Source organism: Salinicola socius (assembly GCF_001937195.1).
Lineage (GTDB): Bacteria > Pseudomonadota > Gammaproteobacteria > Pseudomonadales > Halomonadaceae > Salinicola > Salinicola socius.
The window spans coordinates 172,509-230,179 of sequence record NZ_MSDO01000017.1 but is presented as its reverse complement, the minus strand read 5'-3'; the positions used below and the strand labels follow the sequence as shown (position 1 = coordinate 230,179).

Below are 57,671 nucleotides of genomic sequence, written 5' to 3'. Positions count from 1 at the left end.
GTCTGCGTCGCGACGGTTCTTCACCGCCGTTTTCCGGTACCACGCCTCACCGCAATACCATTCCCAAGCATCGTGAAGCCAAGATTCCCGGCGACATGTTCATCGAGCGCAAGATCCGCTCGGCGATTCGCTGGAACGCCATGGTGCAGGTGCTGCGGGCGAACAAGAAGCACAAGGGGTTGGGCGGCCATATCGCCAGTTACCAGTCTAGCGCCACGCTCTACGAAGTCGGTTTCAATCACTTCTTCCGCGCCGATAACGGTGACCACAAGGGCGATCTGCTTTATATCCAGGGGCACGTCACCCCCGGTATCTATGCACGTTCGTTCCTGGAAGGCCGGCTGACCCAGGAGCAGATGGACAACTTCCGTCAGGAAGTGGATGGCGATTCGCTGCCGTCCTATCCACACCCGTACCTGATGCCGGACTACTGGCAGTTCCCGACCGTTTCCATGGGTCTGGGGCCTATCCAGTCGATCTACCAGGCTCACGTGATGAAGTATCTGCACTCGCGCGAGATGGAAGACATGAAGGACCGCAAGGTCTGGGCGTTCCTGGGTGACGGCGAATGCGACGAGCCGGAATCCCTGGGTGCGCTGCATCTGGCGAGCCGCGAAAAGCTCGACAACCTGATCTTCGTCATCAATTGCAACCTGCAGCGTCTCGACGGTCCGGTGCGCGGCAACTCGCGGGTCATCGACGAGCTCGAGGGCGTCTTCCGCGGTGCCGGCTGGAACGTGATCAAGGTGGTCTGGGGCGGTCTGTGGGACCCGCTGTTCGAGAAGGACACCAAGGGCATGCTGCAAAAGCGCATGGACGAGGCGGTCGACGGCGAGTACCAGAACTACAAGGCTCAGGGTGGCAAGTACACGCGCGACAACTTCTTCGGCAAGTACGACGAAACCGCCGAGATGGTCAAGGACTACTCCGACGAGGAGGTCTTCCGTCTCAACCGCGGCGGCCACGATCCGCAGAAGGTCTACGCGGCGTACCACGAAGCGGTCAACAAGGCCAATGGTCGTCCCACCGTGATTCTGGCGCATACCGTCAAGGGTTACGGCATGGGTGGCGGTCACGGCGAAGCCGATATGGAAGCCCACCAGATCAAGTCGATGGACGTCGACGCGCTCAAGGCCTTCCGCGATCGGTTCGGCATCCCGGTTTCCGACAAGCAGATCGAAAGCGGCGATATCCCGTACTACAAGCCCGAAGACGACAGCCCGGAGATGAAGTACCTGCATCTCCAGCGCGAGAAGCTCGGTGGCTTCCTGCCGGCGCGGAAACCCGACTTCGAGGCGATGGAAATCCCCGGTCTCGACGACAAGATGTTCGCGGCTCAGTTGAAAGGCTCCGGCGATCGTGAAGTCTCGACCACGATGTCGTTCGTGCGCGTGCTCAACGGTCTGGTCAAGCACAAGCAGCTGGGTTCCCGCGTGGTGCCGATCATTCCCGACGAAGCGCGAACGTTCGGGATGGAAGGCATGTTCCGTCAGCTCGGGATCTACGCCGCCGAAGGCCAGAAGTACGAGCCGATGGATGCCGGTCAGATCATGTATTACCGCGAGGACAAGAAGGGTCAGATCCTCGAGGAAGGCATCACCGAAGCCGGTTCCATGTCGGCGTGGATCGCGGCGGCGACGTCGTACGCCAACCATCATCTGCCGCTGATTCCGTTCTACGTCTACTACTCGATGTTCGGCTACCAGCGCATCGGTGATCTGGTGTGGGCCGCTGGCGACCTGCAGGCGCGTGGTTTCATGGTCGGCGGGACCGCCGGGCGAACCACCATCAACGGCGAAGGCCTGCAGCACCAGGACGGCCACAGTCATATCCTGATGTCCACCGTGCCGAGCTGCCGCGCCTATGACCCGTGCTACGGGCACGAGCTGGCGGTGATCCTGCAGGACGGCCTCAAGCGGATGTTCCAGGACAAGGAGAGCTGCTTCTACTACCTGACCGTGATGAACGAAAACTACTCGCACCCCGAAATGGCGGAAGGTAGCGAGGAAGGTATCGTTCGCGGTATGTACCGGTTGCAGGAGGGCAAGGTTTCCGGCAAGAAGAAGCAGCCGCGCGTCCAGCTCATGGGCAGCGGCACGATCCTGCGCGAAGTCGAGGCGGCCGCGGAGCTGCTGGCAGAAGATCATGGCGTGGTTGCCGATGTCTGGAGCGTGACCAGTTTCAACGAACTGCGTCGCGAAGCGCTCGAGTACGACCGTCAGCAGTTCCTCGACTACGATGAAAATCGCGAGAAGCCGTGGGTGGTGCAGCAGCTCGACGGAACCGAAGGGCCGGTCATCGCCTCGACCGACTACATGAAGCTCTACGCCGATCAGATTCGCGCCTGGGTTCCGAATGACTTCCACGTGCTCGGCACGGATGGCTTCGGCCGCTCGGACACTCGTGAGCAGCTGCGTCGCTTCTTCGAGGTCGACCGCTACTACGTGACGATTCAGGCACTGCGTGCGCTGGCCAATCGCGGCGAGATCGACGTCAAGGTCGTCAATGATGCCATGAAGAAGTACGGCATCGACCCCGCCAAGCCCAGCCCTCTGGTGTCTTGAACTGGCGGATCACGTCAGGGTGCCGTCGCCGATGAAGGGCGGCGGCCAGATTGCCTGAATTAGCCGACCTGCCCCCGAGGCAGGTTGGCAGATGATTAAAGGAGCGCGACCTTGAGTAGCGAAATCATCAAAGTTCCCGACATCGGCGGCAGCGACGATGTCGAAATCATCGAGATCGCGGTGAGCGTTGGCGATGTCATCTCCGCCGAAGACACCATGATCACGCTGGAGTCCGACAAGGCCAGCATGGACGTTCCCGCACCGAAAGGTGGCAAGGTCGTCAAGATTCTGGTCAAGGAGGGCGACACCGTCTCCGAAGGCGACGACATCCTCGAACTCGAAGCCGAAGGGGCTGGCGACGATCAGGGTGACGATGCGTCGGATGCCGATGGCGAGACGTCGCGGGACGCCGCCGCATCCGACCGCGACAACGAGCCGAAAGACGACGCCAAGTCTTCAGACAAGGATTCGGCAGAGCCCGTGAAGGCCGCGCCGAAGAAGAAATCCTCCGGTGGTGGCAAGCGCACCGTCGAAGTGAAGGTGCCGGACATCGGTGGCGGCGATGGTGTCGAGATCATCGAAGTGGCCGTCAGCGAGGGCGACGAGATCGGCGAAGAAGACACGCTGATCACGCTCGAGTCCGACAAGGCCTCGATGGACGTACCCAGCCCCTACACTGGCAAGATCGTTTCGCTTTCGATCAAGGAGGGCGACAGCGTCTCCGAGGGCGACCTGATCGGCACCATGGAAGTCGCCGATGAGGGCGCCGAAGAGGACGATGGCGAAGACGCGACGGCGGAAGACGAATCCGCCGACGACGACGCCGAAGCGGACGATGGCGGCGAAGGTCAGGCGTCCCAAGATCAGGACGATGATGATCAGGGCGGCGACGAAGGCGGTCGCAAGGAGATTCGCGTACCCGATATCGGCGGTAGCGATGGCGTCGAGATCATCGAAGTCGCGATCAGTGAAGGCGACGAGATCAACGAAGAAGACACCTTGATCACGCTGGAATCCGACAAGGCGTCGATGGACGTGCCGAGCCCGTACAAGGGTAAGATCGTCGAGGTCGCGGTCAAGGAAGGGGACAGCGTTTCGGAAGGCGATCTGATCGGTTACGTCCAGATGGTGGGTGCCAAGACGCCGGCGACGAAGAAGTCTTCCTCGAACAAAAGCGACGAGTCGAAACCGGCACCGGCCAAGTCCGACGCCGAAAAGACGTCCAAGGCCGACAAGTCATCCGACGCCCAGGCGCAGAAAGACGTCAGCGGTGAGCCCAGCCCGGAAGCGCGCCACAAGCATGGCGATGACAAATCCGAAGGTGCCCACGTTCATGCCGGTCCGGCGGTACGTAAACTGGCCCGCGAGCTGGGTGTCGAGCTCGGCGAAATCAAGGGTTCCGGTCCCAAGGGTCGGATCCTGAAGGACGACGTCGACGGCTTCGTCAAGCAGGTGATGAAACAGCGCAAGAGCGGCGGGGGTGCCTCGGCAGCCCCGGCGACTGGCGGGGCGGGTATTCCGCAGGTTCCGGCGATCGATTTCAGCCAGTTCGGCGAGGTCGAAGAGAAGCCGATGAGTCGCCTGATGCGGGCGGGCGCCAACAACCTGCACCGCAGCTGGCTCAACGTGCCGCACGTTACCCAGTTCGACGAAGCCGATATCACCGAGCTGGAAGCGTTCCGCAAGTCGATGAAGGCGGAAGCCGAGTCTCAGGGTGCCAAGCTGACGCCGCTGCCGTTCATGATCAAGGCGTGTGCCTATGCGCTGCGCAAGTTCCCGCAGTTCAACTCGAGCCTGCATCCGGACGGCGACAAGCTGGTCATCAAGCATTACGTGCACATCGGCGTTGCGGTCGATACGCCGGATGGTTTGATGGTGCCGGTGATCCGCGATGCCGACAGGAAATCCTTGATCGATCTGGCCAAGGAGTCGGTCGAGTTGGCCAAGAAGGCGCAGAACAAGAAGCTGTCCCGCGAGGAAATGAGCGGCGCCAGTTTCACCATCTCGAGCCTCGGTTCGATCGGTGGTACGGCCTTCACGCCAATCGTCAACACGCCGGAAGTAGCGATTCTGGGTGTTTCCAAGTCGTCGATGAAGCCGGTCTGGAACGGTAGCGACTTCGAGCCGCGCCTGATGCTGCCGCTGTCTCTCTCCTACGACCACCGTGCGGTCAATGGCGCCGACGCGGCACGCTTCACTGCCTTCCTGGCGCAGGTGCTGACCGATATTCGCCGCATGCTGGTCTGATACGGCGAGCGGGTCTGTCGAACGCCAGCGGCTCCTTCGGGGGCCGTTGGCGTTTTTGTCGACAGGTGCAGCGTGAGGGCAGTCGAGTCTTGTGCGCTCCTCGAACGGCAGGTATCGTCTTGAGCCATTGACGGTGTCTTCTGCGTTACATCTTCAACGTCACCGACCCTTCCAAAAACCAACACCATTCTTCAAGGAGCCGTATCAATGCGTTTGATCCTCTTGGGCGCCCCCGGCGCTGGCAAGGGTACCCAAGCCCAGTTCATCTGCGAGCACTTCCATATTCCGCAGATCTCTACCGGTGACATGCTGCGTGCCGCGGTGAAAGAAGGCAGCGAGCTGGGGCTCAAGGTCAAGGAGACCATGAACAGCGGCGCGTTGGTGTCGGATGATCTGATTATAGCGCTGGTCAAGGAGCGCATCGCGCAGCCCGATTGTGCCAACGGTTTTCTGTTCGACGGCTTCCCACGCACGCTGCCGCAGGCGGATGCGATGAAGGATGCCGGTATCAAGCTCGATCATGTGGTGGAGATCGCGGTCGACGACGAAGAGATCGTCAATCGTCTCTCGGGGCGTCGCGTTCATCCCGACTCGGGCCGTGTCTATCACGTTGACTACAAGCCGCCCCAGGAAGAGGGCAAGGATGACGTCACCGGCGAGCCGCTGATCCAGCGCGACGACGACAGCGAGAAAACGGTTCGCCACCGTCTTTCGGTCTATCACGATCAGACCGAGCCTCTGGTCGGGTACTATCAGGCGTGGGCGGCCAAGGATGCCGAAGCTGCGCCGGCTTATCACCGCATCGCGGGCATCGGCAGTGTCGACGAGATTCGCGAGCAGGTATTGGCGGCGCTGAAAGCCTGACTCCCACCCGGCTCCGACTTTCGCTCCGCCACTTGGCGGAGCGATCGTTTCGACGCCTCGATACGCTATACTCGCTGACTTCTCTTTGCTGCCATTCCCCGGGAAACCGATGCCGACGTTGCTGGCGCTGGACGCCTCTTCTACTGCCTGCTCCTGTGCCCTGATCCAGGATCGACTCATCGTTCAGCGTTTCGAGATCGCGCCGCGAGAGCATACCCGTCTATTACTGCCGATGATCGACGACGTGTTGGCGCAAGCCGGCGTGTCGCTTGGCCAGCTCGATGCGATCGCGTATGGACAAGGGCCGGGCTCTTTCACCGGTCTGCGGATCGCGGCCGGGGTCGCGCAAGGGCTCGCCTACGGTGCTGATCTGCCGCTGATGGGTATCTCGACGCTGGAGGCGCTGGCGCTGGCGGCGCATCGCAAATGGCATGCCCGCCATGTCATCGCCGCGCTCGACGCCCGCATGGACGAGATCTACGTGGGTGCCTATCACTGTCTCGAGGGGGCGCTGACCGTGGCCCTCGAAGAGCGTGTCATGCCGCCGTCGAAGCTGCGACTGCCGCCATCCGACCGCGGCATCGAGTGGTTGGGGATAGGCAGCGGTTGGCAACTTTTGTCTAATATACCTGTCGATGTACACGCTACATTGGCTCAAACCCTCCCCGACGAGCTGCCGGCGGCGGAGGATATCGCACGTCTGGCCGTTGCCTCATGGGAGCGTGGCGCGCGTGGTAACGCGCCTCACGAGGTAATACCCGTCTATCTGCGTGATGAGGTGGCGTGGCGCAAGGCGTGACAAGATCGAGGTCCACGATGGCGACCTCTTCGCACAAGGATATTGAACGAAAATGGATGTTTTTCAGCTGGCCGCACTCGCCATCATCCAAGGCTTGACCGAATTTCTGCCTATCTCCTCTTCCGCTCATCTGATTTTACCCTCCCAACTGTTCGGCTGGTCCGATCAGGGGCTGGCCTTCGATGTCGCCGTCCACATCGGTTCTCTTGGAGCCGTGTTGTTCGCGTTCCGTCACGAGGTCTGGCGCATTCTTCACGCCTGGTTCACTCAGTTCGGCGAGCGGGGCCAGACGCCCGAAAGCCGTCTGGGTTGGGCGATCATCGTCGGTACCATCCCTGCCGTGATCGTCGGCCTGTTGATCGAGGATTGGGTCGAGAGTGCGGGCCGATCGGTACTGGTCATTGCGACGACGACGATCATTTTCGGGGTGCTGCTGGGGATCGCCGACAAGCGCGGAAGTCGGATTCAGCCGATCGAACAGATGACGCTAAAGACCGCGCTGCTGATCGGACTGGCGCAAGCCATCGCGTTGATCCCGGGCACGTCGCGCTCGGGTATTACCATGACGGCGGCATTGATGCTCGGTTTCACCCGTCAGGCGGCCGCACGCTTTTCGTTTCTGCTATCCATCCCGCTGATCCTGGCGGCCGGTTCGTTGAAAGGTGTCGAGTTGGTGCAGTCCGGCACGGCAACCCAGTGGCATGAAATTCTGCTGGGCGTGGCGTTCTCGTTCGTTGCCGCCTGGCTCTGCATCAAGCTGTTTCTGGCCGCGCTGGACAGAATTGGAATGATGCCGTTCGTGATCTATCGGTTGCTGCTCGGCGTCGCGTTGTTCGTATGGGCGACGTGAACGACGCAGCCTCGCTGGTCGTGGTCGGCGAAACGCTGACCGATCTGGCCGAGCGCTACGGGCTGCCCTGGTCGCTGACGGCACCCGGCGGCGGCCTGGTCTTGCAACGTGCCGAGCGGGGCCTGGAAATCGCCGGTGATATCAAGCGTTACGGGTTGCCGATCAGCGCCGATTTCGTTTCCGGGGCCGCGGCACACCGGCGCCGTTACGGGGGCGGTCGAGGCCAGCTCGTGGCCCGGGCCTGCGGTTTCGGCACTGGTGTGGTGCCGCAGGTCGTCGACGCGACGGCGGGTCTTGGGCGAGACGCTTTCGTGCTGGCATCGCTCGGGGCCGAGGTGTTGATGGTCGAGCGGGTGGCGGCCATTCACGCCCTGCTGGAAGCGGCGCTGACGTCGGCTTTGAATGACGAGGAAGTGGCGCAGATCGCTCGGCGCATTTCCCTGAGACACGCCGATAGCGCAACGGCTCTGGAGGCGGCGGTCAGCGACTGGCCGCATCAGCCTCAGGTCGTCCATCTCGATCCGATGTTTCCGCATCGCGAGAAGTCGGCGCTGGTCAAGAAAGAGATGCGGGTGTTTCGCGAACTGGCCGGGGATGACGAGGATGCTTCTCGGTTGCTGGAAGCGGCGCTGGAGGTTGCCACACATCGTGTGGTGGTCAAGCGCCCGCGCAAGGCACCTCCCATCGAGGGACCGCCGCCGCAGCATGTCATCGAGAGCAAGACGAGCCGTTACGACCTCTACGTGCATCGCTCCCTGAAATCCGGGGGCGGAAACGAATGAACCGGGCCTCGGCCCGGTTCATTCTGGCTCCGGTGGAACCTCACTGACGCTTCAGCGTCATGTCGGCACCGGACTGTACGGGTTGCATATTGGGGTCCAGGACCTCGAGATCGCCATTATCCAGCGGACGCAGATAATAGATCGTATTACCCTGGGCGCCCTTCAACTGGTAGACGAGCGGTAGCTGCTGCATGCCAGCGTCTTCGAGCACGATGTAATTGCCCTTGGTGACCATCGGCTCGTCGCTGCGACCCTGATACAGGCTGTTCAGGACATAGGCGCCACCGGTGTCGTCCATGTTCATCATCTGCAGGTCGACGTTGATACCGGAACAGTCGGCGCAGGGAAGCACGCCTTCATAGTCGCCGGCCGCTTTCTGATAGGGCGAGGGCGGTGCGCTCGAGCACGCACTCAGCATCAATCCCAGTCCGATGATCCCGGCACCCAGCCATCCTTGCTTTTTCATATTCTTTTCCTTCATTAGAAAAGTTTGCCAAGTGAGTATAGACGCGAATTCAGCGAGCGGCGGGTCAGTCGCTATTTTCGCCTGGTGGGGTCAGGGTTGTGCGGTGACGCTTGAACAGGATCAGCCACAACGCGAGCCCTATCAGCAAGCCGCCGGCGGCGTGCGCCCAGGTGACCTTTTCACCGAGGAAGAGCGCGCCCCACAGCACCCCGAACAGCGGCACCAGCATGGTGACCGTCAGCGGCTTGATCGGTCCGAGATCCTCGACCAGGCGGAAATAGAGCAGATAGGCCAGCGAAGTGCAGCCGATACCCAGCGCCAGCATTGCCCACCAGACGCCGGTGTCATCCCAGACCAGCGCCTGTGGCGCCAGTGCTACCTGCCCAAGCATGAAGGGTGCGAGCAGCAGCGTCGCACCGAACTGTGAACCCAATGCGATGAGACGGGAGTCGAGTCCGCCACGTTCGGCAATCCAGCGTTTGACCACGAAACCGCCCAGCCCGTAGCAGGCGGCGGCAGTCAGGCAGGCGACAGCACCGATCAGCAGGCCACTGCCTATCGCGACCGGGCCGGTCCCGACCAGAACGCCGACGCCCAGTACGCCCAGCGCCACGCCGATCAGGCGATCCCGCGTGAGTCTTTCCTGAAAGAACAGGGCGCCGATCACCACGCCCATCAATGGCGTCGAGGCGTTGAGCATGGCGGAATAACCGGCGGGCAAGTACTGCGCCGCGATGCAGAACATGCCGAACGGGATCCCGGAATTGATCATTCCGATCGCCAGTGTGGCCCCGAGTTTGCCATTGAACCGCCAACGCGCTCGCATCAAGGCCAGAATGACTACCAGCCCAAGAGCACCCAGCAACACTCGAAAGAACGCCGTGGGAAAGGCGCCGAGTGCCGGCGTGGCGATACGCATGAACAGAAAGCTGGCGCCCCAGAGGGCGGAAAGCAGTAACAAGCGACCCAGCGAGATTATCGACATCCAAGCAAACCCTAGCGGTATGACCGAGGCGTAGCGTAAACCGGCGAGGCATCGCTGTCCGGCAGTTTTCGGCGCTGGCGTTCTTTCTCGTTCGGGGCCACCGCTTTCATGGCTGCGCCAGGCTCGAGCGCTCCGATTTTTGGCGAGATCCTTCAAGACAACTATGCTTAAGCGTCAGCGGAATGTGTCTGCTGCCAGAACAGAGATCAAGGAGATCGAGATGTACGAAGATCAAGTGAAAGGACGCACCGAAGAACTCAAGGGTCGCGCTCAGGAAGCCGTTGGCAGCTTCACCGAAGACGATGACATGCGGAGCGAGGGCAAGGCACGCCAGACTGCCGGTAAGCTGCAGGCCAACTACGGCGAGAAAATCGACGACGTCCGTGAAGCCACGGTCAAGAATCCGATCAGTGCGCTTGCCATCGCTGGCGGCGTCGGCGTGTTTCTGGGGATTCTTCTCGGCCGTCGCTGAGGATATCTCTCACGGTTCCGACAAGAATGCATTTCGACCCCGGCTTTCGGCCGGGGTCGTCGTTTGAGCTTCCTCGACGATCTCGGGCGGGATGCGAGACGTTTTCTCCCACGCCACGCAGGCCAGCATTGTGTTGACACCTGTCCTCTATCTCGCCGCGGCACTCGCGGAAATCGCCGGATGTTTCGCCTTCTGGGCTTGGTGGCGGCTGGATAAAGCCCCGCTGTGGTTGCTGCCCGGTGTCTTCAGCCTGGTCCTGTTCGCCTGGCTACTGACGCTGGTCGATAGTGACTACGCGGGCCGGGCGTATGCTGCCTATGGCGGTGTCTACATTGTCACCTCGCTATTGTGGCTGTGGCTCGTCGAGCAGCGTCTGCCGGATCGCTGGGACGTCATTGGCGCGGCGATTTGCTTGCTCGGTGCCGGTATCATACTTTGGGGGCCGCGTGGCTGAGCGGCACACGGGAGCGCGCGCTCGTCACATGGCGAGGGGCTTGATGTCGATGTCATGAACCTGTCCTGGATTCGGTCTAGATTTGACGCGAAAAACTCTTGAGGCCAGTCTCTGACGAGGTCATTATCTGCGGCCTCTCGCCAATCCCGGTGGATATGGATCCATTCCGGTGGATATGAAGAGGGACCAAGACCGGGGTGGCATCGGGTCGGGGTGCGCTGAAGAGTTGCCCAATCATTTGACAAGCCCTTGACCACTATCGATAAGACCTTATCACTGTTGACTTTTCCCGATCTGGAAGTGAATTCATGAGCAAAGTCCTGATTGTTGGCGCCGGCGGCGTCGGTGGTGTCGTTACTCACAAGTGTGCCCAGCATCCCGAGGTATTCAGCGAGATCTGTCTCGCCAGCCGTAACGAAGCCAAATGCAAGGCGATCGCCGAGCAGTTGTCGCGTCCGATCCAGACCGCCCAGGTCGATGCCGACAGCGTCGAGGCGCTGGTTGCGCTGATCGAGTCTTTCAAGCCGGACATCCTCATCCATGTGGCCCTGCCGTATCAGGATCTGACCATCATGGAAGCGTGCCTTCAGACCGGCGTACCGTATCTGGATACGGCCAACTACGAGCATCCCGACGAGGCCAAGTTCGAATACAAGGAGCAGTGGGCGTTCCAGGATCGCTACGCCAAAGCGGGCGCGATGGCCACCTTGGGCTGCGGGTTCGACCCGGGCATGACCAACATCTACTGCGCCTACGGCCAGAAGAATCTGTTCGACGAGATTCACCGGATCGACATTCTGGACGCCAACGGCGGCGACCACGGCTATCCGTTCGCCACCAACTTCAACCCGGAGATCAATATTCGCGAAATTACCGCGAACGGTCGCTACTGGGAGAAGGGCGAGTGGGTCGAAACACCGCCGCTGGCCGAGAAGCGCAAGTTCGACTTCGACGGCATCGGCGAGAAGGATCTGTATCTGCTCTATCACGAAGAGCTGGAATCGCTGTCCCAGAACATCAAGGGGCTCGAGCGTATCCGCTTCTGGATGACCTTCTCCGAGAAGTACATCACCCACCTCAACGTGCTCGAGAACGTGGGCATGACCCGCATCGAGCCGATCAATGTCAACGGGGTCGAGATTTCACCGCTGCAGTTCCTGAAGCAGGTGCTGCCGGACCCGGCGTCACTCGGCCCGCGCACCAAGGGCAAGACCAACATTGGCGTCATCCTCGACGGCATCAAGGATGGCAAGCGTCGCAAGGTGTACATCTACAACATCTGCGATCACGAGAAGTGCTACGAGGAAGTCCAGTCTCAGGCGATCTCCTACACCACCGGCGTACCGGCCGTGACCGGCGCGATGCTGATGCTGCAGGGCATCTGGAAAGGTGAGGGCGTTTACAACGTCGAGCAGCTCGATCCCGACCCGTTCATGGAGCGCATCGGTGAGATGGGACTGCCGTGGCAGATGGTCGAGCTCGATCCCGACCAGGATCCGCTGGCCTGATGGCAACGAACGACATCGCCTATCCCTTCGACGTGGGCGCCTGCCCGTCGCCGGCCTACGTGGTCGACGACGCCTTGCTGCGTCGCAACCTCGAGCTGCTGGGCCGGGTGCAGGCCGACAGCGGCGCGAAAATTCTGCTGGCGCTGAAGGGTTTCGCCATGTGGGATACTTTCCCGTTGGTCAGCCAGTATCTGGTCGGGACCACCGCCAGCGGTCAGGATGAAGCGCGCCTGGGTGCCGAGACCTTCGGTGGCGAGGTGCATGTCTATTCGCCGGCGTTCACCGCGCCGGAGATGGACGTGGTGCTGCGCTACGCCGACCACCTGAGCTTCAATTCGCCGCGGCAGTGGCGGCACTTTCGTGAGACCGTGCTAGCGTCGCCGCGGAGGGTCTCCTGCGGGCTGCGAGTGAATCCCGAGCATTCCACCGGCGACGTGGCGCTGTACGACCCCTGCGCGCCGGGCTCACGGCTGGGCACAAGGGCTGCGGATCTGGCGCCGGAAGACATCGAGGGGCTGGAGGGGCTGCACTTTCACGCGCTCTGCGAGCAGAACAGCGACGCGCTGGAAGCGACTCTGGGTGCCTTCGAGCGGAAGTTCGGCCAGTATCTTGCCAATCTGCGATGGGTGAATTTCGGCGGCGGTCATCACATCACGCGGGCCGACTACGATGTCGAGCGGCTGGTGCGGGTGATTCGTGAGTTCAAGTCGCGCCATCCACACCTGACGGTGTACCTGGAGCCGGGGGAGGCGATTGCGCTCAACACCGGCTATCTCGTTTGCAGCGTGCTGGATATCGTCGAAAACGATGGCCTCATCGCGATCCTGGACACTTCGGCCACGGCGCACATGCCCGATGTGCTGGAAATGCCCTATCGTCCGGAGATCATCGGCGGTGCCAAGCCTGGCGAGAAGGCGCACACCTATCGCCTGGGCGGAACGACCTGCCTGGCCGGCGACGTGATCGGCGATTATGCGTTCGATGCGCCGCTTGAGATCGGCGATCGTCTCGTGTTTACCGACATGGCCCACTACACCATGGTCAAGACCACCACCTTCAATGGCATCCGTCTGCCGGCGATCTGCCGGATCGACGAGGCAAGCCGCGAGGTACGCACGGTCAAGACCTTCGGCTACGTGGACTACATGCAGCGGCTGAGCTGATCGGCTCGACTCGCGCATGATTCGACGCCTCGCACTGCGGGGCGTTTTTCATGGCGGGCGCGTTCTCGCGACGAAACGAAACGCAGACTATCCCGATGTCGACGCCAGCGATCGGGAGGACTGATACTGGGTGATGATATCCAGCAGCTCCTGCCCGAAACCGGGCAGGACGTGATCTTCGCGGATCAGCACGCTGCGCTCTCGATATGCCCAGGCGTCGCTCAAGTGCCGGACGCTCAGTCGCATATGATCCTGATAGCGTAGCGCACAGGATTCCGGAAGAATCCCCACGCCGACGCCGGCTTCGATCATGCGACATGCCGATTCGAACCCGAACACCTGAATTCTGACCGGTAGCGGCTTGCCGAACTCCAGCGCCTTTCTTTCCAGATAGTGGAAGAGGGTACTGCCCTCATGCAGAGTGACATGTGGGTAGTCCAGCGCATCTTCGTAGGTGATCTCGTCACGCTCGGTCAGGGGATGATCGAGCGGGGTCGCCAATACCAGCCGGTCCCGGCTGAAAGGCAGCGTCTTCAACCGCGAAGGTACCTCGACGCCGACCATGATGCCCAGAATTCCCATGTCGGCCGTGCCATCGAGAACGCCGCGAATGATATCGCTGGTCAGGCGTTCCTGAAGATCCACGGTGATGCCGGGACGCGAAGCGAGAAAATCGGACAGCACCTCGGGCATGAACTCGATCACCGCAGTGGTGTTGGCAAATATCCGGAGATGGCCAATGACATCACTGGCATAGCCGGAGAATTCGCTTTTGACACGTTCGACCTGGTGCAGGATGAGACGCGCATGCTGCAAAAGGCGCTCTCCCGCCGGTGTCAGTTCGACGCCCTGGCTGCTGCGATAGAACAGCCGGCTTTCCAGTTGCGCTTCGAGTGACTTGATCCGACCGCTGACCGCGGCGGTGGAAAGGTGCGCGCGCTGAGCCCCGGCCGTCAGGCTGCTCTCTTCCGCCACATGAACGAAAATGCGCAGGTCCGCGAGATCGAAATGCATGAGGTCGGACTCCTTCAGCGCTCGGCAGGCTGTGACAGCGATCCGATGATTCTATCATCACCCTTGGCCGATGCCCGGCACACCGTGCCAGCCGATCGTGTTGGCATGGGAGTCTGGTCGCTAACGCAACTGGCTATCCTTGCTGCCGCGACGATTGTAGTTGGCGTGATGGGTCTGATGGCGGTCCGCTTCCGCCTGACAGTCGATGCACAGGCGAACGCCGGGCACCGCCTGACGGCGGGCCTCCGGGATCGGAGCCTCGCACTCTTCACAGATCGTCAGACTGGGGCCCTGGTTTCGCAGCCGCTGGCGCGCCTGCTCGATGCCATCTTCGACGGTGCTGTCGATCTGCTCCTGCACCGCGCCGTCCTTTGCCCAACCGCTAGCCATGGAATGCCTCCTTATGGGCGTCCTTCGAGAGCGCTTGAGGCTCTCCGAGTCCATTCAGCATGGTGGCGATGCGCAAGTCCCGCAAGCTCGCCATGACGGCAATGCCGGGCTGTCGCCGAAGATCAGTCGAAGTCGACGAACTCGTGGGGTGCCTGAGTTGCATGCCGATGCGGAGTCTCGTGTACGCAGATAACACGACAGTTGGCAACATGGGTCACCTTGTGCGACACGCTGCCGATCATCAGCCCTTTGAACTGCCCCATGCCCCGGCTGCCCATCACGATGGCATCGACGCCCAGCCGTTCGGCTTCGGAGACGATCATGCGTGCCGGCGAACCCTGCTTGACGAGCGTATCGAACTCCCCGTTATAGCCGGGGAAGGAGGGTAGCGTATCGAGCGCGGCATCGATTATGGCGTGACCCTCGCGATCGGCGGTATCCACCGAAGCCGCCTTGATCGCTGCTTCCACGCTGAGCAGTTCGCCCTTATGCAGTTGTGGGTAAGGGTCGCGAACGTTGAGCAGATACAGCTTGCCCTGAACCGGTGCTGCCAACTGGCAGGCAACGTTGAGCGCGATATGGGAGTCCTCGGAACCATCGATGGGGACCAGCAGAGACTTGAACATGGACACCTCGCAATCGTGAAAGCATCGAATGGAAGCGCTCGGGTACCGCCTGGTTGCTGATTGCCTGTCGCTGCGGCGAGCCGAGTCGCCTTTCGACTCTCAACATAGGCTACCCGCGATGAATGTCATAGCGGATAAATGTCGCACAGTGTGACGCACCCCAGGACGAGCGGGGATGCCTGCCGGCGTCAGCGGTCGGCGGCGGATGGGGGCAGCGTCACGGCATCATCGAGCCAGCTACGGGGGCCGACGCTATCGATCACCCGGATAGGCTCACCGCTATTTTCCGCGGTGAGATGGGCATCGGTCGCGACCAGCACGGTGCCGGGTTCCAGCAGAGGTAACACCTTCCGCTTGAAACCATCGGGCACGACCACCTGATTGACGAGGCTGGTCGAGACAGGATGGCCGGCAGTGCTTTCGTAGCCGGGTACGCCAATCGCAATCCAGGTCGGCATGGGAAGAGTACGCAGGGGCATTTCATCGCTCTCTCGAGCCGGCGGTGGATGGAAATGGCCTTCGACGATATAGGCGCGCGTACCCGTCACCCTATCGGGGCTGCCGATCTCGACGCGCGAACGGCCAATCTCGACGCCATTGCGATAGACCACGATCAGGCGATCGCTACGGCTGAGAACCATCGAGACCGGGCCTTCGGAAGGAGGGTCCATGGCCCAGCGCCAGCTGCTGCCACTGTCCAGCAGAGGAATCTCGACACCACTGCCAGTATGGGCATCGATGGGGCTCAATGGTCCCGGGTGAACCACGGAGATCGGCGCCTGGCCCGCCTCCGCCACGACCACCGTCATGCCCAGGTTGGAAGCATCGAACAACAGGCGAGCGAATTCGGTCGGCAAGTGGACGCAGCCGTGGGATTCCGGGTAACCGGGCAGCCCGCCGGCATGCAGCGCCACGCCGTCCCAGGTCAGGCGTTGCTGATACGGCATCGGTGCATTGCCGTAGAGATTGGAGTAGTGGTCCTTGTCCTTCTGGAGCACGGTAAAGACGCCGGTCGGCGTCTCGTAACCCTCGCGACCGGTACTGATGCTCGTCACGCCGATGAGGATCCCGTTGCGATAGACGTAGGCGCGCTGCTCGGTGAGGCTGACGACGACGGCCATCGGGCCGGCATGCCTGTTATCGCCACCCCAGATCCAGGCGCCGGGAGGAAGCTGATCGATCGGCGTATCGACAGGGCTTGACTGTTTCTCGCCCCAGTAGGGCACGGCGAAGCTCGCTGGCGACACCAGCAGGGTGACGATCAATAGCAGCAGTGTAATTGCCGTGCGTGACATGCTGACTCCCTCGACCGACGCGCCGCAGAACGACGCATTCTCGATTCACGTCGTCCCCACTGCCGGGATCGGTGGCTGCTGTTGGTGGGGCGGCCGCCAACGATGGGGTGACTGCCATGAACAGGGTACTCGCTATCGACGTCGTGCGCGCCCCCTCCTGCACTCGATAAAGGCGAGGCTTGATCAGCGCGTGCCGAGGAAATACTCGGCGGTGTCCTGTTGCTCGACGCGGGCCTGAGCGCACTGCGCCAGCGCCGAATTCATCAGCCATTCCCGTTCGGGATAGTAGGAGAAGATGAACTGGCCCTCCTTGAGCACGTCGATGACATCCCCTGCGACGCCGGGACGCAGAGCGGGGCATCCCCAGCTACGTCCGAGTCGTCCCTGACGCTCGGCGATGCCAGGATCGACGTAATCGGCGCCGTGCATCACGATCGCGCGGCTCATGGCGGCATCGTTGAAGCCGGGCTCGAGCCCATCCATACGCAACGAGTAGCCGTTCTTGCCCTCGTAGGTCCGACGCGTCACGAACAGACCCAGGCTCGAGGCGTGCGAGCCTTCCTGATTGGAAAATCGATCGGGAACGTCGCCCCCGGAACCTTGCCCGTGGGCCACGACTTCACGGTATAGCAGCTTGTGCCGGGCGAGGTCGAAAACCCACAGGCGTGGTGTCTGCGAGGAGCGGCTGTAATCGATGATCGCCAGGCGCTGCGCAGCTTCGCCCACGCCGTGGCGCTGGGCGCACTGCATGGTGGCAAGACCCAGGGCGATGACGTCGGGATCGGCGTCCGGGGCGAGCTGCTCGAGGGATGTCGCGGTGGGTTGATACACCACATCGGCACGAGCCAGAAGATCGGGAGAGGGCGGTGGTGTCGACGCGACCGCGGGAAAGATCGACATCGATATCACGATGGCAGCCGTTACGGCTCTCGAGGTCAGGGAGTCGACAAGAGGCGCCGAGAGTAAGGAAACATATGTCTTGATCATCGAAGCGGTTACCCGATGTGACGGGAAAGGCGTCAGCATGCGGGACAAGGCGAGACCCGGCAAGCGCCTCGGGGCCGAATCCGCCACTAAAGTCTAAATGTAATTATTTGACCTTTCGTAAATTGGCGCGGATAATCAGACCGCGAACGCGTGGTTCGCCACGCACCTGTCCACGTACCTGCAGGATGAAAGCGCCTGCCGGATCACAGTACCTGCCGGATGCCCACAAGGCGTCCTCATCGCTCCAGGGGCCCTAGATGATTACATTCATTGGATCGATCCTGCTATTGATAGCGGGCTACTTCACGTATGGCAAATTCGTGGAACGCGTATTCGTCACCGATCGCAAGCGACGCACGCCCGCGTTTACCATGCGCGACAACATCGACTACGTGCCAATGAATACGACGCGTAACTCGTTGATCCAGCTTCTCAATATCGCTGGCGTTGGCCCCATCTTCGGCCCGATCCTGGGCGCCCTTTACGGTCCGGTGGCGTTCATCTGGATCGTGATCGGCTGCATCTTTGCGGGCGCGGTGCATGACTATCTCACCGGCATGATCTCGATCCGTAATCACGGCGCTCACCTGCCGCAGCTGGCGGGCAAGTTCCTGGGCAAGGTGATGAAGCACGTCGTCAACGGTTTCGCCATCCTGCTGCTGCTGTTGGTCGGCACCGTTTTCGTCACCTCGCCGGCGGCGCTGCTGGCCAACATGACGCCGCTGTCGATCACGCTGATCACGATGGTGATCTTCGCCTACTATCTGCTGGCAACGCTGCTGCCGATCGACAAGGTGATCGGGCGCATCTATCCCTATTTCGGCGCGCTGTTGCTGTTCAGTGCGTTGGGTATCGGGCTCGGCATGATCTTCACCGGCGCGCCGATCCCCGAACTCTCTTTCCAGAATATGCATCCACAGGGTGCTCCGATCTTCCCGCTGCTGTTCCTGACCATCTCCTGTGGTGCGCTCTCCGGTTTTCACGCCACCCAGACGCCGATCATTTCGCGGACGACAGAGAACGAGGGCAATGGCCGCAAGATCTTCTACGGCATGATGATCACCGAAGGCGTCATCGCGATGATCTGGGCGGCGGCTGCGATGAGCCTGTTCCATGGCGACCAGTCACTGTCCGACGTGCTCGCGGCCGGCGGCCCTGCCGCGGTGGTCAGTGAAGTGTCGACCACCATGCTCGGCGCCATCGGCGGAACGCTGGCAATTCTCGGTGTCATCGTGCTACCGATCACCTCGGGCGATACGGCTTTCCGCAGCGCGCGCATGATCATTGCCGACTACCTGAAGATCGACCAGCGTCCCATCGTCAAGCGCATATTCATCGCCGCACCGCTGTTCGTGGTTTCCTACGCGCTGACGCACATGGACTTCACGCTGCTGTGGCGCTACTTTTCCTGGGCCAACCAGACCACGGCGGTCATCGCCCTGTGGGTCGCCACCATGTATCTGGTACTGGCGCGCAAGCCGCACCTCATCACGTCGATTCCGGCGACCTTCATGACCATGGCGACCTTCACCTATCTGGCCTACGCGCCAATCGGGTTCGGTCTGTCGTTGCAGACCAGCTATGTCGTTGCCGCCATTGGCACGCTGATCTGCATCGCCCTGTTCATGAAGCGGGTGCGCCGCCTGAGCGGCGGCATCTTTGCCGTTGACGAGCCGGAAGTGCCGACCTACCAGAATGGTAAGGCGACCGGATTGCTGGCAACGAGTTTATTGTCGATATCGCGTTTTTGGTAAAGTCTCCCAAGCGCAATCAAACGGGCCCGTGCCATTGGCACGGGCCCGTTTCTTTTTGACTCCGCCGCTGCCGAAGCAGGGCGGACAGCGCTGGCACCGGCTCGGGAGTCCCGAGCCGGTCGCCGATCAGGAAGCCTGGTAGAGCTTGCCCAGTGCGGCGTTCAAGGTCCTGCTGGGGCGCATCGCCTCGCTGACCAGCTCGCCATTGGGGTGGAAGTAGCCCTTGATATCCACCGGCTTGCCTTGCACCGCGTTGAGCTCATCGACGATGGTGTTCTCGTTGTCGCCGAGCGTCCTGGCGATCTCCTCGAACAGTGACTTCAGCTCGCTGTCCTCGGTCTGGGCGGCCAGCTCTTTTGCCCAGTAAAGCGCCAGGTAGAAATGACTGCCACGATTGTCGAGTTCACCGACCTTGCGCTTGGGAGACTTGTCGCTGTCGAGGAATTCGCCGTTGGCCTTGTCCAGCGTCGCCGACAGGATTCGGGCACGAGCATTGTCGAAGGTGCTGCCGAGGTGTTCGAGGGAGGCCGCGAGCGCCAGGAATTCACCCAGCGAGTCCCAGCGCAGGTGGTTCTCTTCCAGGAACTGCTGGACGTGCTTGGGCGCGGAGCCGCCGGCACCGGTCTCGAACAGGCCGCCACCGTTCATCAGCGGAACGATGGAGAGCATCTTGGCGCTGGTGCCGAGTTCCATGATCGGGAACAGGTCGGTCAGGTAATCGCGCAGCACGTTGCCGGTGACGGAGATGGTGTCCTCGCCCTGACGGATGCGCTCGAGCGAGACCTTCATCGCTTCGACCGGCGCCAGGATGCGGATGTCCAGACCGTCGGTGTCGTGATCCTTGAGATAGGTCTCGACCTTCTCGATCAACTTGGCATCGTGGGCCCGGTTGGCGTCGAGCCAGAAGATCGCCGGCGAGCCGCTTTCACGGGCGCGGGTGACGGCCAGCTTGACCCAGTCCTTGATCGGCGCGTCCTTGGTCTGACACATGCGCCAGATGTCGCCGGCTTCGACGTCATGGCTGAACAGCGTCTGACCATTGTCGTCGGTGACGACCACGGTACCGTCGGCCGGGATCTGGAACGTCTTGTCGTGAGAGCCGTACTCTTCGGCTTTCTGGGCCATCAGGCCGACGTTGGGCACGCTGCCCATGGTGGTCGGATCGAAAGCGCCGTTCTTGCAGCAATCTTCGATCACCGTCTGGTAGATGGTGGCGTAGCAGCGGTCCGGAATGACCGCCTTGGCGTCATGCAACTGGTCGTCGGTGCCCCACATCTTGCCGGAGTCGCGGATCATCGCCGGCATGGAAGCGTCGATGATCACGTCGGACGGCACGTGCAGGTTGGTGATGCCCTTGTGGGAGTTGACCATCGCCAGCGAGGGACGCTCTTTATAGAGCGCTTCGATATCGCTCTTGATCGCGTCCTGCTGTTCGCTGGGAAGCGATTCGATCGAGCTGTATAGATCGCCGATGCCGCTGTTGGAGTTGAAACCGGCTAGCTTGAGCGCATCGGCGTGCTTCTCGAGCACCTCCTTGTAGAACTCTTCGACCACGATGCCGAACATGATCGGGTCGGAGACCTTCATCATGGTCGCCTTCAAGTGCAGCGAGAACAGCACGTTGCGCTTCTTGGCATCCTTGATTTCGCTGTCGATGAAGTGACGCAGACGACGGCTGCTCATGCTTGCGGCGTCGACGACTTCGCTCTCCTTGACCGCGAGACCGTCCTTCAGCGTGATGCGAGTGCCGTCTTTCTGCTGCAGTTCGATCTTGAGCTTGCCCGCCTTGGCGATCACGGCGGACTGCTCGCTGCCGTAGAAGTCGCCTTCGCTCATGTGAGCGACGTGAGACTGTGATTCGCTCGACCACTCGCCCATGCGGTGCGGGTACTTGCGGGCGTAGTTCTTGACCGACTTCGGCGCCCGACGATCGGAGTTGCCTTCACGCAGCACCGGATTGACCGCGCTGCCCTTGGCCTTGTCGTAGCTGGCCTTGATCGCCTTCTCTTCGTCGTTCTTCGGTTCTTCCGGATAGTCCGGCAGGGGATAGCCCTGGCTCTGCAGTTCCTTGATGGTCGCCTTGAGCTGAGGGCCTGAAGCGCTGATGTTGGGCAGCTTGATGATGTTGGCTTCCGGGGTGGTCGCCAGTTGCCCGAGCTCGGCCAGATCATCGCTGACGCGCTGGTCGTCGCCAAGCAGATCCGGGAACTGGGACAGTACGCGCGCCGCCAGCGAGATATCGCGAGTCTCGACCGTGATGCCGGCGGTGCCGGTAAAAGCTTCGATGATCGGTAGCAGCGAGTAGGTGGCCAGCGCGGGCGCTTCGTCGGTCAGGGTGTAGATGATCTTGGGCGTATTGGACATGTCTATTCGTTAACCTCTTTTTGGCAATGGCACGACGTATCGAGCATGGGTGAACACTCGAATGTGCGTCGCACTTCGTGCGGATTGATGCGTTGGCGCCGGGACGCCGGGCGGCTTTCGTCGGCTGATGCTCGCCACTCTCTTCGGCTCGCTCACAGGGCGCAATACACCTCGCTGGCGATTCCCGATATCGGAGAACGGTGACCAGCGAGGTCTGGAAATCGGTCGCGGCAGCGGTACTTTCAAGTTGTCGACAACCTGCGCTCGGCCAGAGTATACCAGCGCCGCGTGACCAACGCATTCGCGCGGCGCGCAGCGAAGCATGCCGGCTAGCCGAGAGAGACGATTTCCACCCAGTTGGTCTTGCTGCCGACCGGTGTGTCGCTGAGGTGCGTCAATGCTCCGCTCGCCGAGTCGATGCGATAGAGCGCCAGATGATCGCTCAGCTCGCCGGCTGCGATCAGATAGCGGCCGGTGGGATCGATCTCGAAGCCGCGCGGCTGCTTCACGGTCGGCTGATTGGCGACGAGATGCAGCTCGCCTGAGTCGGGGTCGGCGCGCAATATGCTCAAGGTGCTGCTGGTGCGCTCGGAAAGGTAAAGATAGCGACCGTCCGGGGTGATATGAAGATCGGCCGCCCACACACGTGGCGTATCGTCACCGGCGGGGATCTCTTCCCGAGGCATGCCCGGCGCCAGCTCGAGCGTATCCGGCAGGCCCTGGCTGACCGCGACTCGAGACAACGTGCCATCGTCGGCATCCAGCGCGAAGGTCGTTACCGTCGCGTCGAACTCCCCCAGCACGTAGACGAACCGACCATTGGGCGAGAAGACGAAGTGGCGCGGGCCGGTGCCACTGGCGGTGTCTGCGGCGGGCGTTTCATTGGGAACGAGGGCGCCGTCGGCAAAATGGAACTGGGCCACACGGTCGTCGCCCAGGTTGGTGGCGAACACGTGGTGATTGTCCGGCGTTGCCATGATCGCATGCGCCCGGCTGCCGGTTTCCAGCGTCTGGGTGGCGTCGCCGGCGACACCGTTGCCGTCGATAGGGCTGACGCTGACGAGGTTGCCGCCATAGGAGGCGGCCAGCAGATAACGTCCGGAGCGGTCGGTGGTGATGTAGGCCATGCTGCCGTAGAGCGCGCCGCTGCCGAGCGGGGTCAAGGCGCCCGTGCCCGCCTCGATACGGTAGCTCAGCACCCGCAGCGGGTCGCTGCGAATGGCGGCGTAGAGCGTCTGCCTGTCCGGACTCACGGCCAGCGGCATCACGTTTTCGGCCGCTTCGGTCGTGGCCAGCGGCAGCAACCGTTCGGTCTGGCGATCCAGGCGATAGCTGCCGATGGTGCCATCCCCTGCATTGGCAACGTAGACGACAGTATCGGTCGAGGGCTCGGCTGGGTTCATGGGGCTTTCCTTGGGCGGTTGACGGTTGACGGTTGACGGTCGATGGGCGACCAGCGGTCGAGGATAAACCTCCTTTCTAGCACCGGCGACTTGGTGACGTCGATTGCCGATAGGTCGATAGATCAATCGACGAGTGAAGGTGCGATCGTCAACCTGACGTTTTCAGACGGCTCTGCAGCAGCCTGAGAATGGCCCGTTCGTCCGGCCCGGTGAGCTTGTCATCGGTATCCAGCTCGGTCTCGACCAGCTTGCGAAAATGGTCCAGTGTCCGGCCGTCGAGATAGCTTTCCACCACGCGCGGATCGATGTAGCTCGCCTTGGCGATGCTCGGCGTGTTGCCCAGCGTCTTGGCGACCCGCTCGATCGCCTGGCGCACGTTGCTCTGGCTGACCTTGTCGTTGTCGCCGGGGCCGAGCTCCTCCAGTGCCAGCGCGGCAATCGACGTGCCGGCCCAGGTACGAAAATCCTTGGCGCTGAAACGCTCGCCCATGACCTCGTGGATGTAATCGTTGAGATCGTGACTGTCGACTCTCACCTTGCGGCCGTCTTCGTCGAAGTACTTGAAGATTTCGTAGCCAGGGATGTCATCGAGCTCGCCGACGATCCTGGCCAGGCGCTCATCCTCGACCACGCGATGCTGCTGCTGGCCGCTCTTGCCCTGATAATCGAAAACCAGCTCGTCGCCGTCGATGGTCAGGTGTTTGGAGCGCATGGTGGTCAGGCCATAGGATTCGTTCTCTTCCCGGTAGCGCTCGCTCCCGGGGCGAAAGTAGGCGCTGTCGATCAGCCTCACCATGCAGGCGAGCACCTTCTCTCGAGGCATTCCCTCGAGGGTGAGATGCTGGCCGGTGACGCGACGCATGGGGGTCAGGCGGCGGGCGAATTCGACGATCCGATCGAACTTGAGAATCTCGCGCTTTTCGCGCCATTCGGCGTTGTAGATGTACTGCTTGCGTCCGGCGCTGTCGCGGCCGGTGGCATGAATGTGGTGGCGTTTGTCGAGCACGATTTCGACATCGCGCCAGGCAGGTGGAATCGCGAGCGACCGGATCCAGTCGCGCCAGGCGTCGTCGCTCAGCGTGGTCCCGGCCGGTGTACGGTAAGTGAAGCCCTTGCCGCGACGATGGCGGGTCACCACCCGTGGGGGCGTCTTGGTCATGGCAAGCTCCTTTTGCCCAAACCGATTGTCGATGCTGTCCGTCATCATGATGAACAGGTTCGATCAGAATAGACCAGCCTCGGCAAAAGGCTCGTCGATAGCCCGTTTGGCGTAGACTGAGGGTGATTCAGTCCAGGGATGGGAACCGTATGTTAATGGGGCGCTTTCAATGGGTGTGGCGTCAGCTGCGCCGCTCTTTGTGGTACCGCGCGACGCTCTTTTCGTTGGGCGGCGTGGTCACGGCACTGGTCGCCTGGCTGGTGACGCCCTGGCTGGACGTGCCGTCGGTGGTCAGCATCGGCGCCCGCGCGGTGGACAGCATTCTCAATATCATCGCCTCGAGCATGCTGGCGGTGACCACGTTCTCGCTCGGCGCGATGGTGACGGCCTACGGTTCGGCGACCAGTAACGTCAGTCCGCGAGCCAACCTTCTGCTGATCGAGGACCGCGTGACACAGAACACGCTGGCAACCTTCATCGGCGCGTTCCTGTTCAGTCTGGTCGGAATCATTGCACTGGCGGCCGGCATCTACGATGAGGATGGCCGGACACTGCTGTTCGCGGCGACGCTCGTCGTCATCGTGATGACGGTCTACCAGTTGATCAAGTGGGCCGGATATCTGACTCGGCTGGGTCGGGTGCGAGACACCATCGACAAAGTGGAAACGGCGGCCAGGAAAGCGCTCGAAGGGCGCATGGATCAACCCTATCTGGGTGGCCAGGCGATGCCTTCCACGGTGCCGGAAGGGCTCGAGCCGGTTCGTGCCGGCAAGGTGGGTTATCTTCAGCACATCGACATGCCGCTACTGGATTCGCTGGCCGAGGATCTGGGACATGCCATCTACGTGCAGGCATTGCCGGGAACGTTCCTCGACATGACCAAAGTGCTGGCGTCGACGCCCACGCTGGACGAGACGCGTGCCGAGAAGATTGCCGAGGCCTTCACGATCAGTCCGTCGCGGCGTTTCGAGGAGGATCCGCGATTCGGCATCATCGTGCTGGCGGAGGTGGCGTCGAGAGCGTTATCGCCGGGAATCAACGACCCCGGTACGGCGATCGACATCATCGGCTGCGGCGTTCGGGTGCTGACGCCGTGGGTACGGCATGCCGAGGGCGGTATCGACGAGTCGGACCAGCCGGTCCGGCATGTGTATGTCGAGGCATTACAAACGAAAGACCTGTTCGAGGATTTCTTCACTCCCATCGCTCGCGACGGCGCCGCGACGGTAGAGGTCGGCATTCGCCTGCAGAAGGCACTGAGCGCGCTGGGGGCGATCGGGGACAACCGCGTCAAGCGCCTCGTCGACGAACATCGTGAACGGCTCGTCAAGCGCTTCGATATCGGACTGACGCTGGAAGAGGACCGTCAGCGTGTGAAGGCGGCGCGGACGGCATGAACCGGTTCCGACGCGATGGCGGACAGCATTCGAACGGCGGCGCCGAACGAACGGGGCCGGCGGTCAGCCGGCCCAGTTAAAAAGCCCACCCTGGCTGTCAAAGAGCCATTGCGGGCTTCGGCACACTGTCGCGGGATGACTCAGTTCAATCCGAGCAGGCCGCGCAGCGTCGACAGATCCTCGGCGAGGACCGTTACCGGACCCGTCAAGGCGCGACGGTCGGCATCGCTGACCTCGTCATAGGATTCGAACCCCGCCTGGGGATCGTCGGGATCCAGGCGGTAGTCGGCCAGCGTCTTTTCCACGTCGTCGAAATTGTCCTCGACGCGCGCCACGAAATCGGCGTCTTCCTGGGCCGCCAGCGGCCTGAACAGCTCGAAGATTTCGCGAGCGCCATCGACGTTGCCCTGAAAGTCCCATAGATCGGTGCGGCTGTAACGATCCTCTTCACCGGAGATCTTGGTCGCTGCGACCTCTTCCATCAGTGCGGCAGCGCCGCCAACGACGGTTTCCGGCGGAAAAGTCAGCGCCTGAACGCGGCTGTCCAGCTCCTCGACGTCGGCCATGAGGCCTTGCGCATAGGTCTTCATGCCATCGGTGCTGGCGTCGTGGAACAGCCCGTACTCCAGACGATGGAAACCGGTGAAATCGGGATCCTCGACCCCTTGTTCGTAGTCGTCTTCGCGAGCATCGATGCTGACGTCGAGATCGGCGAACAGCTCGGCGATCGGCTCGATGCGCTCGTAGTACACCCGCGTGGGGGCATAGAGCGCCTTGGCCTTCGCCAAGTCACCGGCTTCGATCGCGGCGGTGAAATCCTCGGTATGCGTGACCAGTTGCTCCAGATTGTCCAGGACATACAGCTTGTAGTCGGCGACGGGGCCGACCAGCGCCTCCGGTGCCACGGCAGCCTGCGCGGTGGCGGTCACCGACAGCAGGCCGAGGGTGCCTGCCGCGATCCAGGTTTTCGATGTCTTGCAGGGTTTCGGTATTTTCATTGTGAGGCTCCATTGAATGATCCGGGTGCCAGTCGGCGGTCGTGAATCCACGGCCCGTCTTCGCGAGCGATGTCGTCTTCCAAAAATCGAATTGGCTCAAGCGGTCGCCGCCAGCAGGCTGCGCCCCAGGTAATCGTTATCGTCTCTCGCGCCAGGCAAGACGAAGAAATAGCCACCGCCCACCGGCTTGATGTACTCCTCCAGCGGTTCACCATCCAGGCGACGCTGGACAGTAATGAAACCGGCTTCCAGATCGGCCTGGAAACAGAGGAACAAAAGGCCCATGTCCAGCTGTCCGTTGGCCTCGACGCCGTTGGAGTAATTGAACGGGCGCCGCAGGATGCGATTTTTCTCAGTGGCGGGCGTGCGAGGATTGGCCAGGCGGATATGCGCGTCGAGCGGGGTGATCTTGCCCTCCGGATCCAGCGTGTAATCGGGCACGTCCTGCTCCCTGCCTTCCGCGGCGCCGTCGGAAAGCGGCGCGCCGCTCATCTTGCGCCGGCCGAAGATCGTCTCCTGCTCATTCAACGGGGTACGATCCCAGCGTTCGACGAAATTGCGGATGATGCGCGCCGCGAGGTAACTGCCGCCTTGTGCCCAGGCCGGCTCGTCATGATCCCGACCGACCCACACCAGCTCATCCATCAGCGCCTCGTCGTCGCCGTCGGGATTGGCGGAGCCGTCGCGGAAGCCGAGGAAGTTGCGGGCACTGCCATCGATATCGCCCGGCGCGGGCGGCAGCAGCGGTACGGTGCCTTCCTGCTTCCAGCGCACCATCAGCAGTCCCGGCGTGTTCTTGATGATGTCGCGCAGGGCGTGATAGCCGGTATCCAGCGTGTTGGCGCAGATCTGCAGCGCGAGGTCGCCATGACAGCGGGCGGCGTCCAGGGCGTCGTTGGGAAAACCTTCCATGCGCTGCAGGCGTTTCGGCCGGGCACTCGCCAGACCGTAGCGTTCGTCGAACAGGGAGTCGCCGACCGCGACGGTCACGGTCAACCCGTCAGGGGCGATCACGGGACCCAGAGTGCCGGAGTCCGGCGGCGGGAACAGCGGATCGCGTTCGGGTATCCTGCCGCCCTGGGTCAAAAAGGCGATGCGCTCGGTCAGAACCCTCATCAGTTTTTCGAGGTCGTCCCGATCTCGCGCCAGTACGTCGAACGCCACCAGCATGCCGGTCGCGGGGCGGGGTGTGACGATGCCCTGCTGATGCTCGCCGTGAAAGGGGTAGCGCAGCTCGGCATCCTGTTGCTGCGGCGCGCTGGTGACATCTTCGCCGTGTCCGGTGGCGGCCAATGCCCGGGCCGGACAGGCTCCACCGAGACCGGTGAACCCTAGACCCAGTCCCAGGCCGGTCAAGCTGGCGCCCTTGAGAAAACGGCGGCGCTCGGCGTGGGCGGGCGACGGGGGATCCGTTGGCGGATGACCTGCCTGCCGGTCGTCTGCCTGCTGAGGCTTTGTCTTTTGAGGCTTTGTCTTTTGAGACGTCGTCTGCTGACACGCTGTCTGCAGAGTGGTGAAAGGGCAGCGTGAAGAACGATCTGATTGGCTCATAAGCGGTGACCTGACCGGTGTCGATTAACCTTCCAGAGTGAGAGCTTGGTTGATGCCGGCGAGCGACTTGGCCACGGCATCGGTCGCCCGCAGCAGGCCATCGGCGTCGCCTTGCCCCGATGTCGATGATCCGGACGCGGTCGGGAGTTCCTGCTGCAGCGAATTCAACTGGGTCTGGAGCGTCTGCAAGGTATCGGGAGACTGACGCTCCAGCAGCGGCGAGAGCAACGAGACGATCTTGTCGGCGCCTTCCGTCAGTGCCACGAGATCGTCGAGATCACGCTCCCCGATGGTGCGGTCGTCACGGTGATGGTCGAGCCACGTCTCGAGCACGCGAGCGGTGCCGTCGGCCAGCTGCGCGGGAGGAATCGATGCACTCTTGAGTCGAGCGGCAAGCGTGTCCACATCCGTGACCAGCCGGTCGGCAATCGCGTTCAACCCGGCAGTGCTTTCATCGGTGAACAGGCCCTCGGCAAGCCGATGGAAGCCGACGAATTCAGGGTCCTCACCGCGTTTCTCGAAATCGTCGGCATGAGCGTTGAGACGCTGATCGAGATCGCTGTAAAGACCGATCGGCATGGCCAGATGCAGATCGATACGACGCGCCTGGCGGAACGCCTGGCGGGCCGCCTCGAGGTCATCGGTGGCGATGGCATCGCGCAGGTCGCCGGCGCTGGCCTGCAGCTTTCGCAGCTGCAGGGTGGTATAGACGCGATATTCCGCCAATGGCCCGATGAAGGCGGTCGCCGGAAGTGGCGAAGCTTCGGCGTCCGACTCGCTGGCCCTGACATGCAGCGCACCCTGCGGGTTGCTGAGCAGGCCGCAGGTCATCACGTAGTCGCCGGCTTTCAGCGTGGCGGTCAGCGGCTGACGCAATCCGGGCGCGATATTCTCGCGCTCCGCGAGCACCATCACGCCGTCGATGATCTCCCATTCGATGGCGCGGTCGGACTGGTTGACCACGGTGAAGGTGCGTCGTCCGGCGGCGACTTCCAGTTGATCGGGCTGACAGCCGGTGGCGGTGACGTTGACGATGTAATCACTGTCGCCGACGGGCTGAACGGCCTTCAGCGAGAGCGTGAAAACGCCCAGCGCGACGATCATCAGGAGCAGGGAAAGCACCAGGCCCAGGCGCATGGCGCGCGGTGATGGCGGGGCAAGTTGAGCGGCGGTCCGGGTCATGGGTCAGTCTCGTTCCTGCCGGGAAGACGCCGGCGCCGTTACGTAGGCTCGCGCCGAGGGCGTGCGTAACAGCCACAGCGCAACGAGCAGATAGCCGAGGTATGCCACGACCTCGCTGACGGTCGGCGCTGGTTGATAGCCGAAGATGCCGGAGAACAGCGAACCCAACGGCGTATCCAGCGGCAGGCTATCGCTCAGGTCGAAAACCACTTGCTGAGCATGGTTCCAGAGTCCCGCTTCATGCAGCGCGCGGACGGACCCCGAAAGCAGCCCGGCGGCGACCAGCAGAATGAACAGACCGGTGGCCCGGAAGAAGTGCCCCAGCGGTAACCGCAGGCTGCCGCGGTAGAGTGCCAGACCGATGAGCGCGGCCAGGCCCAGACCGAGGAGTGCCCCCAGTGGTGCATGAGCGCCGTGACTCTGCTGAAAGACCGCCAGCAGAAAGAAGATCGATTCCAGTCCTTCGCGCGCCACGGCGAGAAATACCATCGCGATCAGCGCGTAGGTGTGCCGCCGACCGCTGCGGAACGCCTGGTCGAGCGCCTGTGTCAGCTCGTCGCGCATACCGCGAGCGGCGCGGCGCATCCACAGCACCATCCAGGTCAGAACGCCGACGGCGAAGAAGCCCACTATCGCTTCGAACAGTTCCTGCTGGCGCTGCGGGAACTCCGCGCTCGCAAACTGCAGCCCGGCGCCGACGAACAGGGCGAAGGAGACCGCCAGAAAAATGCCGATCCACACCGCAGGCATCCAGGCGGCGCGACCGGTCTGGCGTAGATAGCTGGCAATGATGCCGACGACGAGAGCGGCTTCCAGCCCCTCTCTCAGCATGATCAGAAACGGTACCAACATGGCAGAAATCCCACGGTGGGTCGCGGCGAACGACGAGGCGACAAGGGTAACGGTAACGCTGTGAATGATACTCGTTATCACCTCCGCCCGGTAACACTTTTTCACGTTCTGCTCGAATCGCGACACCGCTGCAGCGTGGGGAGATAGTTTGTTCTAAAAACGACATCGAGGTGCCTAATGACGATGACGATGTCGCGCAGAGATAAAAACGCATGCGTCGTACCGTCACAGGGATTACAGTCGAATCAGACCGAAAAGACGCAAGGACAGTCGGATAACGGTCGCTGTCAGGAGCTGTCCAGCGCTGATGAATCGCCATGGACCGAGAGCGACAGACGCCAGGGAACCGTAATAACAATAACCACCGTTATATCCTTGGAGGAGAAGTGAAATGGCAATCTATCCCCCTCAAGGCGCCGCCCGAAAAGGCGCTGCGCCTGAGCCCCAGACACTCGGTTTTCTGCTGCTGGAAGACTTCACCCTGATCTCGCTCGCCTCGGCGATCGAGCCGTTGCGCATGGCCAACCAGCTCGCCGGCCGCGAACTCTACCGCTGGTACGTAATGACGATGGACGGGGCGCCGGTGAGAGCCAGCGACGGCATGCAGGTGACGCCGGACGCCAGCGCTCACGCGCCGTTGAGACTCGACTGGCTGGTAGTATGTGGCGGCGTCGCGCCGCAGCGCTCCGTTACGCCGGCATTGCTGACCTGGCTGCAGAGCCGTCAACGCCAGCTACGGCGAATCGGTTCGGTGTGTACCGGTAGCTGGGCGCTGGCTCAGGCCGGCCTGCTGAATGGTTACGATGCCAGCATCCATTGGGAGTGTCTGGCCGCGATTCAGGAAGCCTATCCGCGCACGGCCTGGAGCACGCGGCTGTTCTCGATCGATCGCGATCGCTTCACCGCTTCCGGGGGGACCGCGCCGCTGGACATGATGCTCAATCTGATCGGGCGCGATCACGGTCGGGAGCTGTCGGCGGCCATCTCCGAGATGTTCATCTACGAACGGGTGCGGGGCGAGGAAGATCAGCAGCGGGTGCCGCTCAAGCATGTGCTGGGCACCACGCAGCCCAAGCTGCTGGAAATCGTGGCGTTGATGGAAGCCAATATCGAGGAGCCGATCGAGCTCGACGAACTGGCGAACTACGTCGACGTCTCCCGGCGCCAGCTGGAACGCCTGTTCCAGCGTCATCTCCACTGTTCGCCGTCGCGCTACTATCTCAAGCTGCGACTGACGCGAGCGCGGCAGCTGCTCAAGCAGACGCCGCTGCCGATCATCGAAATCGCCTCGGCGTGCGGTTTCGTCTCCACGCCGCATTTCTCGAAGTGCTACCGGGAGTTTTTCGGTACGCCACCGCGTGAGGATCGCGGCGAGACGCTGAAGATTCGAAGGCTGGAGCCGGCGATAATCCCGCTGGCGGGCAGCGAACCGCTGATGCAGTCCAGCAGCGCCACCGTCGCCTTGAGCCATGCTCGGGGAGAGCCGACCTACGCCAGCATCGCGCTGGGCTGAAGGCGGTGGATCGGAACGCTATCGGTCGGGCGGCCCCAGGGCCGCCCGATGTCGTTTCGCCCGCGTCACCTAGACGACCATTCTGGTCGCAACGACCATCAGCCCGAAAGTGAATACGCCAGCCACCACCGGCCAACCCAACGAGCGTGTCCGCCGCCACACCGCGAGCGTCACACCGAGTCCGATGACCGTCGCCAGCCAACCGGGGACATCGGCAGTCCGTGGCACCAGCGACACGCCCAGCACCGCGGCGATCATCATCGGGCCCAGAATCACCAGCCACTTCGGCAGTGCATCGACAGGGCCGTCGTCATCGGTACGCGTCAGTCGCCGCTGTATCCACAGCAGTGGCAGCAGCCGGAGCAGATAGGTGCCCAAAGCGGCGATGATCATGGCGATCCAGAGTGAGAGGCTCATGGGCGTCCTCCCCGGGTGGGCCCGGCCGTCTCCGGCAGGCGGATCATGTAGAAGCAGAGCGCGCCGCAGGCGGCTGCCAGCGGAATCCCGATATTGGTCAATCCCGTCAACGTGCAGAGCAGAGCGATGGCAATGGTGACACCGAGTGCGGCCGCCCAGCGCCGCGAGGTGAATCGCGGCACGATCAATACCAGAAACAGCGCCGGCAGCGCGAAGGGCATCACTTCGCCGAGCAACGGCCAGCGGCTCGTCAGCCATTCCCCTGCGACCGCGCCCAGCAGGGAGCCTGCGATCCAGCTGAGCCAGGCGAGCATGGCCGCACCGAAGAACCAGCCGACACGCCGGGATGCCGGCAACTGGGGCAAACGGCTGTGGGCCAGGGCGAAGACCTGATCGGTCAGACCGTGCATCAGCCACGGCCACCAGCGGCTCTGCGGCAGCCAAGGGGCGATGTTGGGGGCGTAGACGACATGGCGCACGTTGATCAGCAGGGTCATCGCCACGGTCAGCCACAGCGGAGAGCCGCTGGCGATCATGCCGACGAACAGGAACTGCGAGGCCCCGGCGTAGATCAGGGCCGAGATCGCCAGGGTTTCGGCGGTACTGAAGCCGGCCTGGGTGGAGATCAGGCCGAACGAGACGGCCACCGGGATGTAGCCGCCCAGCAGGGGCATCGCCTCGCGCACGCCTGTCAGCCATCCGCTGGACTGGCGCGATGGTTCGATATCGGACATTCGGTCTGTCTTCCCTGGCAGAGACGGTAGTGAGCAGCGGATCTGAACGTTCTATCCAACGCGCCCGCGTGCGTCAATCTCGCTTCGCATCGTCGGCACCGCCGGCTCGCGCTGTCGCGTACAGGACATTGAAGGTGGCGCAATCGGAACACTCGGATTCGCTTTCGGTCGTCGGGTGAGGCGAGCGCGGGGATATGCTGCGCGGAACGCTCGTCTTCTGGTCTCCGGTCGCACCATCCGACGCCGCGACGGCCTGAAAGGCGCACAAACCAAGGAGGAGTTCCGCATGCCGACGTCAACGCTCCACGACGACGCCATCATCATCGATGGCCTGATCATCGCCAAATGGGATCGTGCCCTGTTCGAGGATATGCGCAAGGGAGGGCTGACGGCCGCCAACTGCACCGTTTCGGTATGGGAGGACTTCGAATCCACCGTCGACAACATCGTTGGCGTCAATCAGTTGATGCGTGACAACGCCGAGCTGGTGCGTCCGGTGCATACCACCCGCGATATCACTCGCGCCAAGGAGGAGGGCAAGACCGGCATCATCCTGGGTTTCCAGAACGCCTACGCCTTCGAAGACAAGCTCGGCTACATCGAGATCTTCAAGAAGCTCGGTGTCGGGATTACCCAGCTCTGCTACAACACCCAGAATCTGGTCGGCACCGGCTGCTACGAGCGCGACGGCGGGCTCTCCGGCTACGGGCGCGAAGTGATCGCCGAGATGAATCGGGTCGGGATGATGTGCGATCTCTCTCACGTCGGCTCCAAGACCTCGGAAGAAGTCATCCTCGAGTCGAAAAAACCGGTCTGCTACTCCCACTGCCTGCCTACCGGACTCAAGGAACATCCCCGCAACAAGCGTGACGACGAGCTCAAGTTCATCGCCGATCACGGCGGTTTCGTCGGCGTCACCATGTTCACCCCGTTCCTGCGTGCCGGCGTCAACGCCACGATCGAGGATTACGTCGAAGCGATCGTCTACATCATGAATATCGTCGGCGAAGACGCCATCGGCATCGGTACTGACTTCACCCAGGGCCAGGACGAAGCCTTCTTCGAGTGGCTGACCCACGACAAGGGCTACGCGCGCCGCCTGACCCGCTTCGGCGAGATCATCAATCCCAAGGGCATCCGCACCATCGGCGAGTTCCCCAACCTGACTCAGGCGCTGCTGGACCACGGACTCTCCGAGCCGGTGGTGCGCAAGATCATGGGAGAGAACTGGGTGCGGACACTACGCGACGTCTGGGGCGAATAAGCCGGCTCCTCGAGCGTCTTGGAAGGTTTGGCTCGTGCCAAAGAACAATTCTTGAGGTAACCGAAATGACCCAAATAGCCCCGGAACTGCCGATCGACGTGGACAGCGATACTGGTGTCTGGACGACCGATGCACTGCCGATGCTCTACGTGCCGCGGCACTTCTTCATCAACAACCATACGGCCGTCGAGCAAGCGCTGGGCGTCGAGACTTACGCGAGGATCCTCTACGACGCCGGCTACAAGTCGGCCTGGTTCTGGTGCGAGAAGGAAGCCGAGCTGCATGGCATCGAGGGTGTCGAAGTGTTCGAGCACTACATGAACCGATTGTCCCAGCGGGGCTGGGGTAAGTTCGTCACCGAGGCGATCGAGCTCGACGCGGGAACCGCTCGAGTACGCCTCGAGCACTCCTGTTTCGTCTACCAGCTCGGCAAGACCGGCAAGCGCGAGGAGTACATGTTCACCGGCTGGTTTGCCGGCGCGATGGATCAGATTCTCGAAGCGCGCGGTAGCGACGTTCGCACTCGCGCCGAGCAGACTCAGAGCGGTGCTGAAGACGGCTGTGACGTGGGCTATTTCCAGGTCTCTCCACGCTGAAAGCGATCTGTTCGCACATGACAAACCCTGAATTCGTGATGGTCGAGATCGATACGGAGCGCCGCTGACAAGCCGTTTTCGTGCCGTCTCCTGAGAGGTGATTGCGATGGCTCACGAAGCCCTGTTCAAGCCGATCCAGATCGGCAAGCTGACCATTCGCAACCGGGTCGTCAGCACGGCGCATGCCGAGGTCTACGCCACCGACGGCGGCATGACCACGGAGCGTTACGTCAAATACTACGAAGAGAAGTCGAAGGGCGGTTGCGGGCTCTGCATCTGCGGTGGCTCCTCGCCGGTCTCCATCGACAGCCCTCAGCAGTGGTGGAGTTCGGTCAATGTCTCGACCGACCGCATCATTCCCCACTTCCAGAATCTCGCCGATGCCGTTCACAGGCACGGTGGCAAGATCATGATCCAGATCACCCACATGGGGCGGCGCTCGCGCTGGGACGGTCACCACTGGTCGACGCTGCTGTCGCCGTCGGGTATTCGTGAGCCGGTTCATCGCGCCACCTGCAAGACCATTGAAGAGGAGGAGATCTGGCGCATCATCGGCGACTTCGCCCAGGGCGCACGTCGGGTCAAGGAGGGTGGGCTCGACGGCTGCGAACTCTCCGCCGTGCATCAGCACCTGATCGACCAGTTCTGGAGCCCGCGCGTCAACAAGCGTACCGACCAGTGGGGTGGCAGCTTCGAAAATCGCATGCGCTTCGGCATGGAGGTGCTCAAGGCGGTCCGGGCCGAGGTCGGTGACGACTTCTGCGTCGGCATGCGCATCTGTGGTGACGAATTTCACCCCGACGGGCTCTCTCAGGATGACATGAAGCAGATCGCGACCTATTACGACGCGACCGGCATGGTCGACTTCTTCGGCGTCGTCGGTTCCGGTTGCGATACCCACGACACGCTGGCCAACGTCATTCCCAACATGTCCTATCCGCCGGAACCGTTTCTCCATCTGGCGGCCGGGATCAAGGAAGCGGTCTCGGTGCCGGTCATCCACGCTCAGAACATCAAGGATCCGACCCAGGCCGAACGCATCCTCAAGGGCGGCTACGTCGACCTGGTGGGGATGACCCGCGCGCACATCGCCGACCCGCACATCATCGCCAAGATCAAGGCGGGGCAAACCGACCAGATCCGCCAGTGCGTCGGTGCCAACTACTGCATCGATCGCCAGTACCAGGGGCTCGACGTGCTCTGCATCCAGAATGCGGCGACCTCGCGGGAGTACATGGGCCTGCCGCACATTATCGAGAAGACGACGGGCTCCAAGCGCAAGGTCGTGGTGGTCGGCGGCGGTCCCGGCGGCATGGAGGCAGCGCGCGTGGCGGCGGAGCGCGGGCACGACGTCATCCTGTTCGAGGCCGAGCCGCAGCTCGGCGGGCAGATCACGCTGGCGGCCAAGGCGCCGCAGCGCGACCAGATTGCCGGGATCACGCGCTGGTACGAAATGGAGCTGGCGCGCCTTGGCGTCGATGTCCAGCTCGAGACCCGCGCCGACGATTCGATGATCCGCGATCTGCAGCCTGACGTGGTCGTGCTGGCCAACGGCGGCCATCCCTTCCTCGAGCAGGTGCCGGAGTGGGGCTACTCGGACAATCCTGACGAGAGCCTGGTGGTCAGCAGCTGGGACATCCTGTCGGGCAAGGTCGAGCCCGCCAGCAACGTGCTGGTCTACGACACCATGTGCGAATTCAGCGGCATGTCGACCGCCGACTACTGTGCCAGCAAGGGCTCGACGGTGGAGATCGTCACCGACGACACCAAGCCCGGCGTGGCGATTGGCGGCACCACCTTCCCGACCTACTACCGCAGCCTCTATCAGCAGTCGGTGGTGATGACCGGCGATCTGGGGTTGCACAAGGTCTATCGCGAAGGCGACAAGCTGGTGGCGCTGTTCGAGAACGAGTACACCGGCGAGCACGAGGAGCGGGTGGTCGATCAGGTGGTGATCGAGAACGGCGTGCGTCCGGACGAGTCGCTCTACTATGCGCTCAAGGAGCGTTCGCGCAACAAGGGGCAGATCGATCTCGAGGCGCTCTACGCGGCGACGGCGCAGCCGACACTGGCCGGGAGCGGCGATTTCGCGCTGTTCCGGATCGGTGACTGCGTGGCGCAGCGGAATACGCACGCGGCGATCTATGATGCGCTCCGCCTCTGCAAGGATTTGTGAAGGGAACGGACTGCCCTCGACGAGTCGGCGGTGAATGGCTCGTCGCCATGCTCATGGACAGATACGTCCACTCCGCTGGCTCCTCACAATTCGCCTGGGCTACGCGCCCCGGTCGTGGCATCGCTCGTAGCCGTCCCATGGCGAAGGTGGGCGGCAGGACATCGCTGGCTGCAAGCGTCGATATGACCGGCACCAGCGGCTTTTTCGGAGAAGCACCATGTTGCAGACGCTACTCCCCATTCTGATCTTTGCGGCGCTGGCGCTGGGTGCGGCGGGCGCGGTACGTCGTATTCGGCTGTGGCGCCAGGGCCAGCGCACGCCGATGGTATGGCGCCGGCTGTTGCTGATGCCCAGGCGCTATCTCAACGATCTGCACCACATCGTCGCTCGCGACAAGGCGATGGCGCACACCCACGTGGCGACCGCCGGGGGCTTCGTCGCCGCCATGGCGCTGGCGCTGGTGGTGCATGGCTTCGGCTGGCGCAATCCGATTCTCGGCGGGCTGCTGCTGGCGGCGAGCGCGGTCATGTTCGTTGGCGCGCTGGCGGTCAATCGCCGGCGCCTGAATTCGCCCACCCGGCCCTTCCCCAGGAAGCTGTCAAGAGGCCCGTGGCAGCGACTTTCCAAGAGCCTGATCGCCTACTCGTTGGGCATGTTCCTGGTGAGCCTGCCGATCGTCGGTTTCACCCCAGGGAATCTGGTCGGCGTCGCGCCGACCGTCCTCGGTGGCGGCGTGCTGGCGATCGTGCTCGCCGCCGTGCTGGTCTGGGGGCTGCTGGAGATGTTGGTCGGCATGGGCTGGGGCGGGCCGATGAAGCACGCCTTCGCCGGCTCCTTCCATCTGGCCTTCCACCGGCGCCCCGAGCGGTTCGATGATAATCATCCGGACGCGTCCCCGAAAAAGACACATGACGTCCATCGCGGCAGCCGCTCCACCGCGCTCTTCCCGCTGGACCTCACGGCGAAGACGCTGGGCGTTGAGAAGCCAGCCGATTTCCAATGGGAGCAGCTGCTGGGATTCGATGCCTGCGTCCAGTGCGGCCGCTGCCAGAGCGTCTGCCCGGCCTATGCCGCCGGCCAGCCGCTCAACCCCAAGAAGCTGATCCAGGACATGGTCGTGGGCATGGCCGGCGGCAGCGATGCCCGCTACGCCGGCTCCGGGCATCCACAACAAGCGGGCGGCATCGATGTCGGCAAGCCCGGTTTTGGACACCACAGGGGCGGCCCCTCCGATGCCATCGTGCCGCAACTGGTGGAGGCGCAGACCCTGTGGGCGTGCACCACCTGCCGCGCCTGCGTCGAGGAGTGTCCGATGATGATCGAACACGTCGATGCCATCGTCGACATGCGCCGCTTCATCACCCTGGAGCGGGGCGAGACTCCGGAGAAGGGCGCCGCGGCGATCGACAACCTGATTGCCACCGATAACCCCGGCGGGCTCGACAACGCCTCGCGGCTCGACTGGGCGGCGGATCTGGAGATTCCGCGTATTCAGGATCGCCCCGAGGGGGTCGACGTGCTGCTGTGGCTGGGAGACGGCGCCTTCGATATGCGCAACCAGCGTACGCTGCGCTCGCTGGTGAAGATCCTGCGTGCCGGCGGCGTCGATTTCGCCGTGCTCGGCGAGGAAGAACGCGACAGCGGCGACGTGGCCCGACGGCTGGGGGATGAAGCGACGTTCCAGCGGCTCGCCGAGCGCAATATCGCCACACTCTCACGCTATCGCTTTGCCCGCATCGTCACTGCCGACCCGCACAGCTTCCATGTGCTGGGACGCGAATACGGTGCCTTTGGCGGGGATTACGTCGTCAGGCACCATTCGACCTTTATCGCCGAACTCTTCGACGGCGGCCGCATCAGCGTGGCAGCCCCGGCGCAGGCCGAGACCGTCACCTATCACGATCCCTGCTATCTGGGCCGTTACAACGGTGAATTCGCTGCCCCCCGGCAGGTGCTCGCCGCACTCGGCGTCGACGTCGTCGAGATGGAGCGCTCCGGCTATCGCTCGCGCTGTTGCGGTGGCGGTGGCGGGGCTGCGCTCTCCGACGTACCCGGCCGCGCGCGAATTCCCGACATGCGCATGGAGGACGTGCGTACTACCGGCGCGACCACCGTTGCCGTCGCCTGCCCGCAGTGCACTGCAATGCTCGAAGGCGTGGTCGAACCGCGACCGCGGATTCTGGATCTCGCCGAACTGGTTGCCGAGGCGCTGGTGGAACCGGCTCCGGCCGTGCCTGAGACGAGCACTTCCAGCCCGAGTCGCGAGGAGGAACCGGCATGAGTGTCAGACGACTCGACCCCCACGCCGAACGCGCCCGACGCAATCGGCTGCACGCCCGTCATCTCGAATTCGCTCGTCCGGCGTGGCGCTGGACCAGCGTCGACGGCGTGACCCGGATCAATCCCCACGCCCTGGGCGCGATCGGCCCCAACGGCATCAAGCGAATCGACCGCAGCGGTGCCTCGGTAGAGACAAGTGCCGCGGGGGGCCCGCAGACCAGCGCCGAACCCGTACGCCGCCGGATCACGATCGACGACCCTGCAGGCTACATCCTCGTCGTGCCGGAACTGCCCGAGGGGCGGCTTGGCGATCACGACCGCGACCTGTTCGGCCTCGCCCGTCAGCTCGCCGACGGAACCGATCTGGCGGTGACGGCGGTCACGTTCCGGAGCGACGTCGACGGATTCGAGGAGGCCGTGGCCGATCGCATCATGGATTTATCCGAGGACATCGAGGGGCGCTACGACCCGGAATCGCGGCTGGCGGCGCTAGTTGAAGTGGAGGACATGCTCGCACCGCGGCACTGGATCTTCGCCGATTCGCTGCCCGACGGCGGAGACCTGGGGCGACGTCTGTCGGCGCGTCTCTCGAGTCGGGGCGAGAGTCGGGGCGCGGAAGACCCGCCCCCGGCCACGAGGGTGTGGCAGTTCGCCGATGGCAAGACGCGTTCTCGGGCGGGGGATCGTCTGGATATCCTGCGCGACGTGCCACGCGTGCTGCTGGCGTTGCCCGAGTGCGCCGAGCCGGTCAGCGAGACGCGTCACGAGGCGAGGACCATCGTGTTGGAGCCCGTAGCTCGAACGAGCGAGGAAACGGGCGACGAAAACCGGCCATCCGGCGTGATCGATCGAGGCCGGGTGACGGTGGACCCGCAGCAGATTCCGTTGGCCCAGGCACCGTTCATTCTCTCTGCCGGACGTGGTGTCTCGGACTGGGAGGGCTACCATCACGCCGCTCGGGTGCTGGGGGCCAGCGAAGGCGCTTCTCGTGTCGCCGTCGACGACGGCAACATGCCACGGGCGCGGCAAGTCGGTGCCACCGGCACCTTCGTGTCCGCGAGCTGCTATATCGCGGTGGGAATCTCCGGTGCGGTTCAGCACCTCCAGGGCATTGCTCGATGCCAGCGAGTGATCGCGATCAACAGCGATCCCAGCTGCGACATGGTCAAACGCGCCGACCTGGCGATCATCGCCGATGGCGACGCGCTGCTGGCGGCCGTTTGCGAACGCCTTGGCCAGCCGAGGATCGCGTCCGCACCGGCGGATCAATGGCACGCTGAGGAGTCCCGACATGTCGCCGCGTGAATCGACCGTTTCGCCGAAGACGGTGGCGCTGGTTTCGAGTGGCCGTCACCCGGTCTCCGGGCGCGCCGGCCGCGCGCGCGAAGACGCCCGCGCCGTCGAGATGGGGCTGGCGCTGGTCGGCGCCGAACTCTCGCTGGGACACGCCGGCGATCCTCAGGATGCCTCGCTGCAAGCGTGCCTGAAAGAATACCTGGGGATGTTCCACGGGCTCGACGACGATCGCGGCGGAAGGCTGTCGCTGCTGGCCATGAGCGCCGAGGATGACGCCGTGCCACGTCTTGCGGCCTGGCTCGAGCAGAGCGGTGTGCGGTTGGTCCTCACCGGCCAGCGCGCCGAGTGCGGCGAAGGTTCGGGCATGGTCGGGTATCTCCTGGCCGAGCGGCTGGGCTGGTCGATCGCCACCGGCGTCGCCGCCATCGAGCACTGCGATGATCACAGCGTGACCGTGCTGCAGGCGCTACCGCAGGGCCAGCGTCGGCGACTCGAGATTCGTCTGCCGTGTCTGATCGCCGTGGACTCCGTCGCCGATGCCCCGCGGCAGAGCGCCTTCGGCCCGGCGCGGCGCGGCAGGATCGAGCTCGTCACCGATCTCGCATTGGCGAGCGAGGCGCGGGTCGATGCCGCCAGGCGCGATTGGCAGTGGGAGCCGGCACGGGCGCGGCCCAAGCGTCTCAAGGTGGTGAAGTCGACCAATGCCCGCGACCGCTTCCGTGCCGCCGCGGCCAAGTCGTCGGCATCGAATGGGCAGGTGTTGACCGATCTCACGTCGGAGGAGGCGGCCGACAAGCTGATCGCGTATCTACGTGCCGAGAAGGTGCTCGCTCCGGGCGATCAGTAATCCATCAGCTTCGGTAGCCGTTGCGACAGCGGCTGCCCGCCGAGCACGATGCGGGCCGGATCGACGGGGTGAAACGCGCCGTCGCGGTAGATTTGGGCTTTCCCGCTGTCGAAAGTCACGATCGGCGCCAGATCGGTACGGTGCGATTGCGGCAGCATCATCGGGGTCAGGTTGTCCAGAATCAGATGGCTGCCGTCGTCCCGTCGATAACGCAGCACGGCATGATAAGTCGGTGTCAGCTTGTCATCGGCGGCGAGGAAATCGAGCCGATTCGCTGATGTGCCGGCATCGATCAGAATCTGATATTTGGCAATGGCGAAATCCTCGCAATCGCCATATTGATCCCGAACCAACCGGTCGAAACCTTTCCAGGTGTCGATCTTCTCGAACTGCTGGCGGGCGGCGTTATTGACCACGCGGTTGACGAAGGCGAGCCTCGCCTCGCCTCGATAGCCTCGCGCTGCTTCCACGAACTGCGTGCGCGTGAGCGTGATGGCCGTCGCCGTTGGATCATCCCAGTAGACGAAGCTCGCTGCGTGCGATGCCACGGCATGCAGCCCGATCACCGCCAGCACGACGATGCGAACGAGCTGGCGCCGAACCCGATGAGAAAGACAGTTCGAAAACATGGCACTCCATGAGTGACGTTGAATATCTCGAAACCGACAGATCGACGATTCGCGTATCGACGACGGCCCACCGGTTGAGATAAAGATTGGCGTTGCGAGATGTATTTTAGCGGTGTGATGCGTGGTGAACGCCAATAACGTCGAACGGGAGGTAGAGCATGATGATCGTCGATCTCATCGATGGCGAGGATTTTCGCCAGCGATTGGTCTCGCTGGGCGTGCGTATTCCAAAAGAGGCGTGCCCCGAAACCTGCGCCAGACTGGCGGCCGGTTGCCACCGCGCCAAGGGTGTCGAAGGCCTGGAGTCCGCCATCCGTGAGCTGATGCAGCATACCGATGTGATGTTGCCCTCGGTCCGGGAGGCGATAGAGCGCCATCTGCTGCCCGTGTTCAGCGCTGTCTGAACGACGGGAAATGCCGGGTGGCGGTAGCGAGAGACAGCGACGTACCTACGGGTGTACCGCGCCGATCTCCGGCCCAGGTCAATGCGTCGCGTCAAAGCCGCCGCAATCCCCACATGAAGTAGACGCCGCCGATCAGCGCGGCGATCAAACCCGCCGGTAGCTGGTAGGGAAAGAACAGGTTTCTGCCCAGCCAGTCGGCGCTCACCATGACCAGCATCCCCAGCAGCCCGGCTCCGATCAGTTGGTGCCGGGCCCCATGAAATCCCATCAGACGAGCCATGTGGGGGGCCATCAGCCCGATGAACGAGAGCGGCCCGATCACCAGCGTCGCGGCGACGGTCAACAGGGCGACCAGCGCGAGCAGCAGCAAACGGCTGCGATCCACGTCGACCCCCAGCGCCTTGGCGGTGGGCGCTCCCAGCGGCAGCAGGGTCAACCAGCGCTGCAGCGGCAATGCCATCGCCGCCAGCACGATAGCGATGACCACGATCCAGGTGCTGGAGGTCAAGCTGGCGTAGTAGGTCGAACCGCCCAGCCAGGAGAGCAACTGCTGTGCGCGAGGATCCTCGCTCGCCAGCACGATGGCGCGCATGGCATCCAGCAACGAAGAGATGGCAATGCCGGTCAGCAGCAGCCGCTCCGGCGCGAAGCCGCTGCGTCGGTTGCAGATGATCAGCACCAGCAGGGCGACGACCGCACCGCTGAATCCCATGACCGAGCCGCTGAGCGGGGCGATGCCCAGCGGCAACAGCATCAGGGCGATCACACCGATCGCCACGCCGGCGCTGATTCCCAGCACTTCCGGGCTGGCCATGGGGTTCCCGGTCATCCGCTGCAGCAGCGTACCGGCAATGGCCAGCATCAACCCTGCCGCTGCCGCAGTCGCCACGCGTGGCAGCCGCCAGTCCACGATCAGCCCCAGGTCGTCGATGCCGGCCAGGCTCGGATACCGGGCATGACTGTCGAGCATGAAACCGACGACGAGTGCCACGGCGCAGGCGACGACCGTCAGCCCTCCCAGCATCCACAAGCGTCGATTGGGGGCTGACTGGCGTGGCATGGTCAGACCCGTGCTGGGCGTCGGCCGCGAGCCGCCGATTTTCAGTCGTGGCAGCAGCCATAGCAGCAGCGGGGCGCCAAGCGCCGCTGTCATGGCACCTGTCGGCAGCAGCGACGCGGTGAACGGCGCGAGTTGCTGTACGGCCAGATCGGTGACGAGGAGCAGAAGGGCGCCCAGGATCATCGACCAGACGAGCCGCTGGGCCAGGGTGCGGGCCCCGGACAGGCGGGCGATGGCAGGAGCGGCTAGACCGATGAAACCGATCAGTCCGATGGCGCTGACCACGCAGGCGGTCATGAAAACGCCGAGGCCCAGACCGGCGAAACGCAGCTTGCGCAGAGAGATGCCCAGACTCTTGGCGCCGTCCTCCTCGAGATCGAGGAGAGACAGCGGGCGCAACAGCAGTAGTGCCAGCACCATCACGATACCCAGACGAAGCAGCAGAAACTGCGTGTCGTGCCAGTTGTCCTGCGCCAGCGCACCGGATCCCCAGATGAACAGCCCCGACAGACTCTCCTGATGGAACAGCAGCAGGGCACTGTTGATGGCGCTGAAGTACAGGCTGACCACCATGCCGGATAGCACCACTACCATCGGCGCCAGGCGACGTTTCCACGAGAGCGCGAAAACCAGCAGTGTCGCCACGATACCGCCCGCCAGCGCGATCCATTCCTTGCCGGCCAGCATCCAGCTCGGTGCCCACAGCGTGGCGACGACCAGCGCCAGCTGCGCGCCGCTGGTGACGCCGAGCGTCGCCGGAGAGGCGAGCGGATTGCGCAGTACCTGTTGCATCAAGCAGCCCGCCAGCGCCAATGCCGCACCGCCGAGCATCGCCACCAGCAGTCTCGGCACGAAGGTGTAGTGCATCACGATCTGGCGGATCTGATCATCATCGGGCGTGGTAATGGCTTGCCACCAATGCCCCGAAAGATCGGCGAACTGAATGTCCAGCGTGGCATAGCCGAGACCCAGCGCCAGCAAGGTCAGCCCGATGGCAAACCAGGCGGGCGAACGTGCCGAGGTCATGGCGTATGCTCCTCGGCGGACGTGGCAGTCGCCGAATCAGTGGTGGGAGGCCGGATGCTGACATCGACCAGCGATCGGGCCAGTCGTTGCAGCGAGATCAGCCCACCGTAAGGCCAGAGTGGATCGATATAGCTTACACGCCCTTCGCGTACCGCCGGCAGATGCTGCCAGATCTGATTGTCCTTCAACGCTTCGCCGACGCCCCGGGGATACGGCTTGATAACGACGATGCGTGCGTCGGGCTGCTCAGCCAGCCGATCGGTCGAGATGCTGGCATAACCCCAGGCGTTGGTGGGGCCGGTCCAGGCATTGTTCAGACCGGTGCGGGAAAAGAGCGTACCCACCATATTGCCGTGACCAAAGACACGGACATGCTGGGCGTCGCTGAACTGGACGACGTAAAGCGGCGTCTCGACGTCTTTCAGTGCCCGCGCCGCGCGCTCGAGTGTTCGTTCGGTCTGTTCGATCAGCGCCTCTGCCTGCGGTTCACGATCGGTCAACCGGGCGATTTCGCGAGTCATCGACAGCGTCGCTTCGTAAAATGACCGATCGGTGTAGAAATTGTCGATCATCTTGACCGGCATCAGGCGTTCGAGACGCGCATTGTCGCGGGAGAACAGCGCGCTGGACATCAGCAGGTCGGGGGGATCCTGGGCCAGCAACTCAAGGTTGGGCTCGTTGCGCAGGCCCATATCCAGCGTCGAAGCGGGCATCGACGGCTTCTCGACCCAGGTGCTGTAGTTGGGAATATCGGCTACCGCGTAGGGTTGAACGCCAAGTGCAAGCAGTGTCTCGGCAACCGTCCAGTTGGCCGCGGCGATCCGCAATGGCTTCGAGTCGGCGTCGGCCGGGGCGTCCGCAAGCGCGGTGCTCATCCCCAGCAGCACGGCAACCGCAAGTGCGAGGAGAGCTGGAAAAGAGCGAACACGCGACAAAGTGACGGTTCCCTGGCGACGGAAGAGAGTGGCTCGACGCTCATCCGGGCAGAAAAAACGGCGCCGGATGCGACTATGGGCGGTGATGGTAGATCGAATGACAATCGTTATCAATAAAACGGCAAGTCCGTCGATTCGAGATTTTCATACATATAAGAAGTGTTCTCATTTTCATTTTGCCAATGTCCCTATAGAATGCCGCGGAATACCCCCTCTCCATTGGGCCGGAGCGTATTCCGCCGACTTTCGGTCCACCGATTCCGTCGTCAGGCCAAAAACAGGTTCAACAACATGACATCAGGGAACTCTTCTCCGGACAATCGCCGACAGGCACGCTGTCTGCTGACCTTCGTGGCCATCGGTGCCGCGCCGCTGGTTTCGCCGGCATGGGCGCAGAGCAGTAGTGATTCCCAGTCGCTAGAAACCGTCACTGTCACCAGCCAGGCGATCCTGACCCAAGGCGATACACCGCCGCCGGCCTATGCGGGCGGGCAGGTCGCTGCCGGGGGACGGATCGGGGTTCTCGGCGAGCAGGACGCCATGGACGTGCCGTTCAACGTCATCAGCTATACCGATGAGCTGATCGAGAACCAGCAAGCCGACACGCTGGGTGACGTGCTGCAAAACGATGCCTCGGTGATGGTGGGTAAGGGGTTCGGCAACTACTCGGAGTCATTCAAGGTCCGCGGCTTCGACCTGTACGGTGACGATATTTCCTACGGTGGGCTATACGGCGTACTGCCACGCCAGCTGATCAACACCAGCATGATGGGGCGGGTCGAACTGTTCAAAGGTGCCAGCGCGTTCGCCAATGGCGTGCCTGCTGGAGGGACTGGCGTGGGTGGCGCGGTGAACATCGAGCCCAAGCGGGCGACCGACGAGCCAATCACCCGAATCTCCACGGGATACCAGTCGGACAGCTACGGTGAAACAGAGCTCGATGTCGGGCGGCGCTTCGGCAATCAGAACGAATATGGGATTAGAGCCAGTATCAACCGCGGGCGTGGGGATACGGCCATCGATGACGAAAGCCGCAAGAATACCTCTGCGGTCGTGGGGTTGGACTACCGTGGCGATCGCGCTCGGGCATCGCTGGATGTCGGTCACCAGAAGTCGATCATCGATGGCGGCCGCCTGAATGTTAGCCTGGCCGACTACACTGGCAGTTCCGTGCCCTCTGCGCCCGATGCCGACAGTAACTACACGCCGAGCTGGAATCACGCGAGCCTGGAAACCAATTTCGCCCTGCTGCGTGGCGAGTACGATTTCAGCGATTCCTGGACCGGTTATGCCGCAATAGGGGGTAATCGCACGCATGAGCGGAGTCTATCGGGTTCTGTGAGTTTGCTTGATGAAGCCGGCAATGGCACGGTCGGCCAACTGGATACCGCCTACCAGTCGGAAACCTTCGCGAGCCAGGTCGGTTTGCGCGGGCAATTGGAGACCGGGCCAGTCTCTCATCAGGTCAATCTGGGCTACTCGAGCGTCTATTCGCGTAAAGACGTGGCATACACGTTCGGCAGCGGTTCGAATCTTCCAACCAATATATACGATCCAGCTGACGTGCCGCTCAGAGATGGCGGAAGCCCATTCGGAGATGTCAGTGATCCCAATACGACTGGCCGGACTTACAACAATGGTGTTGCCTTGTCCGACACCTTGGGCTTTTTCGACGACCGTCTACTGCTGACCCTGGGCGGGCGTTATCAGGAAGTCGAGGTCAACAATTACAGCGCCCTGGATGGCTCCCGAACTAGTCGTTTCACCGAGTCGCGCGTCACGCCTGTCTACGGCATCGTCTACAAGGCTACGAACAATATCTCACTCTATGCCAACCATATCGAAGCGTTGCAGCAGGGTGAGTCGGCACCGGCACAGATCGGCGAAGTACCGGCCAGCAACGGAGGAGAGATCCTCGGCATCGTGCGTTCGAAGCAGGACGAGATTGGTGCCAAGTTCGATTACGGCAATATCGGCGGTGGTATCAGCCTGTTCCAGATCGAGCAGCCGCAGGTCAGCATTGAGGACAATACCGCCGGCTATAATGGCGAACAACGTAACCGCGGCATCGAGTTGAGTGGCTACGGAGTGCCCTTGGAAGGCGTGCGTGTGTTGGCGAGCGCGACCTTCATGGACCCGGAACTCCGTAATACCACCAACGGTGAAAACGATGGCAACGACGCGCCTGGTGTGCCGAACTATCGTTATGTGCTGGGCGGTGAATGGGATATCCCCCACATGGACCGGCTCACGGCGACTGGTCGATTCATTCGCACCGGCTCGCAGTACGTCGACGACAACAACAATCTTGAAGTCGATCCCTGGAATCGTCTCGACCTGGGCTTCCGCTACACCATGCCGCTCAACGAGGCGAGCCTGATCTGGCGGGCTGGCGTCGACAACGTGACCGACGAGGATTACTGGGAGTCTGCCGCCACGACGGGTTTCCAGACGCTGGTTCAAGGCGAGCCGCGGACGTTCAAGCTGTCGGCAACGGTGGAGTTCTAGTTCGCGAATCTCTTGGCAACCAGCAAAAAGGCGCCTCCTTCGGGAAGCGCCTTTTTCATGGGTGGATGACCGGTAAAGCATGGATCGCTTGCCGCTCAAGCCGTGCAGCGTTACTGCGAGGCGACCTGCAACTGGGGCGATGTCTCGACACCGAGGTTGGCCCGCAATGTTTCGCTGTACCAGTTGACGAAATCGATGACGCCGAACTCGTAGGTCTGCGAGTAGGGGCCGGGCTGATAGGCGCGGGAATTGATGCCCAACTGGTTTTCTTCGGCTAGGCGCCGATCCTGATCGTTGGTGGCATCCCAGACCTGGCGCAGCCGTTCGGGGTCGTAGTCGACGCCTTCGACGGCATCCTTGTGCACCAGCCATTTGGTGGTGACCAGCGTCTCCTGCGGACCTAACGGCAGCACCCGAAAGACCACGGCATGGTCGCCCATGAAATGGTTCCAGGAGTTGGGCAGATGCAGGATGCGCAGCGAGCCCATGTCGGGATTGGGAATATGGCCCATCAGCTTGTTGCAACCCGGCTTGCCGTCCATGGTCATCGAGACGATGCCGTCGATCAGCGGTGTCCGGGTCAGTCGGTTGCGCTTGCCGAATCGGGCCAGTTGCCACGGCACTTCGCAGGCGGTCCAGTCGGCCTGCTTGCGAGCGACCAGGTCGCGATATTCTCCGGTGGAACGGGGATCGTCGGTATCGTCGAATTCGATCAGCGAGTTCAGCAGCTCGGGATGAGCACCATTGCAGTGGTAGCATTCGCGATTGTTCTCGACGACCAGCTTCCAGTTGGCGCGTTCGACGATGTTCGACTCCACCGCGACCTTGACGTTATCCATCTCATAGGGCGAAAGATAGTGCTCGAGCGAGACGAGGAAGTCGTCGATCGGCTCCGGGTCGTCGCTCAGGTTGATGAACACGAAACCGCCCGCGCTCTTCACCGCCACGGGCTTGAGACCGTAGGCACTCATGTCGAAGTCGGTACCCATATCGCTGCCGGCGAACAGTAATCGGCCATCCAGTTCGTAAGTCCACTGGTGGTAGGGACAGACCAGCTTGGCGACCTTGCCCTTGTCCTTGAGACACAACCGCGAACCGCGGTGACGGCAGACGTTATGGAAAGCCTGGATGCGGTTCTCGGCGCCGCGCACCACGATGATCGAGTTGCTGCCGATCTCCAGCTTGAAGAAATTTCCCTTGGCGGGAATCTCGCAGCTCATGCCGGCGAACAGCCACTGCTTTTCGAACACTTCCTGCATGTCCAGCGCGAACAGGCGCGAATCGTTGTAAAACGGCTGTGGCAGCGAGAAGGTCGGGTCGCGCTGATCCAGCATTTCCGCTACGGCGACGCGGGTCAAGGCAAGTGAGTCCTCCAGGCTATCGCGTGGAAGTGGTGGCATGGTCGCATCCTCATCAATATCAGGTGTGGGCCTTTCCCGAACACGTCCGTGGGATCGACCGAGTGAATGGCTCAGGATGGCAGCGATGTCGTGCTGTCGGTCCAACTTTCGGCGAGTGTCGCCCAGGCGCCGGTAATGAAATTGTCCACCCGCGACATTCGTCGAGTTCAGGACGACCGGCAGGCACAAATGCTCACCGGGCAGTCACCGGTCGATACCCAAGGACCGATGACGCTGCACGGGCGTCACGTCAGGTAAGTTTGCGTTGCGGCGTCGCAGTTTTGGCGGCGGCTGGGGGTGGTTGGCATGCCCGTGTCGCTGACGGGCAAGTCGGCCGGCGCCGCGGTGCCCAGAATCCGCTCATGAAGGTCATTCTCCGGAAGCGGCGGTGCGGGTCGACGTTGTCTCGCCAGCGCTATCTTCCCCCCGATAGAGCGCGGTGACGATGCAATTCTTCAATCCGGTCAATACCCAAACCTGGACCAACGGGCGGCACCAGGTAAGGTGCGTCAAGGTCATTCAGGAAACCTGGAACGTGCGGACGTTCTGCTTCATGGCCGACCAGCCGCTGATGTTCTTCTTCAAGCCAGGGCAGTTCGTCACGCTGGAACTGGAGATCGCCGGACAGCCGGTCATGCGCTCCTATACGATCTCGAGCTCGCCCTCGATTCCCTACAGCTTCTCGATCACCGTCAAACGCCTGCCCGGCGGTCAGGTCTCCAATTGGCTCCACGACAATCTCAAGGTCGGCGAGCCGATGGTCGTGCATGGGCCGGTGGGCGACTTCAACGTCATCGATCATCCGGCAGAAAAAGTGCTGATGCTCTCGGGCGGCGTCGGTATCACGCCGTTGATGTCGATGACACGCTGGTTCTTCGATACCAACGCGGCCGTCGATCTCGAGTTCATTCATTGCGCCCAGGCGCCCAACGACATCATCTACCACCGCGAACTGGTGCACATGTTCTCGCGGCTGCCGGAGTTCCGGCTGCATATCGTCTGCGAGCGCAGCGATGAACTCAGCCAGGCCTGGTCCGGTTTTCGCGGTTACCTGACACGTCAGATGCTGATGCTGATGGCACCGGACTATCTCGAGCGGGAAGTGTTCTGCTGTGGCCCGGCACCTTTCATGAAGGCGATCCGCCAGGTGCTGCAGGAAGACGGTTTCGACATGTCCCGCTACCATCAGGAGTCCTTCGGCGCGACGCCGTTGAGTATCCAGCAGGACGTGCTGGAGCTGGCCGAACAGGCCGAGGCCGACGCCGAGGAAGTGGATACCGCCGATCTGGTGCCGGTCGAGTTCACCGGGAGCGGCAAGAGTATCCGCGTCAGCGAGAACGACACCATCCATTCGGCCGCCGCCAAGCTCGGCCTGCATATTCCCAAGGCCTGCGGGATGGGGATCTGCGGCACCTGCCGGGTGATGAAGCTGGAAGGCGAGGTCGAGATGGAGCACAACGGCGGCATCACCGAAGAGGACGAAGCCGAAGGTTTCATCCTGTCATGCTGTTCGAAGCCGCGGGGTAAAGTCGTCATCGACTTCTAGGCACTGTCTGAAAAGTACTGCGCTCGCCCATGCGGTGTTAAAAATCGGCTGGGGCGCCAGCCCGGTCCGTTTTCGCCGATTTTTGCCTTGCTTGGCCTTCGATCGACACTTTCCAGACAGCACCTAGCGCCGGCTGCGGGGCGCTGTGGAAAGTGAGCCACGAATCTTAGACCTTTGGACCTGGCGGCTGTCGTCGCAGCGTCATTCGATGGCGTGACGAGACCGGTCCACCGTCGAGGTAACTCCTAGTCTGGTTTCGCGCCTTCATTCGATGTCGTCGCCACAGCGGCACGACACAAGGCATTCCGAGATCAGACCCAGGAGTTCACGCCATGTCTTCACCCGCCAACCGAGGCGTCGTCTTTCGCGGTGCCGGCAAGGTCGCCGTCGAAAGCATTCCCTTTCCCGAACTGGCGCTCGGCAGCCGCCAGTGCCATCACGGGGTCATCCTCAAGATTCTGACCACCAATATCTGCGGCAGCGACCAGCACATGGTGCGTGGCCGAACCACGGCACCGGAAGGGCTCGTGCTCGGCCACGAGATCACCGGCGAAGTGATCGAATGTGGCCGCGATGTCGAGTTCATCAAGATCGGCGATATCGTCTCGGTGCCGTTCAACGTTGCCTGCGGCCGTTGCCGCAACTGCAAGCGCGGCGATACCCATATCTGCCTGCACGTCAACGGTGACCGCGCCGGTGGTGCCTACGGCTATGTCGACATGGGTGGCTGGGTCGGCGGTCAGGCCGAATACGTGATGGTGCCCTATGCCGACTTCCAGTTGCTCGTTTTCCCCGACAAGGCGCAGGCGATGGAGAAGATTCTCGACCTCACCATGCTCTCGGATATCTTCCCCACCGGCTTCCACGGCTGTGTGACTGCCGGTGTCCAGCCGGGTTCGACGGTCTATATCGCCGGCGCGGGTCCGGTAGGGCTGGCGGCGGCAGTTTCCGCACAGCTGCTGGGCGCGGCCTGCGTGATCGTCGGCGACATGAACGACAAGCGCCTCGACCAGGCTCGCAGCTTTGGCTGTGAAGGTCTCGATCTCAAGCAGGATGCCAGCATGTCGGAGCTGATCGAGTCGGTGCTGGGCGTGCCGGAGGTCGATGCCGCGGTCGATGCGGTGGGTTTCGAGGCCAACTGCCATGGCCACAACCACGCGCATGAGCAGCCGGCTACCGTGCTCAATGCCGTCATGGAAATCACCCAGGCGGGCGGGCGGGTCGGCATTCCCGGGCTTTACGTCACCGAAGACCCCGGCGCGGATAGCGAAGAGGCCAAACATGGCAATCTCTCGATGAAGTTCGGTCTCGGCTGGGCCAAGGCGATGTCGTTCCACACCGGCCAGACGCCGGCCATGCGTTATCAGCGCCAGTTGATGCAGGCGATCCTTCACGACAGGGTACAGATCGGCAAGGCCGTGAACGTGCAGACCATCTCGCTCGACGAGGCGCCGCAGGGTTACGCCGACTTCGACGGCGGCGCGGCCAAGAAATTCGTCATCGACCCGCACGGGACGCTCAAGTAGCCACGAGCCACGACTAGCGCCAGTTTCGGGGCGCTGTAAAAAGTGCCGGCGACGCCCTGGGGCACCGCCGGCGCTTTTTCGTTTGGCTGCGCCAGCGATAGGCGGCAGAATCGGCCCCACCATGACCCTGCGAAAACAAGTCCACGAGAGCCGATGATGAGTGACCCGATATCTGACCTGCCGCGCTGTGCCTGGGCTCAGACCCACCCGCTGAATGCCGAGTATCACGACGAGGAGTGGGGCGTTCCGGAATACGATAGCCGCGCGCTGTGGGAAAAGCTGATCCTGGATGGCTTTCAGGCAGGGCTTTCCTGGCTCACCATTCTCAAGAAGCGCGACGCCTTCCGCGACGCCTTCGAGGAGTTCGATCCCGAGCGGATCGCCCGGTACGACGAGCACGACATCGAGCGTTTGATGGGCAATGCCGGCATCATCCGCTCGCGATCCAAGATCGAGGCGACGATCGGCAACGCCCAGGCATACCTCGCCATGCGAGACAACGGCGAAGATTTCTCCGAATTCCTGTGGGGCATGGTCGGCGGCCGGCCGATCCAGCGAGACGTCGAGCGCGATGGGCCGGTCCCCACCCAGACCCCGCTATCCCTGGAAATTTCCAAGGCGCTCAAGAAGCGCGGCTTCAAGTTCGTCGGCCCGGTCATCGTCTACGCCTGGATGGAAGCCGTCGGCATGGTCAACGACCACGCCGAAACGTGTCATCGCCGCAAGCCGGTGGCAGCGATGGGGTGATCATCGAGTTGCGAAATCACTGACGCCGCTCGACCTGAGCGGCGTTTTTCGTTGTCACCATGAATCTCTGCACTGATCGCCTCTGTCGCAAATCGCATCGTCATGTCGCAAACACGCTTGAGCGTGACGTCGCAGAACATCATGCCCCCCGGGGTGGACGATACCATCGCGGAAAATCATCGATCGTTGATCGATGCCGCCGTCCGCCGTGGCGTAGAGAGGGGCTCATGCAACGCTATTCCGGTTTCAGTCTGGTCAAACACGCGCTAAGTCATCACGAGAACTGGCAGCGTCATTGGCGCAATCCGACCCCGAAGAAAGAGTACGACGTGATCATCGTCGGCGGTGGCGGCCATGGACTGGCAACTGCCTATTACCTGGCCAAGCAGCACGGAATCACCAATGTGGCGGTGATCGAGAAAGGCTGGCTTGGCGGCGGCAACACGGCACGCAACACCACCATCGTGCGCTCGAACTATCTGTGGGATGAGTCGGCCGCACTCTACGAGCATTCGATGAAGTTGTGGGAGGGGCTTTCCCAGGATCTCAACTACAACGTGATGTTCTCGCAGCGGGGCGTGCTCAATCTTGGTCACACTCTGCAGGACATGCGGGACATCCAGCGCCGCGTTCACGCCAATCGCCTCAACGGCATCGATGGCGAGGTGGTCACGCCGGAGCAGATCAAGGAGATCGAGCCGGCGCTCGATACCTCCAAGCGAGCGCGCTATCCGATTCTCGGTGCTTCCTGGCAGCCGCGCGGCGGGGTGGCCCGGCACGATGCGGTGGCCTGGGGATTTGCCCGAGGCGCCGATGCGCGCGGCGTCGACCTGCTCCAGCAGACCGAGGTCACGGGCTTCAAGATCGTCGACGGCAAGGTCGTGGGCGTGCATACCAACCGGGGCGACATTGGCGCCAGAACGGTAGGCTGCGTCACCGCGGGCAATTCGGGCGTGCTGGCGAAGATGGCCGGTTTCCAGCTGCCGGTGGAATCACACCCGTTGCAGGCGCTGGTGTCCGAGCCGCTCAAGCCGGTGCTCAATACCGTCACCATGTCGAATCACGTTCACGGCTACATCAGCCAGTCCGACAAGGGCGATCTGGTGATCGGCGCGGGGATCGACGGTTACCTCGGCTACGGTCAGCGTGGCAGCTTCTCGGTGGTCGAGCACACCCTGCAGGCGATCATCGAGATGTTCCCGATGTTCTCCCGGGTGCGCATGAATCGTCAGTGGGGCGGGATCGTCGATACCACGCCGGACGCCTGCCCGATTATTTCCAAGACGCCGGTGCAGGGGCTCTTTTTCAACTGCGGCTGGGGCACCGGTGGCTTCAAGGCGACGCCGGGGTCCGGCAATGTCTTCGCCTGGACGCTGGCGCACGGGCAGGCACATCCGATCGCCTCACCGTTCTCGATCGATCGGTTCCGAACCGGGGCGCTGATCGACGAACATGGTGCCGCAGGCGTAGCACACTGAGTTCTGCGGACTGCGCCACGCAATGGCGTCGTTGTCCGCTTCTTCGGAGTCCTCATGTACAAACTCGTACATTCCGGCTCCTCAATCAGCGGACGCCTCGCCCTTGCGCGGCTCGTTGGCGCAGAACATCTTGGTGATATCGATCCGGCTCTAGTGATTCCGGATGAAGAAGGAGATTGGCGATGTTTCATATTTACTGCCCTTACTGCGCCGAGTATCGCGAGGAGGAGGAGTTTCATCCCAAGGGGCAGGCGCACATCGCGAGGCCGGCGGATCCGACCGCGAGCTCCGATGATGCCTGGGGCGACTATCTGTTCTTTCGCGACAATCCGCGCGGCGTGCACCACGAATTGTGGGTGCATGCGGTGGGCTGCCGCAAATTCTTCAATATCACCCGCGATACTCGCAGCTACGCGATTCTGGAGACCTACCGCATGGGCGAGCAGCCCGGTGTGACGGCGGAGTCCGTGACTCTTGCCGAGCGAGACAGCGAGCGCAAAACCTCCGACACCGCGACGATGCAGGGAGTGCCGTCATGAGTGCTTCCCAACCCTGCCGTCTGGCATCGAATAGCGGCGTCGGCAGCCAGATCGATCGTGACAAGCCGCTGCAGTTCACGTTCAACGGCCAAACGTACCAGGGCTTTGCCGGTGACACCCTGGCCTCGGCGCTGCTCGCCAATGGCGTCGATGTCGTCAATCGCAGCTTCAAGTACTCGCGCCCCCGCGGTGTCGTCGCCGCCGGCGCGGAGGAACCCAACGCCATCGTCCAACTGGGCGCGAGCGAAGCCGCTCAGGTGCCGAACGTGCGGGCAACGCAGCAGTCGCTCTACGACGGTCTGACGGCTCGCAGTACCAACGGCTGGCCGGACGCCCAGCGCGACATGATGGGGCTGGTCGGCAAGCTGGGCGGACCGTTCATGCCGGTCGGGTTCTACTACAAGACCTTCAAGGCGCCGGCGTCGATGTGGCTGACCTACGAGAAATATATCCGCAAGGCGGCCGGACTGGGCCGGGCACCGACCGAGAGCGACCCGGATATCTACGACCACATCAACCGGCACTGCGAGGTGTTGGTGATCGGGTCTGGCCCCGCCGGGCTGATGTCGGCGCTGGTTGCGGCCGGCAGTGGCGTCAGGGTGATTCTCTGCGACGAACAGCCGACCTTTGGTGGTTCGCTGCTGGATAGCGGCGAGACGATCGACGGTATGGCCGCCTCGGAGTGGGCCAGGAACGCCGTCGAGCGTCTGGCGGCGATGGATAACGTCACGCTGCTGCCACGCACCACGGCCAACGGTTATTTCGATCACAACTTCGTGACGCTGCACGAGCGATGCACCGAACATCTCGGTGACACGGCGCCCAGAGTCGACGGACGTCGCCAGCCGCGCTCGCGTCTGCACCGGGTGCGGGCGCGGCATGTCGTGTTGGCGAGCGGCGCCCACGAGCGGCCGCTGGTCTACGCCGGCAACGACATGCCGGGCAATCTGGTTGCCGGGGCGCTGTCGACCTATATCCGGCGTTATGCCGTGCGGCCCGGCCGGCGGCTGGTGCTCTCCACGACCAACGATCATGCCTATCGGGCCGCACTGGACTGGCACGAGGCGGGTGGCGAAGTGATCGCGATCGCCGACGCTCGTGCCAACCCGGATGGCGAGCTCGTCGATCGGGCGAAGGCGGCCGGGATCCGGATCATGGCCGGCAGCGCGGTGATCGAGGCGACTGGCGATCGCAAGGGGCATCGGGTCAACGGCGCCCGAATTGGCGCTATCGATATCGAAGGCTTCCGCGTCAGCGGCGAAGTGGAGACGCTGAGCTGCGACACCGTCGCCACATCCGGCGGCTACAGTCCGGTGGTGCACCTTGCCGCGCATACCGGCGTCCGACCGGTCTGGCGTGACGACATCCTGGGCTTCGTTCCGGGCCAGACGACATCGAAGGTCGATGGTTTCAGCGTGGTGGGGGCAGCTGCCGGTCTCTACCCGACCGGCGCGTTACTCGAGGACGCCGTGGCGCAAGTCGTCCGCGCGCTGGAAAGCGATGGCATCGATGTCGAGAGCGGGAAGGTGCCCGACATCGATACCCTGCGCGAAGGCGCGGCCGTCGCGCTGTATCAGATACCCCACGACAGGCCGACCATGCGCGCGCCCAAGCAGTTCGTCGACCTGCAGAACGACGTCACGGCGGCGGCCATCGAGCTGGCGACCCGGGAGGGGTTCGAATCGATCGAGCACGTCAAGCGCTACACCGCGATGGGCTTCGGCACCGATCAGGGCAAGTTGGGCAACATCAACGGCATGGCGATCGCGGCGCGCTGTCTGGGCCAGACGATTCCGCAGACCGGCACCACTGTGTTCCGGCCCAACTATACGCCGGTCAACTTCGGCGCCATCGTCGGCCGCCATTGCCAGGCGCTGTTCGATCCCGAGCGTTACACCGCCATGCATCACTGGCACGTCGAGCATGGGGCGATGTTCGAGGACGTCGGCCAGTGGAAGCGACCCTGGTACTATCCACAAAAACGCCGCGACAGCGCCAATGGCGAGTTCGAATCGATGCACGAGGCGGTGGTCCGCGAGTGCCGGGCGGTGCGCGAGAAGGTCGGCGTACTCGATGCCTCGACGCTGGGCAAGATCGACATTCAGGGGCCGGATGCGCGTGAGTTCCTGGGGCGTATCTACACCAACGGCTGGGAGAAGCTGGCTGTCGGCAAGGCGCGCTATGGCCTGATGTGCAAGGACGACGGCATGGTGATGGACGACGGGGTCACCACCTGTCTCGCCGACAACCATTTTCTGATGACCACCACCACCGGCGGTGCCGTGGCCATTCTCGAATGGCTGGAAATCTGGCATCAGACCGAATGGCCGGAGCTGGAGGTCTACTTCACCTCCGTGACCGATCACTGGGCGACGATGACGTTGACCGGCCCGGAGGCCCGCAATTTGCTCGCCGAGCTGACCGATATCGACCTCGACCGCGACAGCTTCAAGTTCATGGAGTGGCGAGAGGGCGCGGTGGCTGGCGTGCCGGCACGGGTCTATCGAATCTCGTTCACCGGCGAGTTGTCGTTCGAGGTCAACGTGCAGGCCAACTACGCCATGCAGGTATGGGAGGCGCTGTTCGCCCATGGCGAGAAGTACGGTCTGACCCCCTACGGCACC

48 protein-coding genes (2 of these 48 cut by a window edge) are annotated in these 57,671 nt (G+C 62.7%); 28 read left to right on the top strand and 20 right to left on the bottom strand.

The features are described from left to right. The 6 genes from aceE to BTW07_RS12085 form a co-directional block, all read left to right on the top strand. A protein-coding gene (aceE, locus tag BTW07_RS12110) for a pyruvate dehydrogenase (acetyl-transferring), homodimeric type (protein WP_075570423.1) crosses the window boundary here: on the top strand, window positions 1-2,564 show its 3' portion. The gene continues 127 nt to the left of window position 1, outside the view; the window shows 2,564 of its 2,691 coding nt (coding positions 128-2,691); its start codon lies off the left edge, out of view; it ends in the stop codon at window positions 2,562-2,564. A gap of 111 nt (window positions 2,565-2,675) precedes the next feature. After that, window positions 2,676-4,811: a dihydrolipoyllysine-residue acetyltransferase gene (gene aceF, locus BTW07_RS12105; protein ID WP_075570422.1), complete on the top strand. Its 2,136-nt coding sequence runs from the start codon at window positions 2,676-2,678 to the stop codon at window positions 4,809-4,811. 207 nt (window positions 4,812-5,018) lie between these two features. After that, complete coding sequence (gene adk / locus BTW07_RS12100; protein ID WP_075570421.1) at window positions 5,019-5,675, top strand: adenylate kinase; 657 nt, start codon at window positions 5,019-5,021, stop codon at window positions 5,673-5,675. 109 nt (window positions 5,676-5,784) lie between these two features. Beyond that, entirely contained in the window at window positions 5,785-6,474 is a 690-nt protein-coding gene (gene tsaB / locus BTW07_RS12095; RefSeq protein WP_075570420.1) for a tRNA (adenosine(37)-N6)-threonylcarbamoyltransferase complex dimerization subunit type 1 TsaB, read from the top strand. A 52-nt stretch (window positions 6,475-6,526) separates the two neighbouring features. Beyond that, window positions 6,527-7,324: an undecaprenyl-diphosphate phosphatase gene (locus BTW07_RS12090; RefSeq protein ID WP_075570419.1), complete on the top strand. Its 798-nt coding sequence runs from the start codon at window positions 6,527-6,529 to the stop codon at window positions 7,322-7,324. Further along, on the top strand, window positions 7,312-8,106 hold the full coding sequence (locus tag BTW07_RS12085; protein WP_083941811.1) for a class I SAM-dependent methyltransferase: 795 nt from the start codon (window positions 7,312-7,314) through the stop codon (window positions 8,104-8,106). Before BTW07_RS12090 ends, BTW07_RS12085 begins: the two co-directional genes overlap by 13 nt. Window positions 8,107-8,146: 40 nt before the next feature. On the opposite strand, the gene BTW07_RS12080 is transcribed toward BTW07_RS12085, so the two are convergent. Together BTW07_RS12080 and BTW07_RS12075 are read right to left on the bottom strand one after the other, a co-directional pair. Continuing rightward, window positions 8,147-8,572 carry a copper resistance protein NlpE gene (locus tag BTW07_RS12080; protein ID WP_075570418.1) on the bottom strand — a complete coding sequence of 142 codons (426 nt, stop codon included), beginning with the start codon at window positions 8,570-8,572 and terminating at the stop codon, window positions 8,147-8,149. Between the two features lie 64 nt (window positions 8,573-8,636). Then, window positions 8,637-9,557 (bottom strand): DMT family transporter, encoded by a 921-nt coding sequence (locus tag BTW07_RS12075; protein ID WP_075570417.1) that lies wholly within the window; start codon window positions 9,555-9,557, stop codon window positions 8,637-8,639. 220 nt (window positions 9,558-9,777) lie between these two features. On the opposite strand from BTW07_RS12075, the gene BTW07_RS12070 reads away from it, so the two are divergent. The 4 genes from BTW07_RS12070 (at window position 9,778) to nspC (ending at window position 13,154) form a co-directional block, all read left to right on the top strand. Further along, window positions 9,778-10,029 (top strand): CsbD family protein, encoded by a 252-nt coding sequence (locus BTW07_RS12070; protein WP_075570416.1) that lies wholly within the window; start codon window positions 9,778-9,780, stop codon window positions 10,027-10,029. 91 nt (window positions 10,030-10,120) lie between these two features. Then, window positions 10,121-10,483, top strand: coding sequence for a YnfA family protein (locus tag BTW07_RS12065; RefSeq protein ID WP_075570415.1), 363 nt, complete (start codon window positions 10,121-10,123; stop codon window positions 10,481-10,483). 308 nt (window positions 10,484-10,791) lie between these two features. Then, a complete protein-coding gene (locus tag BTW07_RS12060) occupies window positions 10,792-11,991 on the top strand; it encodes a saccharopine dehydrogenase family protein (protein WP_075570414.1) in 1,200 nt (399 codons plus the stop codon). Next, window positions 11,991-13,154, top strand: a complete 1,164-nt coding sequence (gene nspC, locus BTW07_RS12055) for a carboxynorspermidine decarboxylase (RefSeq protein WP_075570413.1) — start codon at window positions 11,991-11,993, stop codon at window positions 13,152-13,154. The genes BTW07_RS12060 and nspC overlap by 1 nt, the downstream gene beginning before the upstream one ends. 87 nt (window positions 13,155-13,241) lie before the next feature. Here the strand turns inward: nspC and BTW07_RS12050 are convergent, their stop codons facing one another. From BTW07_RS12050 to BTW07_RS12030, 5 genes are all read right to left on the bottom strand, one after another. Continuing rightward, entirely contained in the window at window positions 13,242-14,168 is a 927-nt protein-coding gene (locus BTW07_RS12050; protein WP_075570412.1) for a LysR family transcriptional regulator, read from the bottom strand. A 120-nt stretch (window positions 14,169-14,288) separates the two neighbouring features. Beyond that, on the bottom strand, window positions 14,289-14,558 hold the full coding sequence (locus BTW07_RS12045) for a DksA/TraR family C4-type zinc finger protein (protein WP_075570411.1): 270 nt from the start codon (window positions 14,556-14,558) through the stop codon (window positions 14,289-14,291). 122 nt (window positions 14,559-14,680) lie between these two features. After that, window positions 14,681-15,184 (bottom strand): universal stress protein, encoded by a 504-nt coding sequence (locus BTW07_RS12040; protein ID WP_075570410.1) that lies wholly within the window; start codon window positions 15,182-15,184, stop codon window positions 14,681-14,683. Between the two features lie 188 nt (window positions 15,185-15,372). Then, window positions 15,373-16,479: a L,D-transpeptidase gene (locus tag BTW07_RS12035; protein ID WP_075570409.1), complete on the bottom strand. Its 1,107-nt coding sequence runs from the start codon at window positions 16,477-16,479 to the stop codon at window positions 15,373-15,375. Window positions 16,480-16,662: 183 nt separating this feature from the next. After that, window positions 16,663-17,379, bottom strand: a complete 717-nt coding sequence (locus tag BTW07_RS12030; protein ID WP_244158358.1) for a murein L,D-transpeptidase catalytic domain family protein — start codon at window positions 17,377-17,379, stop codon at window positions 16,663-16,665. Between the two features lie 344 nt (window positions 17,380-17,723). On the opposite strand from BTW07_RS12030, the gene BTW07_RS12025 reads away from it, so the two are divergent. Then, window positions 17,724-19,220, top strand: a complete 1,497-nt coding sequence (locus BTW07_RS12025) for a carbon starvation CstA family protein (protein ID WP_075570408.1) — start codon at window positions 17,724-17,726, stop codon at window positions 19,218-19,220. A 126-nt stretch (window positions 19,221-19,346) separates the two neighbouring features. Here BTW07_RS12025 and BTW07_RS12020 read toward each other — a convergent pair whose 3' ends face one another. The 3 genes from BTW07_RS12020 to BTW07_RS12010 all read right to left on the bottom strand — a co-directional run bounded on the left by BTW07_RS12020 (window position 19,347) and on the right by BTW07_RS12010 (window position 24,146). Continuing rightward, complete coding sequence (locus tag BTW07_RS12020; RefSeq protein ID WP_075570407.1) at window positions 19,347-21,584, bottom strand: NADP-dependent isocitrate dehydrogenase; 2,238 nt, start codon at window positions 21,582-21,584, stop codon at window positions 19,347-19,349. 329 nt (window positions 21,585-21,913) lie between these two features. Continuing rightward, the gene (locus tag BTW07_RS12015) at window positions 21,914-22,987 is read right to left on the bottom strand and encodes a lactonase family protein (RefSeq protein WP_075570406.1); all 1,074 of its coding nucleotides are present in this window, start codon (window positions 22,985-22,987) and stop codon (window positions 21,914-21,916) included. Window positions 22,988-23,135: 148 nt separating this feature from the next. Beyond that, a complete protein-coding gene (locus BTW07_RS12010) occupies window positions 23,136-24,146 on the bottom strand; it encodes a DNA topoisomerase IB (RefSeq protein WP_075570487.1) in 1,011 nt (336 codons plus the stop codon). A gap of 155 nt (window positions 24,147-24,301) precedes the next feature. Between BTW07_RS12010 and BTW07_RS12005 the strand changes: the two genes are divergently transcribed. Further along, window positions 24,302-25,543, top strand: coding sequence for a DUF2254 domain-containing protein (locus BTW07_RS12005; RefSeq protein ID WP_198651248.1), 1,242 nt, complete (start codon window positions 24,302-24,304; stop codon window positions 25,541-25,543). A gap of 140 nt (window positions 25,544-25,683) precedes the next feature. Here the strand turns inward: BTW07_RS12005 and efeO (BTW07_RS12000) are convergent, their stop codons facing one another. The 4 genes from efeO (BTW07_RS12000) to efeU all read right to left on the bottom strand — a co-directional run bounded on the left by efeO (BTW07_RS12000) (window position 25,684) and on the right by efeU (window position 30,126). Then, a complete protein-coding gene (gene efeO, locus BTW07_RS12000) occupies window positions 25,684-26,541 on the bottom strand; it encodes an iron uptake system protein EfeO (protein ID WP_075570404.1) in 858 nt (285 codons plus the stop codon). A gap of 96 nt (window positions 26,542-26,637) precedes the next feature. Next, window positions 26,638-28,092 carry an iron uptake transporter deferrochelatase/peroxidase subunit gene (gene efeB, locus BTW07_RS11995; protein ID WP_083941805.1) on the bottom strand — a complete coding sequence of 485 codons (1,455 nt, stop codon included), beginning with the start codon at window positions 28,090-28,092 and terminating at the stop codon, window positions 26,638-26,640. Window positions 28,093-28,116: 24 nt separating this feature from the next. Continuing rightward, on the bottom strand, window positions 28,117-29,274 hold the full coding sequence (gene efeO / locus BTW07_RS11990) for an iron uptake system protein EfeO (RefSeq protein WP_075570402.1): 1,158 nt from the start codon (window positions 29,272-29,274) through the stop codon (window positions 28,117-28,119). A 3-nt stretch (window positions 29,275-29,277) separates the two neighbouring features. Continuing rightward, complete coding sequence (gene efeU, locus BTW07_RS11985) at window positions 29,278-30,126, bottom strand: iron uptake transporter permease EfeU (protein ID WP_075570401.1); 849 nt, start codon at window positions 30,124-30,126, stop codon at window positions 29,278-29,280. A 391-nt stretch (window positions 30,127-30,517) separates the two neighbouring features. Between efeU and gbdR the strand changes: the two genes are divergently transcribed. Continuing rightward, entirely contained in the window at window positions 30,518-31,639 is a 1,122-nt protein-coding gene (gbdR, locus tag BTW07_RS11975) for a choline metabolism transcriptional regulator GbdR (protein ID WP_075570399.1), read from the top strand. Between the two features lie 69 nt (window positions 31,640-31,708). Here gbdR and BTW07_RS11970 read toward each other — a convergent pair whose 3' ends face one another. Both BTW07_RS11970 and BTW07_RS11965 read right to left on the bottom strand, forming a co-directional pair. Further along, the gene (locus tag BTW07_RS11970) at window positions 31,709-32,056 is read right to left on the bottom strand and encodes an AzlD domain-containing protein (RefSeq protein ID WP_075570398.1); all 348 of its coding nucleotides are present in this window, start codon (window positions 32,054-32,056) and stop codon (window positions 31,709-31,711) included. After that, window positions 32,053-32,790 carry an AzlC family ABC transporter permease gene (locus tag BTW07_RS11965; RefSeq protein ID WP_075570397.1) on the bottom strand — a complete coding sequence of 246 codons (738 nt, stop codon included), beginning with the start codon at window positions 32,788-32,790 and terminating at the stop codon, window positions 32,053-32,055. The genes BTW07_RS11970 and BTW07_RS11965 overlap by 4 nt, the downstream gene beginning before the upstream one ends. Before the next feature lie 286 nt (window positions 32,791-33,076). On the opposite strand from BTW07_RS11965, the gene BTW07_RS11960 reads away from it, so the two are divergent. The 6 genes from BTW07_RS11960 to BTW07_RS11935 all read left to right on the top strand — a co-directional run bounded on the left by BTW07_RS11960 (window position 33,077) and on the right by BTW07_RS11935 (window position 41,249). Then, window positions 33,077-34,054: a dipeptidase gene (locus tag BTW07_RS11960; protein ID WP_075570396.1), complete on the top strand. Its 978-nt coding sequence runs from the start codon at window positions 33,077-33,079 to the stop codon at window positions 34,052-34,054. A gap of 65 nt (window positions 34,055-34,119) precedes the next feature. Further along, window positions 34,120-34,650: a DUF5943 domain-containing protein gene (locus BTW07_RS11955; protein WP_075570395.1), complete on the top strand. Its 531-nt coding sequence runs from the start codon at window positions 34,120-34,122 to the stop codon at window positions 34,648-34,650. A 106-nt stretch (window positions 34,651-34,756) separates the two neighbouring features. Further along, a complete protein-coding gene (dgcA, locus tag BTW07_RS11950; RefSeq protein ID WP_075570394.1) occupies window positions 34,757-36,826 on the top strand; it encodes a dimethylglycine demethylation protein DgcA in 2,070 nt (689 codons plus the stop codon). Between the two features lie 217 nt (window positions 36,827-37,043). Beyond that, a complete protein-coding gene (locus tag BTW07_RS11945) occupies window positions 37,044-39,107 on the top strand; it encodes a (Fe-S)-binding protein (protein WP_075570393.1) in 2,064 nt (687 codons plus the stop codon). Further along, the gene (locus BTW07_RS11940) at window positions 39,104-40,411 is read left to right on the top strand and encodes an electron transfer flavoprotein subunit alpha/FixB family protein (RefSeq protein WP_075570392.1); all 1,308 of its coding nucleotides are present in this window, start codon (window positions 39,104-39,106) and stop codon (window positions 40,409-40,411) included. The genes BTW07_RS11945 and BTW07_RS11940 overlap by 4 nt, the downstream gene beginning before the upstream one ends. After that, window positions 40,398-41,249 (top strand): hypothetical protein, encoded by an 852-nt coding sequence (locus BTW07_RS11935; RefSeq protein WP_075570391.1) that lies wholly within the window; start codon window positions 40,398-40,400, stop codon window positions 41,247-41,249. Before BTW07_RS11940 ends, BTW07_RS11935 begins: the two co-directional genes overlap by 14 nt. On the opposite strand, the gene BTW07_RS11930 is transcribed toward BTW07_RS11935, so the two are convergent. After that, window positions 41,243-41,878, bottom strand: coding sequence for a transglutaminase-like cysteine peptidase (locus tag BTW07_RS11930; RefSeq protein ID WP_075570390.1), 636 nt, complete (start codon window positions 41,876-41,878; stop codon window positions 41,243-41,245). The genes BTW07_RS11935 and BTW07_RS11930 overlap by 7 nt on opposite strands. Window positions 41,879-42,036: 158 nt before the next feature. Between BTW07_RS11930 and BTW07_RS11925 the strand changes: the two genes are divergently transcribed. Further along, the gene (locus BTW07_RS11925) at window positions 42,037-42,282 is read left to right on the top strand and encodes a hypothetical protein (RefSeq protein ID WP_075570389.1); all 246 of its coding nucleotides are present in this window, start codon (window positions 42,037-42,039) and stop codon (window positions 42,280-42,282) included. A gap of 91 nt (window positions 42,283-42,373) precedes the next feature. Here BTW07_RS11925 and fhuB read toward each other — a convergent pair whose 3' ends face one another. Together fhuB and BTW07_RS11915 are read right to left on the bottom strand one after the other, a co-directional pair. Further along, complete coding sequence (fhuB, locus tag BTW07_RS11920; RefSeq protein ID WP_075570388.1) at window positions 42,374-44,368, bottom strand: Fe(3+)-hydroxamate ABC transporter permease FhuB; 1,995 nt, start codon at window positions 44,366-44,368, stop codon at window positions 42,374-42,376. Next, window positions 44,365-45,243, bottom strand: a complete 879-nt coding sequence (locus BTW07_RS11915) for an iron-siderophore ABC transporter substrate-binding protein (protein WP_075570486.1) — start codon at window positions 45,241-45,243, stop codon at window positions 44,365-44,367. The genes fhuB and BTW07_RS11915 overlap by 4 nt, the downstream gene beginning before the upstream one ends. Window positions 45,244-45,594: 351 nt before the next feature. Between BTW07_RS11915 and BTW07_RS11910 the strand changes: the two genes are divergently transcribed. Next, window positions 45,595-47,811 (top strand): TonB-dependent receptor, encoded by a 2,217-nt coding sequence (locus tag BTW07_RS11910; RefSeq protein ID WP_075570387.1) that lies wholly within the window; start codon window positions 45,595-45,597, stop codon window positions 47,809-47,811. A 110-nt stretch (window positions 47,812-47,921) separates the two neighbouring features. Here the strand turns inward: BTW07_RS11910 and BTW07_RS11905 are convergent, their stop codons facing one another. Continuing rightward, a complete protein-coding gene (locus BTW07_RS11905) occupies window positions 47,922-49,211 on the bottom strand; it encodes an aromatic ring-hydroxylating oxygenase subunit alpha (protein WP_075570386.1) in 1,290 nt (429 codons plus the stop codon). A 135-nt stretch (window positions 49,212-49,346) separates the two neighbouring features. Here BTW07_RS11905 and BTW07_RS20270 point away from each other — a divergent pair, with 135 nt between their 5' ends. The 7 genes from BTW07_RS20270 to BTW07_RS11870 form a co-directional block, all read left to right on the top strand. Further along, on the top strand, window positions 49,347-49,469 hold the full coding sequence (locus BTW07_RS20270) for a hypothetical protein (RefSeq protein ID WP_279626534.1): 123 nt from the start codon (window positions 49,347-49,349) through the stop codon (window positions 49,467-49,469). Window positions 49,470-49,656: 187 nt separating this feature from the next. Next, window positions 49,657-50,757, top strand: coding sequence for an FAD-binding oxidoreductase (locus BTW07_RS11895; protein WP_425272034.1), 1,101 nt, complete (start codon window positions 49,657-49,659; stop codon window positions 50,755-50,757). Window positions 50,758-51,089: 332 nt separating this feature from the next. Next, on the top strand, window positions 51,090-52,283 hold the full coding sequence (gene fdhA, locus BTW07_RS11890; RefSeq protein WP_075570383.1) for a formaldehyde dehydrogenase, glutathione-independent: 1,194 nt from the start codon (window positions 51,090-51,092) through the stop codon (window positions 52,281-52,283). 156 nt (window positions 52,284-52,439) lie between these two features. Beyond that, on the top strand, window positions 52,440-53,030 hold the full coding sequence (locus BTW07_RS11885) for a DNA-3-methyladenine glycosylase I (protein ID WP_075570485.1): 591 nt from the start codon (window positions 52,440-52,442) through the stop codon (window positions 53,028-53,030). Between the two features lie 227 nt (window positions 53,031-53,257). Continuing rightward, complete coding sequence (locus BTW07_RS11880; protein WP_075570382.1) at window positions 53,258-54,508, top strand: sarcosine oxidase subunit beta family protein; 1,251 nt, start codon at window positions 53,258-53,260, stop codon at window positions 54,506-54,508. Between the two features lie 182 nt (window positions 54,509-54,690). Next, a complete protein-coding gene (locus BTW07_RS11875) occupies window positions 54,691-55,047 on the top strand; it encodes a sarcosine oxidase subunit delta (protein WP_075570381.1) in 357 nt (118 codons plus the stop codon). Beyond that, window positions 55,044-57,671: the 5' portion of a sarcosine oxidase subunit alpha family protein gene (locus BTW07_RS11870; protein ID WP_075570380.1), read on the top strand. Its footprint extends 462 nt past the window's final position; the window shows 2,628 of its 3,090 coding nt (coding positions 1-2,628); its start codon is at window positions 55,044-55,046; its stop codon lies off the right edge, out of view. Before BTW07_RS11875 ends, BTW07_RS11870 begins: the two co-directional genes overlap by 4 nt.

Excerpts from the sequence above, each read along its gene's own strand:
- adk (WP_075570421.1), top strand. The coding sequence starts at position 5,019 with ATGCGTTTGATCCTCTTGGGCGCCCCCGGCGCTGGCAAGGGTACCCAA.
- tsaB (WP_075570420.1), top strand. The coding sequence starts at position 5,785 with ATGCCGACGTTGCTGGCGCTGGACGCCTCTTCTACTGCCTGCTCCTGT.
- BTW07_RS12090 (WP_075570419.1), top strand. The coding sequence starts at position 6,527 with ATGGATGTTTTTCAGCTGGCCGCACTCGCCATCATCCAAGGCTTGACC.
- BTW07_RS12085 (WP_083941811.1), top strand. The coding sequence starts at position 7,312 with ATGGGCGACGTGAACGACGCAGCCTCGCTGGTCGTGGTCGGCGAAACG.
- BTW07_RS12080 (WP_075570418.1), bottom strand. The coding sequence starts at position 8,572 with ATGAAAAAGCAAGGATGGCTGGGTGCCGGGATCATCGGACTGGGATTG.
- BTW07_RS12075 (WP_075570417.1), bottom strand. The coding sequence starts at position 9,557 with ATGTCGATAATCTCGCTGGGTCGCTTGTTACTGCTTTCCGCCCTCTGG.
- BTW07_RS12070 (WP_075570416.1), top strand. The coding sequence starts at position 9,778 with ATGTACGAAGATCAAGTGAAAGGACGCACCGAAGAACTCAAGGGTCGC.
- BTW07_RS12065 (WP_075570415.1), top strand. The coding sequence starts at position 10,121 with ATGCGAGACGTTTTCTCCCACGCCACGCAGGCCAGCATTGTGTTGACA.
- BTW07_RS12060 (WP_075570414.1), top strand. The coding sequence starts at position 10,792 with ATGAGCAAAGTCCTGATTGTTGGCGCCGGCGGCGTCGGTGGTGTCGTT.
- nspC (WP_075570413.1), top strand. The coding sequence starts at position 11,991 with ATGGCAACGAACGACATCGCCTATCCCTTCGACGTGGGCGCCTGCCCG.
- BTW07_RS12050 (WP_075570412.1), bottom strand. The coding sequence starts at position 14,168 with ATGCATTTCGATCTCGCGGACCTGCGCATTTTCGTTCATGTGGCGGAA.
- BTW07_RS12045 (WP_075570411.1), bottom strand. The coding sequence starts at position 14,558 with ATGGCTAGCGGTTGGGCAAAGGACGGCGCGGTGCAGGAGCAGATCGAC.
- BTW07_RS12040 (WP_075570410.1), bottom strand. The coding sequence starts at position 15,184 with ATGTTCAAGTCTCTGCTGGTCCCCATCGATGGTTCCGAGGACTCCCAT.
- BTW07_RS12035 (WP_075570409.1), bottom strand. The coding sequence starts at position 16,479 with ATGTCACGCACGGCAATTACACTGCTGCTATTGATCGTCACCCTGCTG.
- BTW07_RS12030 (WP_244158358.1), bottom strand. The coding sequence starts at position 17,379 with ATGTCGATCTTTCCCGCGGTCGCGTCGACACCACCGCCCTCTCCCGAT.
- BTW07_RS12025 (WP_075570408.1), top strand. The coding sequence starts at position 17,724 with ATGATTACATTCATTGGATCGATCCTGCTATTGATAGCGGGCTACTTC.
- BTW07_RS12020 (WP_075570407.1), bottom strand. The coding sequence starts at position 21,584 with ATGTCCAATACGCCCAAGATCATCTACACCCTGACCGACGAAGCGCCC.
- BTW07_RS12015 (WP_075570406.1), bottom strand. The coding sequence starts at position 22,987 with ATGAACCCAGCCGAGCCCTCGACCGATACTGTCGTCTACGTTGCCAAT.
- BTW07_RS12010 (WP_075570487.1), bottom strand. The coding sequence starts at position 24,146 with ATGACCAAGACGCCCCCACGGGTGGTGACCCGCCATCGTCGCGGCAAG.
- BTW07_RS12005 (WP_198651248.1), top strand. The coding sequence starts at position 24,302 with ATGGGGCGCTTTCAATGGGTGTGGCGTCAGCTGCGCCGCTCTTTGTGG.
- efeO (WP_075570404.1), bottom strand. The coding sequence starts at position 26,541 with ATGAAAATACCGAAACCCTGCAAGACATCGAAAACCTGGATCGCGGCA.
- efeB (WP_083941805.1), bottom strand. The coding sequence starts at position 28,092 with ATGAGCCAATCAGATCGTTCTTCACGCTGCCCTTTCACCACTCTGCAG.
- efeO (WP_075570402.1), bottom strand. The coding sequence starts at position 29,274 with ATGACCCGGACCGCCGCTCAACTTGCCCCGCCATCACCGCGCGCCATG.
- efeU (WP_075570401.1), bottom strand. The coding sequence starts at position 30,126 with ATGTTGGTACCGTTTCTGATCATGCTGAGAGAGGGGCTGGAAGCCGCT.
- gbdR (WP_075570399.1), top strand. The coding sequence starts at position 30,518 with ATGGCAATCTATCCCCCTCAAGGCGCCGCCCGAAAAGGCGCTGCGCCT.
- BTW07_RS11970 (WP_075570398.1), bottom strand. The coding sequence starts at position 32,056 with ATGAGCCTCTCACTCTGGATCGCCATGATCATCGCCGCTTTGGGCACC.
- BTW07_RS11965 (WP_075570397.1), bottom strand. The coding sequence starts at position 32,790 with ATGTCCGATATCGAACCATCGCGCCAGTCCAGCGGATGGCTGACAGGC.
- BTW07_RS11960 (WP_075570396.1), top strand. The coding sequence starts at position 33,077 with ATGCCGACGTCAACGCTCCACGACGACGCCATCATCATCGATGGCCTG.
- BTW07_RS11955 (WP_075570395.1), top strand. The coding sequence starts at position 34,120 with ATGACCCAAATAGCCCCGGAACTGCCGATCGACGTGGACAGCGATACT.
- dgcA (WP_075570394.1), top strand. The coding sequence starts at position 34,757 with ATGGCTCACGAAGCCCTGTTCAAGCCGATCCAGATCGGCAAGCTGACC.
- BTW07_RS11945 (WP_075570393.1), top strand. The coding sequence starts at position 37,044 with ATGTTGCAGACGCTACTCCCCATTCTGATCTTTGCGGCGCTGGCGCTG.
- BTW07_RS11940 (WP_075570392.1), top strand. The coding sequence starts at position 39,104 with ATGAGTGTCAGACGACTCGACCCCCACGCCGAACGCGCCCGACGCAAT.
- BTW07_RS11935 (WP_075570391.1), top strand. The coding sequence starts at position 40,398 with ATGTCGCCGCGTGAATCGACCGTTTCGCCGAAGACGGTGGCGCTGGTT.
- BTW07_RS11930 (WP_075570390.1), bottom strand. The coding sequence starts at position 41,878 with ATGTTTTCGAACTGTCTTTCTCATCGGGTTCGGCGCCAGCTCGTTCGC.
- BTW07_RS11925 (WP_075570389.1), top strand. The coding sequence starts at position 42,037 with ATGATGATCGTCGATCTCATCGATGGCGAGGATTTTCGCCAGCGATTG.
- fhuB (WP_075570388.1), bottom strand. The coding sequence starts at position 44,368 with ATGACCTCGGCACGTTCGCCCGCCTGGTTTGCCATCGGGCTGACCTTG.
- BTW07_RS11915 (WP_075570486.1), bottom strand. The coding sequence starts at position 45,243 with ATGAGCACCGCGCTTGCGGACGCCCCGGCCGACGCCGACTCGAAGCCA.
- BTW07_RS11910 (WP_075570387.1), top strand. The coding sequence starts at position 45,595 with ATGACATCAGGGAACTCTTCTCCGGACAATCGCCGACAGGCACGCTGT.
- BTW07_RS11905 (WP_075570386.1), bottom strand. The coding sequence starts at position 49,211 with ATGCCACCACTTCCACGCGATAGCCTGGAGGACTCACTTGCCTTGACC.
- BTW07_RS20270 (WP_279626534.1), top strand. The coding sequence starts at position 49,347 with ATGAAATTGTCCACCCGCGACATTCGTCGAGTTCAGGACGACCGGCAG.
- BTW07_RS11895 (WP_425272034.1), top strand. The coding sequence starts at position 49,657 with ATGCAATTCTTCAATCCGGTCAATACCCAAACCTGGACCAACGGGCGG.
- fdhA (WP_075570383.1), top strand. The coding sequence starts at position 51,090 with ATGTCTTCACCCGCCAACCGAGGCGTCGTCTTTCGCGGTGCCGGCAAG.
- BTW07_RS11885 (WP_075570485.1), top strand. The coding sequence starts at position 52,440 with ATGAGTGACCCGATATCTGACCTGCCGCGCTGTGCCTGGGCTCAGACC.
- BTW07_RS11880 (WP_075570382.1), top strand. The coding sequence starts at position 53,258 with ATGCAACGCTATTCCGGTTTCAGTCTGGTCAAACACGCGCTAAGTCAT.
- BTW07_RS11875 (WP_075570381.1), top strand. The coding sequence starts at position 54,691 with ATGTTTCATATTTACTGCCCTTACTGCGCCGAGTATCGCGAGGAGGAG.